General features: G+C 72.6%; 51 protein-coding genes and 1 pseudogene (2 of these 52 only partly in view). 34 read left to right on the forward strand and 18 right to left on the reverse strand.

Annotated features, from left to right (window positions below):
* Positions 1-1,295, forward strand: partial view of an MFS transporter gene (locus tag P2F65_RS10980; protein ID WP_275806874.1) — the 3' portion only. 397 nt of this gene lie to the left of the window's left edge; 1,295 of the gene's 1,692 nt are visible here — the last part of the coding sequence; its start codon lies off the left edge, out of view; the stop codon is at positions 1,293-1,295.
* Between the two features lie 42 nt (positions 1,296-1,337).
* On the opposite strand, the pseudogene P2F65_RS10985 reads toward P2F65_RS10980, so the two are convergent.
* The 6 genes and pseudogenes from P2F65_RS10985 to P2F65_RS11010 all read right to left on the reverse strand — a co-directional run.
* Positions 1,338-2,093, reverse strand: a pseudogene (locus P2F65_RS10985) (YhjD/YihY/BrkB family envelope integrity protein); the annotation flags it as partial.
* Positions 2,090-2,443 carry a hypothetical protein gene (locus P2F65_RS10990; RefSeq protein WP_275806877.1) on the reverse strand — a complete coding sequence of 118 codons (354 nt, stop codon included), beginning with the start codon at positions 2,441-2,443 and terminating at the stop codon, positions 2,090-2,092. The pseudogene P2F65_RS10985 and the gene P2F65_RS10990, both read right to left, overlap by 4 nt.
* Positions 2,440-2,700 (reverse strand): hypothetical protein, encoded by a 261-nt coding sequence (locus P2F65_RS10995; protein WP_275806880.1) that lies wholly within the window; start codon positions 2,698-2,700, stop codon positions 2,440-2,442. Before P2F65_RS10995 ends, P2F65_RS10990 begins: the two co-directional genes overlap by 4 nt.
* 122 nt (positions 2,701-2,822) lie before the next feature.
* Positions 2,823-5,570, reverse strand: coding sequence for a LuxR C-terminal-related transcriptional regulator (locus tag P2F65_RS11000; RefSeq protein WP_275806883.1), 2,748 nt, complete (start codon positions 5,568-5,570; stop codon positions 2,823-2,825).
* Between the two features lie 304 nt (positions 5,571-5,874).
* Positions 5,875-6,252: an SHOCT domain-containing protein gene (locus tag P2F65_RS11005; RefSeq protein WP_275806886.1), complete on the reverse strand. Its 378-nt coding sequence runs from the start codon at positions 6,250-6,252 to the stop codon at positions 5,875-5,877.
* A 132-nt stretch (positions 6,253-6,384) separates the two neighbouring features.
* The gene (locus tag P2F65_RS11010; RefSeq protein WP_275806889.1) at positions 6,385-6,795 is read right to left on the reverse strand and encodes a hypothetical protein; all 411 of its coding nucleotides are present in this window, start codon (positions 6,793-6,795) and stop codon (positions 6,385-6,387) included.
* A 120-nt stretch (positions 6,796-6,915) separates the two neighbouring features.
* Between P2F65_RS11010 and P2F65_RS11015 the strand changes: the two genes are divergently transcribed.
* The 22 genes from P2F65_RS11015 to P2F65_RS11120 all read left to right on the forward strand — a co-directional run bounded on the left by P2F65_RS11015 (position 6,916) and on the right by P2F65_RS11120 (position 32,908).
* Entirely contained in the window at positions 6,916-8,364 is a 1,449-nt protein-coding gene (locus P2F65_RS11015; RefSeq protein ID WP_275806892.1) for a hypothetical protein, read from the forward strand.
* 111 nt (positions 8,365-8,475) lie between these two features.
* Positions 8,476-8,925 (forward strand): hypothetical protein, encoded by a 450-nt coding sequence (locus P2F65_RS11020; RefSeq protein ID WP_275806896.1) that lies wholly within the window; start codon positions 8,476-8,478, stop codon positions 8,923-8,925.
* 37 nt (positions 8,926-8,962) lie between these two features.
* Positions 8,963-9,433 (forward strand): DUF6325 family protein, encoded by a 471-nt coding sequence (locus tag P2F65_RS11025; protein WP_275806900.1) that lies wholly within the window; start codon positions 8,963-8,965, stop codon positions 9,431-9,433.
* Between the two features lie 10 nt (positions 9,434-9,443).
* Positions 9,444-9,749, forward strand: a complete 306-nt coding sequence (locus P2F65_RS11030) for an SHOCT domain-containing protein (protein ID WP_275806903.1) — start codon at positions 9,444-9,446, stop codon at positions 9,747-9,749.
* Positions 9,750-9,851: 102 nt separating this feature from the next.
* Positions 9,852-11,222, forward strand: coding sequence for a pyridoxal-dependent decarboxylase (locus P2F65_RS11035; RefSeq protein WP_275806906.1), 1,371 nt, complete (start codon positions 9,852-9,854; stop codon positions 11,220-11,222).
* Positions 11,223-11,383: 161 nt separating this feature from the next.
* Positions 11,384-11,674: a DUF3263 domain-containing protein gene (locus P2F65_RS11040; protein WP_275806909.1), complete on the forward strand. Its 291-nt coding sequence runs from the start codon at positions 11,384-11,386 to the stop codon at positions 11,672-11,674.
* A 150-nt stretch (positions 11,675-11,824) separates the two neighbouring features.
* Positions 11,825-12,322, forward strand: coding sequence for a GNAT family N-acetyltransferase (locus tag P2F65_RS11045; RefSeq protein ID WP_275806912.1), 498 nt, complete (start codon positions 11,825-11,827; stop codon positions 12,320-12,322).
* Entirely contained in the window at positions 12,319-12,696 is a 378-nt protein-coding gene (locus tag P2F65_RS11050; protein ID WP_275806915.1) for a VOC family protein, read from the forward strand. Before P2F65_RS11045 ends, P2F65_RS11050 begins: the two co-directional genes overlap by 4 nt.
* Before the next feature lie 6 nt (positions 12,697-12,702).
* Positions 12,703-13,743, forward strand: a complete 1,041-nt coding sequence (locus tag P2F65_RS11055) for a P1 family peptidase (protein ID WP_275807397.1) — start codon at positions 12,703-12,705, stop codon at positions 13,741-13,743.
* 178 nt (positions 13,744-13,921) lie between these two features.
* A complete protein-coding gene (locus P2F65_RS11060) occupies positions 13,922-15,292 on the forward strand; it encodes a vanadium-dependent haloperoxidase (protein ID WP_275806918.1) in 1,371 nt (456 codons plus the stop codon).
* Between the two features lie 117 nt (positions 15,293-15,409).
* Complete coding sequence (locus P2F65_RS11065) at positions 15,410-16,078, forward strand: hypothetical protein (protein ID WP_275806921.1); 669 nt, start codon at positions 15,410-15,412, stop codon at positions 16,076-16,078.
* Between the two features lie 68 nt (positions 16,079-16,146).
* Positions 16,147-16,590: a hypothetical protein gene (locus P2F65_RS11070; RefSeq protein ID WP_275806925.1), complete on the forward strand. Its 444-nt coding sequence runs from the start codon at positions 16,147-16,149 to the stop codon at positions 16,588-16,590.
* A gap of 149 nt (positions 16,591-16,739) precedes the next feature.
* Positions 16,740-18,167, forward strand: a complete 1,428-nt coding sequence (locus P2F65_RS11075; protein WP_275806927.1) for an extracellular solute-binding protein — start codon at positions 16,740-16,742, stop codon at positions 18,165-18,167.
* On the forward strand, positions 18,142-19,125 hold the full coding sequence (locus tag P2F65_RS11080) for a sugar ABC transporter permease (RefSeq protein WP_275806930.1): 984 nt from the start codon (positions 18,142-18,144) through the stop codon (positions 19,123-19,125). Before P2F65_RS11075 ends, P2F65_RS11080 begins: the two co-directional genes overlap by 26 nt.
* On the forward strand, positions 19,122-19,976 hold the full coding sequence (locus P2F65_RS11085; protein ID WP_275806933.1) for a carbohydrate ABC transporter permease: 855 nt from the start codon (positions 19,122-19,124) through the stop codon (positions 19,974-19,976). Before P2F65_RS11080 ends, P2F65_RS11085 begins: the two co-directional genes overlap by 4 nt.
* Positions 19,976-21,052, forward strand: a complete 1,077-nt coding sequence (locus tag P2F65_RS11090; protein ID WP_275806936.1) for an ABC transporter ATP-binding protein — start codon at positions 19,976-19,978, stop codon at positions 21,050-21,052. Before P2F65_RS11085 ends, P2F65_RS11090 begins: the two co-directional genes overlap by 1 nt.
* Complete coding sequence (locus P2F65_RS11095) at positions 21,049-22,251, forward strand: CehA/McbA family metallohydrolase (protein ID WP_275806939.1); 1,203 nt, start codon at positions 21,049-21,051, stop codon at positions 22,249-22,251. Before P2F65_RS11090 ends, P2F65_RS11095 begins: the two co-directional genes overlap by 4 nt.
* 72 nt (positions 22,252-22,323) lie before the next feature.
* Positions 22,324-25,335 (forward strand): glycoside hydrolase family 38 C-terminal domain-containing protein, encoded by a 3,012-nt coding sequence (locus P2F65_RS11100; RefSeq protein ID WP_275806942.1) that lies wholly within the window; start codon positions 22,324-22,326, stop codon positions 25,333-25,335.
* A 579-nt stretch (positions 25,336-25,914) separates the two neighbouring features.
* Positions 25,915-27,540 (forward strand): chaperonin GroEL, encoded by a 1,626-nt coding sequence (gene groL, locus P2F65_RS11105; RefSeq protein ID WP_275806945.1) that lies wholly within the window; start codon positions 25,915-25,917, stop codon positions 27,538-27,540.
* A gap of 114 nt (positions 27,541-27,654) precedes the next feature.
* Entirely contained in the window at positions 27,655-29,337 is a 1,683-nt protein-coding gene (locus P2F65_RS11110; RefSeq protein WP_275806948.1) for an alkaline phosphatase D family protein, read from the forward strand.
* Between the two features lie 159 nt (positions 29,338-29,496).
* Positions 29,497-30,363, forward strand: a complete 867-nt coding sequence (locus tag P2F65_RS11115; protein ID WP_275807400.1) for an ABC transporter ATP-binding protein — start codon at positions 29,497-29,499, stop codon at positions 30,361-30,363.
* A 1-nt stretch (position 30,364) separates the two neighbouring features.
* On the forward strand, positions 30,365-32,908 hold the full coding sequence (locus P2F65_RS11120; protein ID WP_275806950.1) for an ABC transporter permease: 2,544 nt from the start codon (positions 30,365-30,367) through the stop codon (positions 32,906-32,908).
* A gap of 80 nt (positions 32,909-32,988) precedes the next feature.
* Here P2F65_RS11120 and P2F65_RS11125 read toward each other — a convergent pair whose 3' ends face one another.
* The gene (locus P2F65_RS11125) at positions 32,989-33,279 is read right to left on the reverse strand and encodes a WXG100 family type VII secretion target (protein ID WP_275806953.1); all 291 of its coding nucleotides are present in this window, start codon (positions 33,277-33,279) and stop codon (positions 32,989-32,991) included.
* A gap of 121 nt (positions 33,280-33,400) precedes the next feature.
* Here P2F65_RS11125 and P2F65_RS11130 point away from each other — a divergent pair, with 121 nt between their 5' ends.
* Entirely contained in the window at positions 33,401-34,189 is a 789-nt protein-coding gene (locus tag P2F65_RS11130; protein WP_275806956.1) for a DUF4031 domain-containing protein, read from the forward strand.
* Positions 34,190-34,194: 5 nt separating this feature from the next.
* Positions 34,195-34,704, forward strand: coding sequence for an NUDIX hydrolase (locus P2F65_RS11135; protein WP_275806959.1), 510 nt, complete (start codon positions 34,195-34,197; stop codon positions 34,702-34,704).
* Between the two features lie 3 nt (positions 34,705-34,707).
* Here P2F65_RS11135 and P2F65_RS11140 read toward each other — a convergent pair whose 3' ends face one another.
* From P2F65_RS11140 to P2F65_RS11160, 5 genes are all read right to left on the reverse strand, one after another.
* Complete coding sequence (locus tag P2F65_RS11140; protein WP_275806962.1) at positions 34,708-35,361, reverse strand: hypothetical protein; 654 nt, start codon at positions 35,359-35,361, stop codon at positions 34,708-34,710.
* Between the two features lie 12 nt (positions 35,362-35,373).
* A complete protein-coding gene (locus tag P2F65_RS11145) occupies positions 35,374-37,398 on the reverse strand; it encodes an AAA family ATPase (RefSeq protein WP_275806965.1) in 2,025 nt (674 codons plus the stop codon).
* Between the two features lie 126 nt (positions 37,399-37,524).
* Entirely contained in the window at positions 37,525-39,006 is a 1,482-nt protein-coding gene (locus tag P2F65_RS11150) for a trypsin-like peptidase domain-containing protein (protein ID WP_275806968.1), read from the reverse strand.
* 47 nt (positions 39,007-39,053) lie between these two features.
* Positions 39,054-40,568 (reverse strand): HAMP domain-containing sensor histidine kinase, encoded by a 1,515-nt coding sequence (locus tag P2F65_RS11155; protein WP_275806971.1) that lies wholly within the window; start codon positions 40,566-40,568, stop codon positions 39,054-39,056.
* On the reverse strand, positions 40,568-41,272 hold the full coding sequence (locus P2F65_RS11160) for a response regulator transcription factor (RefSeq protein WP_275806974.1): 705 nt from the start codon (positions 41,270-41,272) through the stop codon (positions 40,568-40,570). Before P2F65_RS11160 ends, P2F65_RS11155 begins: the two co-directional genes overlap by 1 nt.
* A gap of 160 nt (positions 41,273-41,432) precedes the next feature.
* Here P2F65_RS11160 and P2F65_RS11165 point away from each other — a divergent pair, with 160 nt between their 5' ends.
* The gene (locus P2F65_RS11165; RefSeq protein WP_275806977.1) at positions 41,433-41,693 is read left to right on the forward strand and encodes a metal-sensitive transcriptional regulator; all 261 of its coding nucleotides are present in this window, start codon (positions 41,433-41,435) and stop codon (positions 41,691-41,693) included.
* 107 nt (positions 41,694-41,800) lie between these two features.
* Here P2F65_RS11165 and P2F65_RS11170 read toward each other — a convergent pair whose 3' ends face one another.
* Together P2F65_RS11170 and P2F65_RS11175 are read right to left on the reverse strand one after the other, a co-directional pair.
* A complete protein-coding gene (locus tag P2F65_RS11170; protein ID WP_275806980.1) occupies positions 41,801-43,438 on the reverse strand; it encodes a DNA repair helicase XPB in 1,638 nt (545 codons plus the stop codon).
* A gap of 5 nt (positions 43,439-43,443) precedes the next feature.
* Positions 43,444-44,247 (reverse strand): hypothetical protein, encoded by an 804-nt coding sequence (locus P2F65_RS11175; RefSeq protein ID WP_275806982.1) that lies wholly within the window; start codon positions 44,245-44,247, stop codon positions 43,444-43,446.
* Positions 44,248-44,388: 141 nt separating this feature from the next.
* On the opposite strand from P2F65_RS11175, the gene P2F65_RS11180 reads away from it, so the two are divergent.
* Positions 44,389-45,327: a hydroxymethylglutaryl-CoA lyase gene (locus P2F65_RS11180; protein WP_275807403.1), complete on the forward strand. Its 939-nt coding sequence runs from the start codon at positions 44,389-44,391 to the stop codon at positions 45,325-45,327.
* A gap of 6 nt (positions 45,328-45,333) precedes the next feature.
* On the opposite strand, the gene P2F65_RS11185 is transcribed toward P2F65_RS11180, so the two are convergent.
* Positions 45,334-47,652 carry a helicase-associated domain-containing protein gene (locus P2F65_RS11185; protein WP_275806984.1) on the reverse strand — a complete coding sequence of 773 codons (2,319 nt, stop codon included), beginning with the start codon at positions 47,650-47,652 and terminating at the stop codon, positions 45,334-45,336.
* Positions 47,653-47,957: 305 nt separating this feature from the next.
* Here P2F65_RS11185 and P2F65_RS11190 point away from each other — a divergent pair, with 305 nt between their 5' ends.
* Together P2F65_RS11190 and P2F65_RS11195 are read left to right on the forward strand one after the other, a co-directional pair.
* Positions 47,958-48,452: a hypothetical protein gene (locus P2F65_RS11190; RefSeq protein WP_275806987.1), complete on the forward strand. Its 495-nt coding sequence runs from the start codon at positions 47,958-47,960 to the stop codon at positions 48,450-48,452.
* A gap of 46 nt (positions 48,453-48,498) precedes the next feature.
* Positions 48,499-49,437, forward strand: a complete 939-nt coding sequence (locus P2F65_RS11195; protein WP_275807030.1) for an aldose 1-epimerase family protein — start codon at positions 48,499-48,501, stop codon at positions 49,435-49,437.
* On the opposite strand, the gene P2F65_RS11200 is transcribed toward P2F65_RS11195, so the two are convergent.
* Positions 49,405-50,772 carry an MFS transporter gene (locus P2F65_RS11200; protein ID WP_275807033.1) on the reverse strand — a complete coding sequence of 456 codons (1,368 nt, stop codon included), beginning with the start codon at positions 50,770-50,772 and terminating at the stop codon, positions 49,405-49,407. The two genes, P2F65_RS11195 and P2F65_RS11200, sit on opposite strands and share 33 nt — an antisense overlap.
* A gap of 209 nt (positions 50,773-50,981) precedes the next feature.
* On the opposite strand from P2F65_RS11200, the gene P2F65_RS11205 reads away from it, so the two are divergent.
* Positions 50,982-51,377: a cold shock domain-containing protein gene (locus tag P2F65_RS11205; RefSeq protein WP_275807036.1), complete on the forward strand. Its 396-nt coding sequence runs from the start codon at positions 50,982-50,984 to the stop codon at positions 51,375-51,377.
* Position 51,378: 1 nt separating this feature from the next.
* Positions 51,379-52,116 (forward strand): DUF3027 domain-containing protein, encoded by a 738-nt coding sequence (locus P2F65_RS11210; RefSeq protein WP_275807039.1) that lies wholly within the window; start codon positions 51,379-51,381, stop codon positions 52,114-52,116.
* Between the two features lie 57 nt (positions 52,117-52,173).
* Here the strand turns inward: P2F65_RS11210 and P2F65_RS11215 are convergent, their stop codons facing one another.
* Complete coding sequence (locus tag P2F65_RS11215; RefSeq protein ID WP_275807043.1) at positions 52,174-52,452, reverse strand: DUF2530 domain-containing protein; 279 nt, start codon at positions 52,450-52,452, stop codon at positions 52,174-52,176.
* A gap of 51 nt (positions 52,453-52,503) precedes the next feature.
* On the opposite strand from P2F65_RS11215, the gene P2F65_RS11220 reads away from it, so the two are divergent.
* The 3 genes from P2F65_RS11220 (at position 52,504) to P2F65_RS11230 (ending at position 55,873) form a co-directional block, all read left to right on the forward strand.
* Positions 52,504-53,994, forward strand: coding sequence for an NCS2 family permease (locus tag P2F65_RS11220; protein ID WP_275807045.1), 1,491 nt, complete (start codon positions 52,504-52,506; stop codon positions 53,992-53,994).
* Between the two features lie 137 nt (positions 53,995-54,131).
* Positions 54,132-54,590, forward strand: coding sequence for a MarR family transcriptional regulator (locus P2F65_RS11225; protein ID WP_275807048.1), 459 nt, complete (start codon positions 54,132-54,134; stop codon positions 54,588-54,590).
* Complete coding sequence (locus P2F65_RS11230) at positions 54,587-55,873, forward strand: MFS transporter (protein WP_275807050.1); 1,287 nt, start codon at positions 54,587-54,589, stop codon at positions 55,871-55,873. The genes P2F65_RS11225 and P2F65_RS11230 overlap by 4 nt, the downstream gene beginning before the upstream one ends.
* Positions 55,874-55,990: 117 nt before the next feature.
* Here P2F65_RS11230 and P2F65_RS11235 read toward each other — a convergent pair whose 3' ends face one another.
* Positions 55,991-57,195, reverse strand: the 3' portion of a protein-coding gene (locus tag P2F65_RS11235) for a lytic murein transglycosylase (protein ID WP_275807053.1). 25 nt of this gene lie beyond the right edge of the window; the window shows 1,205 of its 1,230 coding nt (coding positions 26-1,230); its start codon lies beyond the right edge, outside the window; it ends in the stop codon at positions 55,991-55,993.

Genomic DNA, 57,195 nt, shown 5'->3' on the forward strand with positions numbered 1-57,195 from the left:
TCGTGGCGAGCAACTTCGGGCGTTCCGAGCGCCCGCGGGCCTACGGCCTGGTCGCGGCGTCCGGTGCCGTCGCAGTGGCAGCCGGACCCCTCATCGGTGGGCTCATGACGACGTACGCCTCATGGCGGTGGGTCTTCGCCGGCGAGGTGCTCATCGTGCTCGTCATCCTGGTGCTCACCCGCCGCATGGCGGACGTGCCGCCTTCCCCGGAGGTGCAGCTCGACCTCGTGGGCACGGCGCTGTCGGCGACCGGTCTGGGCCTCGTTGTGTACGGCATCCTTCGCTCCGGGTCCTGGGGCCTGGTCAACCCCAAGCCCGGCGCGCCCGTCTGGCTGGGCACCTCCCCGGTGGTCTGGCTCGTTCTGGGCGGCGGGCTGGTGCTGTGGTTCTTCCTGGCCTGGGAGCGCCGGCGGCTGGCCGCCGGGAAGGCCGCGCTCATCGACCCGGGCATGCTCCGCAACCGTCTCCTGCGAGGAGGGCTCACCTCCTTCTTCCTCCAGTACCTGCTCCAGGCTGGGCTGTTCTTCTGCGTGCCGCTGTTCCTCTCGGTGGCCCTGGGCCTGTCCGCCGTCGCCACGGGGGTGCGGATCCTCCCCCTCTCGGTCACGCTGCTGGCTGCCGCAGTGGGCATCCCGAGGTTCTTCCCCAACGCCTCGCCCCGCCGAGTGGTCCGCATCGGTTTCCTCCTGCTCTTTGCCGGGATCGCCACGTTGGTGGGGGCCCTGGAGCTCGGGGCGGGTCCCGAGGTCGTCACCGCGCCGCTGCTGCTCGCTGGACTGGGGATCGGGGCGCTCGCGTCCCAGCTCGGCAGCGTCACCGTCTCCTCGGTGCCCGACGAGCAGAGCGCCGAGATCGGCGGCCTGCAGAACACCGTGACCAACCTCGGCGCCTCCATCGGCACGGCGCTGGCCGGTGCCGTGCTCATCTCGGCGCTGACGACCTCGTTCTTCAACGACATCCAGGGCAACCCCGCGATCCCCGAAGACCTGTCGTCGCAGGCTCAGGTCGAGCTGTCGGCCGGTGTGCCGTTCGTCTCCGACGCCCAGCTCGAGAGCGGGCTCGAGGACGCCGGTGTCGACCCGCAGACGTCGCAGGCCGTCATGGAGGACAACTCGGCGGCTCGACTAGCCGGCCTTCGGGCCGCGCTGTTCGCCCTGTCCCTGATCGCCCTGTCGGCCCTCTTCCTCACGGGCGGGATCCCGACGCGGCAGCCGGGGGCCGAGGGTGTCGTCGACGGCGGGGACCGCATGCCCGCCCCGTCCGCCGACGACGGCCCGGCCGGCCTCGCCCGCTGACGGCAGCAACCACAGGCTGAGCAGACGCCCTACCACCGTCGCGACCACGAGGACACCACCGAAGACGACCAGCCAGGACCCGACCGCGAACACGACGCCGAGTGGGCCGAACTGGTCGAGGTTGCTGCGCGTGAAGGCCGGCATGAAGACCCCCGACAGGCGGGTGAGGGCCAACATCAACACCGCGGTGAGCACCGCACCCGGCAGCAGGTTGCGCCACGGCACCCGTGCGCCGAGAAGGAGCCGTGAGGTCCACCACCACAGCAGGGTGTTGGCCGCCAGCTGCACCACGCTCCGCAGGAGCCCCGTGCTGGCTACGCCCGTCATCGACCGCAGCAGCAGCGCAGTCACCTGCAGCACGACCAGCCACCCGAGGATCCACAGCAGGCTGCTCCGGAGCGCCCGCACCCCGCGGTCGCTCGGCAGCTCCCAGGCGCGGGCGTACATCCGCTGCAGCGCCCGGGAGAAGCTGGACGCCGAGAGGAGCGAGACCAGGAGACCTGCGATCCCCGTCTCGGCCTGGTACGCCTGCTCGGTCAGCGCAGCCTGCCGCAGCGGCTCCATGACGTCCTCACGCAATCCGATGACGTCACGCATCTGCTGCATCACGCCCTGCACCCACGCCTCGGGCATGAAGGCGCCCAGCACCATGAGCATGGGGATGAGGGCGAGCAGGGCCTGCGCCCCCAGCGCGAGCGAGCGGTCCATCAGCTCGATCCGCGACAGCTCCGACAGCAGTCGGCGCAGCGGCGGAAAGAGGTCGAGCACCCGAAGCAACCGCTGGCGCGCTGCGCTCATCGACCGGTGGCCTGCCACCTCTTCAGTGCACGCCTCGCCCCTCGGGCGCGCGTCACCCGGTCTTGGTGAGCGGTGATCGGCGGCGAGGTCCGGTGCGCGGCCACCCGGCCGGCGGAGGGGCCGTCGAGCGAGATGTGGGTGACCTCGAGGCCCTTGGCGTCGAGCAGAGCCACGAGGTCGGCGATGTCGTCCCTACGCCGCAGGGCGGCGCGAAGGGTGGTGCACGGCCCCGAGGCGGTGGTGACGAGCGGTTGCAGGGCAGCGCGCAGCACCGGGCCGAGCGACCCTGCGACGGTAATCTCGTAGGTGCCGGTCGTCAGCTCGCGCGTGAGGTCGCTGCCCAGAGTCATGGTGCGTCCGCCGTCCCCTCCGCAGCCGTCCCGCCGGCCGGCGACTCGGTGCCGGGGAGGCGACGCACCTCGACCACCTCGAGGCCGAAGGCGCGCAGCCGGTGCAGGAAGGCGTGCAGGGCAGCCTGGTCGGTGAAGTGGCCGGTGAGGACCGTGCGGAACTCGTGCTCGGCGACCTCCACGTCGCCGAGCTCGTCGAGCAGGTCCTGGGTGGGCACCAGCCCGGCCACCCGCACCTCGTAGGACCGTTCCGTCATCGCCGTCGTCACATCCCGCCCGTCGTTGCGTACTGGTCCAGCACACCTGCGCGGCCAGGAAGCGGCATCACCCGGGAAGGATGAATGGGTGCCCGGGGGGCCCGGGGTCGCGGTCCGCACGGTCAGGAGGCGCTGGCGGTGGTGGCGTCCGAGTCCCCCAGCAGCCCCAGCTCACGGGCACGGCGGATGGCGGCATTGCGGCGGTTGACGGCGAGCTTGCGCAGGATGTTCCGCACGTGAGTGCGCACCGTGTTGACCGAGATGAACATCCGCCCCGCGATCTCCTCCGTGGTGAGCAGCTCGGCGAGGTGCGCGAGCACCTCCAGCTCCTTCGCCGTGAGCTCCTCCACCGGAGCCTCCGACGCCCGGAGCACGGCGTGCTGCGACGAGGCGTGGGGGGCCGCCCCCGCCGGGCGGTCGCCGATCGGGCCCTGGGCGAGCCAGGCATGCTCCTGCAGGGCGACCGGGTCCGACGACAGGAGCCGCTGCACCAGGGCCCCGCCCTCGCGGAACGGCCGTCTCATGCCCTCGGGGGCTGCCAGTCGCAGCGAGCGGTCCAAGGCGGCGTGCGCCCGGACCGGCGCGTTCTGCTGCAGGTCGCGCGCGCCCTCGGCCAGGAGCGCCATCACCTCCGTCTGCAGGTTCGGGTCGTTGTGCCGCACGTGCGAGAGCCGGTCCTCCACGGCCGTGAGCTGCCCCATCTGGGCGAAGGCCACGGCCGCCACGGCCGCCGCCTGCGGCATGCCCTGGTGTTCGACCGCGTTGAGGGAGTTCAGCGCCTGTTCGGTGCGGCCGCTGGCGAGGCCCAGCCGTGCGGCCTCCACGCGCAGCCGGTCGGCCAGCCACGGGTCGGTCCTCCCCGCCGCGTCAGCGGCGGAGTCGAGCCGGGTCAGGGCCGCCTGGGGGTTCCCGGCAGCGCGCTCGACGCCGGCGAGCACGGCCTCGGCCAGGGCCCTGCAGAGGGGGTGCCCGCCGAGGGTGGGGGAGGTGAAGGCCACGGAGACGTGGTGACGGGCCTCCTTGGCGTGACACCGCTCGAGGGCGATGGCGCCCAGCGCGATGTGGGCGGCGGCCTCACCGTGGCAGACCGCGGCCGACCGCTTGCCGTCGGAGAGAGCCAGCGAGTCCTCCGCGGTCCGCGCGGCACGCGCCAGGTGACCCTCCAGGACGTCCACGACGGCGAGGTGCCCGAGGACGTCCGCGAGGATGCCGGACGGCATACCGCTGGCCTCGGTGACCGAGACCGCAGCCTCGTTCAGGACGGCGCGCGCCCGGCGGGCGTCGCCGCGACGCATGGCCGTGAGGCCGCGGCACCGTGCCAGCAGGGCGACCAGGCCGGGGTTGGTGACACCCAGTGAGCTGGGGCGTGCGTGCTCGAGGGCCTCCGCCGCCACCTCGCCCAGCACGGCCGCCTCGTCGGCGCTCCCGTCCATGGCCGCCCGGGCGACGTCGATGGCGGCGAGGGTGGCCGCCACCACGGGGGGAGCGGGTCTGGCAGCGTCGGTCGGCGCGGCGAGCAACCCGTCCCTGCCCGCGGCCAGCTCCCCGGCGCAGGTGTGGGCGTCACCCAGCACCAGGGACACGGCGGCTCGGACGGCACAGGCCTCCGGCGCGTCGAGCTCGCGGGGAAGCCGGGTCGCCGCAGACCACAGGGGTCCGGCGAGGTCCCCCTCGGAGAGCAGCACCGCGACGCGGTCGGCGGCCACCATCAGGGCGGCGACCTCCTGCCATGCGTGGATGGCCGCGAGGTGGGACAGGGCGCGGTCCGGCAGACCCTCCCGCTCGCACCAGGTGGCTGCGGTGCGGTGCAGCTCGGCCCAGCGCTGCGGTCGCTCGTAGGCGAGCTGGGCCTGGAGCAGCTCCTTGAAGAAGGGGTAGTAGCGGAAGCAGCCGGGCTGCCCCGGCACCGGCTCGACGAAGGTGCTGGGATGCCCGAGTCCCGCGAGGACGTGGCGGGCCTCCGGCCCGCGCAGCTCGGTGACCAGGGCGGGCGAGAGCACGTCGGCCACCGCGGTCTCGAGCAGGAAGTCGCGCACCTCCGAGGTCTGCACGTCCAGGACCTCGCCCACCAGGTACTCGTTGATGTCGACGGCCGAGGTGACCGCCGACGCCGCCGACCGGTCGACGTCGTCCTGGCCGGCCAGGGCGCGCGCCGCGAACCGCAGGCCTGCCGCCCAGCCACGGACCCTCGTGTTGACGGCGTGGAGCACCTCCGCGTCGAGCGCCACCCCGGCACGGCCGAGCAGGGTGGCGGCCTCGCTGTCGTCGAACGCCAGGTCTGCCACGCGCAGCTCGACCAGGGAGTCCTCCAGCCGGTACCGGTACAGCGGCAGCGCCGGGTCGACCCGTGTCACCAGCACCAGGCCCAGCCGGCCGGCGGTGTGCTCGAGGAGGTAGTGCAGCTCCCGGGCCTCGTCGGGATGCACGAGGTCGTAGCCATCGAGCACGACCGTCAGGCGCTGGGGTGCCGACGCGATGCCTTCTGCCAGGGTGGTGAGCTGCGACCGGGAGAGGCGTGTCGTGCCGGTGCCGTCGGCGCGGACCTGTGGCACGGGCACGCCCAGTCGTCCCAGGCACAGCACGAGGTCGACCCACAGCGAGTCGCCACCGTCGTCGAAGGTCACCCATGCCGTCGGGGACCGCAGCAGGCGCTGGCGCGCCCAGTCCGCGACGAGGGTGGTCTTGCCGGTTCCCGCGGGCGCGCTGACGAGCGTCAGAGGGGTGTGCTCGGAGGCCGCCAAGGCGGACAGCAGGCGGGGCCGGGCGACGTGAGGTGAGGGCAGCCCGGGTATGCCGTACCGGGCTGCCGAGAGCAGTGACCGTGTGGCGGTGCTCGAGCTCGACCCGGTCTTCTTCGGCCTCGAAGGCATCACACCATGGGTCCTTCTCCCCCGCCTGCTTCAGTGGATGGGACGTCAAGACGACGCCTGCGACTTCAGGCTAGGCGGCTGCCGCGGGGTGGACCATGAGCACTAGGGAGGGGATGCATCAGGACTAGGTCAGGGATGCCCCTGGTCCGCATGTATGAGAAGCGCCTGCGCCATCGGTATGACTGTTGGCAGCGGCGGACACGTGTCGTTACGAGGACGACGTGCGCCTCACCGCGTGCCGGCAGAGACGAAAGCTCCCGCGCACCGGGGCGCGGGAGCCTCGCTGGGAGCCTGAGGACCGGGATCAGGCCAAGGCCTTCTCCTTGAGGCGCTCGTACTCGGCCTGGGAGATCTCCCCTGCGTCCAGCATCCGCCGGGCCTGCGCGACCTGGTCGACCGGGGTGGCCTTGCCGGCGACTTCCTTGATGTAGGCCTCCTGCTGCTGCTGCAGCGACTGGGCCTCCTTCATGGACCGATCCGCCATGCTGCGGCCACGGGCCACGAGGTAGATCAGTGCGGTGAGGAACGGCACGAAGATCAGGGCGATGACCCACACAGCCTTGGCGAAGCCGCCGGTCTCGCGGTCCCGGAACAGGTCCGTGAGGATCGAGAACATGACCATCAGGTAGGCCACGAACGCGAAACTGATGATGATGAACCACACAACGTCCCAGAAATCCATTCCAGGCTCCTATCTGTGAAATGCCAAGGCCTCGCGAGAGAGGGCTCTCTCACCTCGAAGTGTGATGTCGCGCCCGTGGTCTCACCTCATCTGCGAGGGGTGACTTCGAGGGCTTGCTCGCCGTCGCGCAGGTCAACAGCTGGCCTGCAGGGCCGCCTCGAGGTCGAGGAAGGCGTTCTTCAGCTCGCCGACGTCCCTGCGCGCCGCCGCGACCGAGTCCTCGGACGGAGCCGCCGTCGCGGCGCCGAAGCTCGTCTGCAGCTCCGCGGCCTGCTTCTTCACCTCGCTGATCTGTGCCTCGAACTGCTGCTTGGCGGTGTCCGTCAGCTGGTTGAGGTCGTCGCCGATGGCCTGGAGCTTGGTCTTGACGTCGTCCGCGTTCTCGGCGCTGACGTCGGTCTCGCGCAGGGCGTTCATCGACGCCGCGAGCGCGTCGAGGTCCTGGCAGAAGGCGGGTGGTTCAGCGCCCCCGCAGCCTGCGAGCCCCGCGGGCACCAGCGCGAGCCAGACGAGGGCGGCGGCAACGGTTGTGGTCCTTCTCATGTCCTCACCATCGGGCGGGTGGTCGGTGCAGGGCATCACCCCGGCGGGGTGATGTCGGGGCAGGACTCCGGGGTGACGGTGGAGTTGCACCAGACCGACGCGTTGGAAGAAGGCTGTGCCATGGACGACACCACTGAGGTCGAGCGCCTGCGCGCGCGCGTCGCCGAGCTCGAGGGTGAGCTCAGCACCGCCAGGGGGTCGGCCCACCTGGCCAGGGACCACAAGCGCTCCGCCTGGTATGCCGTGGGGTCCGCGCTGCTCCTCGTGCTCGCCTGCGTGCTGGCGCCGCTGTCGGTGACGGCGGTCTGGGCGAGCACGCAGGTCTCCGACACCGAGCAGTACGTGCAGACCGTGGCGCCGCTGGCGGAGGACCCGGCCGTGCAGGCCGCGGTGGCCGACGAGGTCACCCGGGCGGTGCTCGAGGGTCTCGACATCGAGACCTTCACCCGCGAGACGCTGGAGACGCTGGCCCAACAGGAGAACGTGCCGCCTCGCGTGGCCGCGGTGCTGCCCGGCCTGGCCGTGCCCATCACCAACGGTGTCGAGAGCTTCACGCGGACCCAGATCACCCGGCTCGTCCAGAGCCCGCAGTTCGCGCAGCTGTGGGAGCGGGTGAACACCGTGGCCCACGAGCAGCTGGTGAACCTGCTCGAGGGAAACGAGGGCGGTGCGGTGAGCGCCCAGGGCGACACCGTGACCCTCAACCTCGCGCCGATCATCGACCAGGTGAAGCAGCGCCTCGTCAGCGAGGGGTTCACCCTCGCCGAGCGCGTGCCCACGGTCGACCGGTCGTTCGTCCTGGTCCAGTCCGAGACCATCACCAACGCCCAGGGCGCCTACCGGCTCCTGAACACCCTGGGCGTCTGGCTCCCCGTCATCGCCCTGGCGATGTTCGCCGGGGGTGTGTTCCTCGCGCGGGACCGCCGGCGCGCCGTGCTGCGGGGGTCGTTGGGGGTCGTCGGCGCCCTGCTGCTCTTCGGGGTGGGCCTGGCCCTGGCCCGGGCGGCCTACGTGAACGCCCTGCCGGGCGGTGTGCTGGACGAGCAGGCTGCCGGCAACGTCTTCGACACGTTGGTGCGCTTCCTGCGGACCGGCGCCCGGGCCCTGGCCGTGGCCGGGCTCCTCGCCGCCCTGGCCGCCTTCCTCCTGGGCCCGTCCACCGCGGCCTCCCGGACCCGCTCGACGCTGACCCACGGGATCGGCTCGGCCCGCACCGGCGCAGAGGCAGCCGGCTGGCACACCGGTCGCTTCGGGGTCTGGGCCTGGAGCCGGAGGAGGGCCCTGCGCCTGGGCACCTTCATCGTCGCCGGCCTGGTCCTGCTGTTCTGGACCCGGCCCACAGTGACGGTCGTCCTGGTGACGGCGGTCGTGGTCGCCGTCGCGCTCGCGCTCATCGAGTTCCTTGCGACTCCGCCGGCCCCCGAGGGCGGTGCCGGCACCGGTGAGGGTGCTGCCGCCGGGGCCGGGTCGGCCGACGCGGGTGCGGCCGTCCAGCCCGGTGCAGGCGAGCCCGAGTCGGCCCAGGAGCGGCAGCTGCAGCTCAGCGACAAGTCCCAGCCTCTGCCCTGACGAGCCCAGTTCACCCCACAGGGGTGAGGCGGCCCGGGGCGGCGCGGCATACAACAGCAGTGTCAGTGAAACCCAGCGCGCATCACGCGCGCGCATCGGACGGAGGCCACCATGGCTACCACCACTCCGGGTCGGGCCACGGCCAGTACCCGCGAATACAGCGCGGGCGCCGTGGGCGTGACCGTCTTCGCCGGAATTCTCATGATCATGAGCGGCGTCTTCCACGCCATCCAGGGCATCGTCGCCCTGGTCAACGACGAGTTCTTCGTCGTGGGCAAGGACTATGTCTTCACCTTCGACATGACCGGCTGGGGCTGGGCGCACCTGGTGCTCGGCGCGGTCGTCGCCACCGCGGGCTTCTTCCTGTTCCAGGGTGCCACGTGGGCGCGCACCGTCGCCGTCATCGTGGCCTCGCTGAGCATCATCGCCAACTTCCTGTGGATGCCGTACTACCCCATCTGGAGCCTGACGGTCATCGCCTTCAACGTGTTCGTCATCTGGGCGGTCACCATGCACGGTCGTGACGTCCTGCAGGCGGGCGAGATGCCGGCTGGGAAGTAGCGGAGCCCTCCCACAACTGACCGAAAGGAAGGTCACCGTGACCTCGACCGAACCGACGACCGCGTCGTCCGACGTCCATGGCCCCGTCGACTTCGTCCTCCTCGAGTTCCCCCGTGACCAGCTCACGGGGGAGGCGAGCCAGGCGCTGCTCGACCTGGTCGAGCGCGGCATCATCCGCCTCTACGACCTGCTGGTGATCAGCAAGAACGAGGACGGCTCGGTGGAGGTGCTCGAGCTCGGCGACCCCTCCGGGGTCGACGGTTTCGCGTACTTCTCCGGCGCCCGCAGCGGGCTCCTCGGCGACGACGACGTTGACGAGGCGTCGTCGGCCATGCGGGCGGGCACGGTGGCCGCCCTCATCGTCTACGAGAACAGCTGGGCCATCCCCTTCGTCGCCGCTGCGCGCAACAGTGGTGGCGAGCTCATCGCGAGCGCGCGCATCCCCGCGCCGGTCGTCATGGAGGCCCTGGAGGCCATCGAGGGCACTGAGAGTGCCGAGAGCGCCTGAGGAGGACGCGATGCCAGGACTGTTGCGAGGAGTCGCCCGCACGGCGGTCGTCGCCGGAACGGCGACGGCGGTCAGCGGACGCGTGCAGCGCCGCCAGGCGGAGAAGTACGCCACACGCGACGCCAACATCTACGCCCAGCGGGAGCAGGCCTACGCCGACCAGCAGGCCGCGGCCGCGCCGCCACCGCCAGCCGCGGCGCCGGCGAGCAGTGGCGACACCATCGCCCAGTTGAAGGAGCTCGCCGAGCTCAAGGCGCAGGGCATCCTCACCGACGAGGAGTTCGCCGCCCAGAAGGCGAAGATCCTCGGGTCGTGACCACGGCGTGACCCCGGTGTGATCGACGGCGGGTGAGCCTCGGGCGGGTGGTCCTCGGGCGGGTGGTCCTCCGGCGGTGCGTCCGGGCCTAGACTCCACGGCGTGCACGGGTTCCACGACGAGTCACTCCACGCCCTCGGCCAGGCGGTCCTCAAGTACGCGGAGGACCGCCTGAAGCTCGACCCGGTGCCGCTCGACGGCCCGCGCAGCGAGGAGGAGCTCGACCGCATCGCCGGTCAGACCATCACCCCTGACGGCATCGGGGGCCTGGCGGCGCTGAAGCTGTTCGAGGAGGACCTCGCGCCGGCCTGCATCTCCACCGACCACCCGCGCTACCTCAGCTTCATCCCGTGCGCCCCGACCGAGGCGGCGGCGATGTTCGACCTCGTCGTCGGCGCCTCCTCCATCTACGGGGGTTCGTGGCTCGAGGGCGCCGGAGCGGTCTACGCCGAGAACCAGGCCCTGCGGTGGCTCGCCGACCTCGCGGGGTTCCCGGAGGGGGCAGGCGGGGTGTTCACCCCCGGTGGCACCATCGGCAACCTCTCGGCCCTCGTCACCGCGCGGGAGAAGGCCCGGGCGCGCGCCAGGCTCGAGGGGCGCAGCGGCGCGGGCGCCCGGCCGTGGCGCGTGGCGGCGACGCTGGCCGCCCACTCCTCGATCGACTCGGCGTGCCAGGTCATGGACGCCGAGATGGTCGGCGTCCACGTCGACGACCAGTGGCGGCTGACCGGCGACCGGCTGCGCGAGGTGCTCCTCGCCCACGGGCCCGAGACGTTCTTCGCGGTCGTGGCCACCTGTGGCACGACCAACTTCGGCATCATCGACGACCTCGCCTCGGTCGCCGAGGTGTGCCACGAGTTCGGCATCTGGTTCCACGTCGACGGCGCCTACGGGGGAGCGGGGCTCGCGGCGCCGTCGGTGCGCGAGCGCTACCGCGGCATCGAGCTGGCCGACTCGTTCATCGTCGACCCGCACAAGTGGCTGTTCGCGCCGTTCGACTGCTGCGCCCTGATCTACCGCGAGCCGGCGTGGGCCCGGGCCGCACACACCCAGAAGGCGTCCTACCTCGACGTGCTCACCGAGGCCCCGGAGTGGAACCCCACCGACTACGCCGTGGGCCTGACCCGCCGGGCCCGCGGCCTGCCGTTCTGGTTCTCCCTGGCCACTCACGGCACGCGCGCCTACACCGAGGCCATCGAGCGGACGCTCGCGGTGACCCGGTTCGCCACCGAGGAGATCCGCCGCCGCGACTACCTCGAGGTGGTGCGCGAGCCCGACCTCTCCGTCGTCGTCTTCCGCCGGCTGGGCTGGACGCCGCAGCAGTACCAGGAGTGGTCCGACCGACTGCTGGCCGAGGAGTTCGCCTTCGTGGTGCCGACGTCCCACGACGGGGAGACGCTGACCCGGTTCGCCGTCGTCAACCCCAACACCTCCGAGGACGACATCACCGCCATCCTCGACACCATGGCCTGACCGGAGGGGTCGCAAGACACCTCTGGGACTGGTGTGACGGGGGAGGTTTCCCGCCCGGAACCCCGCCTGCGAGTCTTCGAGAGCGGAATGACAAGCGTGTGATTCCCTCCGTATAGTTGCCCGCGCAACGCCGGGGAAAACGACAGGGTCGAGGGTCGAGAGTGAACGCCGCACACGAGCAGGGCACCAGCAGCGCCGCCGCGGAGCTGAGCGAGCGCGACCGCGAGATCATCGCCTTCGAGCGCCAGTGGTGGAAGTACGCCGGCGCGAAGGAGCAGGCGATCCGCGAGCTGTTCGACATGAGCGCCACCCGCTACTACCAGGTGCTCAACACCCTCATCGACAACCCCGCGGCCCTCGAGGCCGACCCGATGCTGATCAAGCGCCTGCGCCGGCTGCGTGCCTCGCGCCAGCGGGCCCGCTCGGCCCGCCGCCTCGGCATCCAGCTGTAGCCCTCCGCTGCGGCGCCGCGCAGCCCCCGGACCACCACGCCCGTGCAGGATCGACTGCACGGGCGTCGTGCTGTCCGTCCGCGGCGGTGACGCGGCTGGCCCGAGCCCGTATGCCGGGCACGGCTGCGCCCCGCGTGCTTGACTTCGGGGGTGAGCGAGCAGGTGGCCGAGCAGGCGCCGCAGCCGTCGGTGCGCCGGGCCGCGCCGGACGACGCCCTCGTCGTCGCTGCGCTGACGCTGCAGTGCGCCCGGCACCGCGGTGCCCCCTCCGAGCCGGGGTTCCTCGACCGGTTCGCCTTCGCCTGGCTCGCGGCCGCGGCCGACCACCCCGTCTGGGTTGCCGAGTGCAGCGGGGAGCACGCCGGCTACCTCCTGACCACCCGCCACCGGCCGCTGCCCTGGCCGGGTGACCGCGGCAGCGGCGGCAGCCTCATGGTCGAGCAGTTCTTCGTGCGCCCGCGGTTCCGCAACCGCAGGATCGGGGAGCTGCTCCTCACCGCGGCCCGGGACTGGGCCCGCGCCGAGGGGCTCTCGGCCCTGCAGATGCGACCCGGGCGGCACACGAGGTCGCTCTGCGAGCGGGTTGGGCTGGCCGACACCGGTGACCTCATGGAGCTCCGGCTGGGAGCGGGCGGGCCGGACCGGTGAGCGGGCTGCGCATCGGCTCCGTGGTGGTCAACGTCAGCGACGTGCCTGCCGCGACGGCCTTCTGGTCGCGGGCCCTGGGCTACGAGCCCCTCTACGAGCCCGAGCCCGACTGGGTGATCCTCCAGCCACGCGACGGCGGCGGCCCGAACCTCTCCCTGAACCTCGGCGAGACCCGCCCGGCCGAGGTGCCGCACGTCCACCTCGACCTCTACGCCGACGACCAGGCCGCCGAGGTCGAGCGGCTGGTCGGGCTGGGGGCCCGCCGCGTGGAGCACTGGCCCTATCCCGACGAGCCGTACGACTACGTCGTGCTCGAGGACCCCGACGGCAACCGCTTCTGCGTCATCGACGCGAGTCCCGACCTGGACGGCTGAGTGCCCGTGCGTCCCGGCCCCACCAACACGCTCACCGACGTGGGCGGCATACGGGTCGGTCACGCCACCCGCACCGCCGACGGCTGGCTGACCGGCACCACCGTCGTGCTTCCCGGCCCGGAGGGGGCCGTTGCGGGGGTCGACGTGCGCGGCGGAGGCCCCGGCACCCGTGAGACCGACCTGCTCGACCCGCGCAACCTCGTCGACCGCGTGCACGCGATCGTGCTGACCGGCGGAAGCGCCTTCGGGCTCGCCGCCGCCGACGGCGTCTGCCAGCACCTGTATGCCGCGGGCACGGGCTGGCCGATGGGCGAGCCGGGGGACGTGGTCCCGATCGTGCCGGCAGCCGTGCTCTTCGACCTCGGCCGGGGCGGCGAGTTCGGAAACCACCCCGGGGCCGAGGAGGGGCGCGCCGCCTGCGAGGACGCCGACGCCGGTCCGGTGCGGCAGGGCTGCGTCGGGGCCGGCACCGGGGCGCGGGCAGGCGGCCTCAAGGGCGGGATCGGGTCGGCGAGCGCGGTGCTGGGCGACGGCACCACGGTTGCGGCCCTGGTGGCCGTGAACGCCTGGGGCCTGCCGGTGCACCCCGACACCGGCGAGCTGCTCGCGGCGCGCCACGGGCTGCCCGGTGAGTTCGCGGGCATCGGGGTGCCGGCGCTCGCGGAGGTCGAGGCGGCGAGGGCCCGGGCGGCCGAGGAGGCGCACCGCGCGCCGTTGGCGCCGGGCATGGCCACGACCATCGGCGTCATCGCGACCGATACCACGCTGACCAAGGCCGAGTGCCAGAAGGTCAGCGGCCTCGGCCACGACGGACTGGCCCGGGCGGTCAACCCCGTGCATACGCTGCTCGACGGCGACACCCTGTTCACGCTGGCGACGGGGGAGCGACCGGCGCCCGATCTGCCGGGCATCTACGAGCTGATGGCGGCCGCCGGCGACTGCGTGACCCGCGCCGTGGGCCACGCCATGCTCGCGGCCACCTCCGTCGTCACCCCCGGTGGTGAGATCCGCGCCTGGCGCGACGCCTTCCCTTCTGCCACAGCCTGATTCGAGGTCTTCGAGCCGGCTTCCGTTCGTGGACGGTGGCGACGGGCGTTGGCGCCGGGTAAGCGAATCCCCATTTTCTCCCACGCGGAGGCAACCTCCGGCCCCATACTCGCGTCTCAACGGGTGGCGGGGGCAACGGTGCCATCAGCATCCGAGGGGGAAGCAGGGGGAACGCGACATGGGTCGTGCAGCTCAGTCATGCGCTGGTGCGGGGCAGCCGTCGCGCCGGGTCTTCATCGCCGGCGGGGCCGCACTGGGTGCCACGGCGCTCGGCGCCGCGACCTGGGGCGCCGCTCCGGCGGCGGCCGACGCCGCGGCTGGTCCGCAGGCGGCCGTGGAGCGGCTCTCGCCGGAGTGGGCGAGCGCGTGGGTCCAGACCTGCTACGACCTGACCTGGCGGGAGGGTCCCTCGCCCACCCAGGCGGCGCGCTGCTACCACTACCTCGCCCTGGCCATGTACGAGGCCTGTGTCGGCGGGATGCCGCGGCACCGCTCCCTCGGCGGCCAGCTGACCGCGCTCGGCCCGCTGCCTCGACCGAGTGGAGCCATCGACTGGCCTGTCGCGCTCTCGGCCTCGGCGCTCGCCGTCGCCCGGGCCGTCTACGCCACCGCCGCGCAGGCCAACCGTGACACCCTCGACGCCCTGCACGCCGTGCAGGTGGCCCAGCGCCGGGCGGCCGGGGTGCACCGCGGCACCGTTGCCAACTCCCTCCGCCACGGGCAGGCGGTCGGCGGGGCCATCGCGCGGTGGCTGGCCGAGGACGGCAGCGCCGCCATCGCGGGCCGCGCCTACACGCCGCCGGTCGGTGAGTCGCTGTGGGAGCCGACGCACCCCAACTACCGTCCGGCCGTCGAGCCCTACTGGTCGCAGGTCCGCCCCATGGTGCTGCGCAGCGCCGACGAGGTGCGTCCGATCGACCACGTCCCCTTCTCCACCGAGCCGGGGTCGGCGTTCTGGCAGCAGGCGGACACGGTCTACCAGACCTCGAAGACGCTCACCGACGAGCAGCGTGCCATCGCACGGTTCTGGACCGACAACCCGCTGCTGTCGGGCCTGCCGTCCGGACACTGGATGCTCACGGTCGCCCAGGTCGCCCGGGCCCGTGGCCTGTCGCTGGCCGACACGCTCGAGGCCTACGCGCGTCTCGGCGTCACCCTCCACGACGCCTTCCTCAACTGCTGGACCTGGAAGTACCGCTTCAACCTGCTGCGGCCCAGCACCTACGTGCGGCGTCACATCGACCCCGAGTGGGTCACCTTCGTCAACAGCCCCCAGTTCCCGGAGTACACCTCGGGCCACTCGGTCGCCTCGCGGGCGGCCTCCACGGTCCTGACCGAGATGTTGGGAAGCTTCGCCTACGTCGACGACAGCCACCGTGACCGGGGCCTGCCCGCCCGCTCGTTCGACTCCTTCCACCACGCCGCGAACGAGGCCGCCCAGTCGCGGCTCTACGGCGGTATCCACTTCCCGATGGGCATCGAGAACGGCAAGGCCCAGGGCGACCACGTCGGCGCCCTCGTCCTGGCCCGCCTGCGCACCCGGAAGTGAGTGCGCGTGGCGGGCGCCGTTGACCCGACACGCCTTCGCCACCGCACCCGAGAACCCTCCGCCGCCCCGGCGGAGCCCACTGCCCGACGATCGCTGGGCACGATGAAAGGAACGCGAATGTCGCTCACCACCAAGATTGCTGCAGCGGCAGTTGTCGCTGCGGTGCCGCTGGCGCTCGCCGCGGCCCCGGCCCAGGCAGGCACCCGCTGGACCGAGCGCTCGAGCGGCTCGTTCGCCGAGACCACCTGGCTCGAGATGGGCGAGCTTCCGGGGGTTGGCGGCAACGCGCACGTGGGCTGGTTGCGGGTCGAGGGGGACAGGAACCCGATGGTCTTCGGTGAGATCACCGACTGGACGTGCCCCGAGGGTGTGCTGCCGCCGATGTTCGGCGGTGGCCACGGCGAGGAGCCCCCGGAGAGCGAGTGCGCCATGGAGTCGCAGCGCTACCTCTACAGCGCCGGGCCGGCCACGCTCACCGTCGACCGCAAGCTCAGCAAGGCCACGCTCACCGGCCCGCTCGAGGTGGCCAACCACGACGGCGGCACCACGGCCCAGCCCATGGCCAACATCACCTGGACCGGCTTCGGCGGCACCTTCACCAGCACCGTCTACGACAAGTACACCGACGACCAGGGCAACCGCTTCACCACGCGGCGCACCGAGACCGCACGCGAGGGCGCCCTGTCGGGCACCATCGGCGCGATGGGCTTCGACGACGACGCCGACGACCGGGCGTACGGCTACTTCGGCACCTTCAAGACCGCCTCCACCTCGGTCAACCCCTGACCTCACGCGCCGGGGCGCGGGCCTTGCCGGCTCGCGCCCCGGTGGTCGGTCCGGGGCAGGATGGGGGCATGAGCGCACCGGACTGGAGCACACCCGAGGGCCTGAAGGCGATCAAGGAGCAGGTCGCCGCCACGATCCCCGGCTGGCAGGCCCCCACCGCGTATGCCGTCGGCATCAGCTCCGCGTCGAGCTCGCCCGAGCCGGACTTCCCCCACGTCAACCGCCCCGGGGGCGCTCACAACCTCCCGGCCGTGGTGCTGGCGAAGGTGCTCGGCCACGACGGCTCCACGGCGACCCTCGAGCTCACCGGTGCCCAGCTCGAGGCGGCGGCCGAGGCACTCGAGCCCGCTGAGGCGTGCACCACGGTCGACCACCCGAACCTCGCGGCCTGGCGCCACGTCCTCGCCGAGCTGCGCTCGAACCCGGCCCGCACGGCATACGCGGTCTATGTCGCCGACCTCGAGGACCCCGTGACCTCCGAGGCCGACGCCGCCCTGCGCGCCCTGCTCTGAGCACCGCTGCGCCCACCCGCGGTGACAAACTGACAGCAAGTCACCGTAGACCGCGAGAAAACTCTGTGGCAGGGTCGTGGCCGCGGGTCAAGGGGGATCCGCGGTCGGCGTCACGGCGCCGGCGACACCTGCCTGCGGAGGTCTGCTCGATGCGTCTACCGTCCCGCTCCACCCTCGTCGTCTCCGGCCTGGCCGCCGCCGTCGCCCTCTCCGGGTGCGTCGGAGCCAAGAGCGCCGAGGACGCCAGCGATCCCAATGCCAACGCAGACGCCAAGGAGGTCACGCTCGTCATCAGCTCCAACGGAGTCGTGGGCGGCAAGAACTCGGCCGAGGCGAGCTGGATCTCGGAGAAGGTCATCCCCGCGTTCGTCGAGGCCCAGAAGGCCAAGGGCGTGACCGCCAAGGTCACGTTCAACGGCGCCGGTGTCGAGGACGAGCAGTACAAGACCAAGCTCGAGCTCAACCTCAAGACCGGCAGCGGTTCGGACGTCTTTGCCGCAGACGGCATCTGGCTCGGGGAGCTGGCCAGCGCGGGCTATGTGAAGCCGCTCGACGACGTGGTCGGCGAGAAGGCCAAGAGCTGGGACGGCTGGTCGCAGATCTCCGAGGCCGTGCAGCAGAACCTGACCTACAAGGACCAGCTCTACGGCATCCCGAACGGCACCGACGGTCGCGTCCTGTACTTCAACAAGAAGCTCTTCGCCCAGGCGGGCCTGCCCACCGACTGGCAGCCGACCTCGTGGGACGAGATCTTCGCCGCCGGTGAGGCCCTCAAGAAGGTCAAGGGCGTCACCCCCATCCAGATCAATGCCGGCGTCCCCATGGGCGAGGCCACCACGGCCCAGGGCTTCCTGCCGCTGCTGGCCGGCACCGGCAAGCCGCTCTACGACGACTCCAGCGGCAAGTGGCAGGGCAGCACGCAGGGTGTCAAGGACGTCCTCGGCTTCTACGAGAAGCTCTACGGCACCGGCCTCGGCGACCCCCGCATGCAGCAGGACAAGGCAGGGCGCGACCAGTCCTTCGCCGAGTTCAGCAAGGGCAAGATCGGCATCCTCGCCGAGGGCGACTACTTCTGGCGCTCGGTCATCTGCCCCGACAAGGAGAACTGCGCGACCACGTCGATGCCCGACCGCAACGAGGTGGTCGGCTGGGCCAAGATCCCGGCGAAGCAGCCCGGTGCGGGCGTGAACGGGCAGGACTTCGTCAGCGGCTCCGGCGGTGCCGGCTGGATGCTCAACCCGAAGACGAAGTACCCGCAGCAGGCGTGGGAGCTGATGGCCTTCATGGCGTCGAAGGATATGCAGACCGAGCTGTCGAAGGCCCAGATCCGCATCTCGGCGCGCGCGGACGTCAACGCCGAGACCCTCAAGGACGACCCGCTGCTGAGCTTCATCTCCTCCGAGGTCCTGCCGCTGACGACCTACCGGCCGTCCGACGAGAAGTACAACGAGGTCTCGCTCGCCATCCAGCAGGCCACCGCCGACGTGGTCTCGGGCAAGAGCCCCGACGAGGCCGCGAAGACCTTCGCGTCGTCCTTGGAGAAGGCCGTTGGTGCAGACCGCGTCGCAAACAGCTGACCTCCGGCCGGCCCCGGAGACCGCTCCGGGCCCGCCCGGCGGGTCCTCGACGACCCGCCGACGCCGCGCCCGGCACGACAGCGACGTCGTCGGTCTCGGCCGGGGCCGCGCCATGGCGTTCGTCGCGCCGGCGATGGTCCTGGTCGGGGTGTTCCTCGTCTTCCCCGCAGCCTGGACGCTCTACCTCGGCCTCCTCGAGTACAGCCTCACCGGCACCGGTGCGCAGGCCCCCGTCTTCGTCGGGCTCGGCAACTACACCAGCGCCCTGTCCGACCCGGCGTTCCTGAAGTCGCTCTGGCTGACCCTGCTGTTCGTCGGCGGCTCGGCGGTGCTGGGGCAGAACGTCCTCGGCTTCGCCCTGGCGTGGTTCCTCAGCGGCGCCCGGCGAGCGGTGCGCGCCACGGTCACCGTGCTCGTCCTGCTGGCGTGGATCCTGCCCGGCTCGGTCGTGGCCTTCCTCTGGCAGGCTCTGCTCGACCGCCGCAACGGCACCCTCAACGCGCTGCTCGGCACCACCGACATGGCATGGGCACTCGACCACCCGATGGCGGTCATCGTCATCTTCAACATCTGGCGCGGCACGGCGTTCTCGATGCTGCTCTACACCGCCGCGCTCGCCACCGTGCCGCGCTCGCACCTCGAGGTGGCCCGGATGGCCGGCGCCAGCCGGTGGCAGCAGCTGCGCGACGTGGTGCTCCCGACCGTCAAGCGGCACGTGCTCACGAACACGCTGCTGATCACCCTGTGGACCTTCAACGACTTCTCGCCCTACCTGCTGACCGGGGGAGGGCCGAACCGGGAGTCGGAGATCCTGCCCGTCTACATCTACAAGGAGGCCATCATCGGCGGCCAGCTCGGCTACGGCTCGGCCATCTCGCTGCTGCTGCTCCTGGCCAACCTCGTCATCGCGGTGGCCTACATCCGGCTGCTGCGCACCCGTGAGAAGGCAGCGTCATGAGCACCGCGACCAGTCCCGGCGCCGCCCGGGCAGCGGTGTGGCTCGTCGCCGGGAAGGCCGTGACGTATGCCGCGCTGTGCCTGCTCGTCGTCTTCTTCGCCCTCCCGCTCCTGTGGCTGGTGCTCACGCCGTTCTCGCCCGCACCGTCCTACCGGGCGAGCCTGTCGGGCTTCACCCTCGCCAACTTCGAGGACCTGCTGGCCAACCCGCAGACCTGGCCCTCGATCCGCAACTCGCTGGTCCTCGCGGTGGGCTCGGCGGTGCTGGTCATCGCGCTCTCGGCACTGGCAGCCTATGCCCTCAGCCGGGTCCGGATCCCCGGCCGCGACCAGCTGCTCTACGCGCTGCTGCTGCTGAGCTCGATCGTCACCGGCACGGCGGCGATGGTGCCGATCTTCCTCATGCTCTTCCAGCTCGGCCTCATCGACCGGCAGGTCGGGGTGGTGCTGGTGATGAGCGGCGGCCTGCTGCCTGCAGCGGTGTTCATGCTCAAGGACTTCGTCGACTCCATCCCGCGGTCCTACGAGGAGTCGGCGCGCGTCTTCGGCGCCTCGCCGAGCCAGATCCTGCGGCATGTCGTGCTGCCCGTCATCCGGCCGGGCATGGCGACCGTCGGTGTGTGGGCGCTCGTGCAGGTGTGGGGCAACTTCCTCGTCCCCTACGTGCTGCTGTCGAACCCGTCGAAGCAACCGGCGGCCGTGGTCATGTACACGTTCTACGACGCCGGTGGGCAGCCCAACTTCGCGCTGATCTCCACCTTCGCGCTCGTCTACTCCGTGCCGGTGGTGGCGCTCTACCTGTTCGTCAACCGCCGGTACGGCTTCGCCTTCCAGGGAGGAATCAAGGGCTGATGGCATCCGTGACGATGACCGGGCTGGTCAAGGAGTACCCCAACGGCGTCCGCGGCGTCGACGGGGTCGACCTCGAGATCGCCGACGGCGAGTTCTTCGCCCTGCTCGGGCCCTCGGGCTGCGGGAAGACGACCCTGCTGCGCACCCTTGCGGGCCTGGAGGTCGCCACGGAGGGCGGCATCCACATCGGCGAACGTGACGTGACCACCATCGAGCCGGGCGAGCGTGACGTGGCCATGGTGTTCCAGGACTACGCCCTGTTCCCGCACATGACGGTGACCGACAACATCGCCTACCCGCTGCGGATCCGGAAGATGGGCCGCGAGGAGCGGGGCGCCCGGGCGCTCGAGACCGCCGACGGGCTGAGTCTCGCGGCACTGATGGAGAGACGACCGGCTCAGCTGTCGGGCGGGCAGCAGCAGCGGGTCGCCCTGGCCCGGGCCATCGCCTGCCACCCGCAGGTGTTCCTCTTCGACGAGCCGCTGTCCAACCTCGACGCCCGCCTCCGCCTGGAGGCGCGCACCTTCCTCAAGCAGCTGCAGAAGTCCCTCGGCGTCACCACGGTGTTCGTCACCCACGACCAGGCGGAGGCGCTTGCCATGGCCGACCGGATGGCCGTCATGGAGGGCGGCCGGATCCGTCAGGTCGGCACGCCGCGCGAGGTCTTCCAGCGGCCGGCGAACACCTTCGTGGCGAACTTCATCGGCGCCACCCCCATGAACCTGCTCGACGCCCAGGTCGTCGGAGGCGAGCTCGACTTCGGCGGCTTCCGGCTGCCGGTGCCCGACGGCGCCGGCGCCGTGGCCGAGGGCGACAAGGTCGTCTACGGGGTGCGCCCGGAGTACGTGCGGGTGGTCACCGGACCGCAGGACGGGGCCGTGCTCGGCGAGGTGAGCGCCGTCGAGAACCTCGGCGTCAGCGTCCTCGTCACCGTCGAGGCGGGCGAGCAGTCCATCCGGGCGGTCGTCCCCGAGTCCGACGAGCCCGAGATCGGTGACTCGGCCCACCTCGCGCCCTCGCCCGGACGGGTGCTGCTCTACCGGGCCGACGGCGACGGCGAGCTGATCGGGTCGTGACCCGCTTCACCGGCCGGTGGACCCCGGACCACCGGGCCGAGTCGGTGTGGCACTACGTCTCCTTCGAGGTGCCCGACCGGTGCCGGGGGCTGCGCCTGACGCTCGACTACGACCGGTCCCACGGCCCGTCGGGGGTGCTCGACCTCGGGCTCGTGGACCCGCAGGGCTGGCGCGGCTGGTCCGGTGGCGCGCGCAGCGTGGTCGAGGTCGGTCCGTCGTGGTCGACCCCCGGCTACCTCGACCGGGGCCTGCCGCCCGGCCACTGGCAGGTCGTGCTCGGGCTGCACCGCCTGCCCGACGCCGGGCTGGAGTGGTCGCTCGAGGTCGACCAGGTCGATGTCGGGGGCGCCCCCGCGGCCACCGCCCCTGCCCCGGTGCCGCCGTCCGAGCGCCGGAGGCGCCGAGCGCTGCCGGCGACCGATGGCCTCACCTGGCTGGCTGGGGACTGCCACGCGCACACCCACCACTCCGACGGTTCGCTCGCGGTCGACGCGCTGGCCAGCCTCGCAGCCGGCGCGGGCCTGGACTTCCTCTGGGTCACCGACCACAACACCACCAGCCACCACCCCCTGCTGGCCGACGCCGGCCGACGGCACGGCGTCGCGCTCCTCCCCGGGCAGGAGGTCACCACCGCCGACGGACACGCCAACGCCTTCGGCGACATCGGCTGGGTCGACTTCCGCCGGCCGGCGGTCGAGTGGGTGGCGGTGGTGCAGGAGCGCGGCGGCCTGCTGTCGGTCAACCACCCGGTCTCCGGCGACTGCGCGTGGCGCCACCCCCTGGCGGAGCCACCGCCGCTCGCCGAGGTCTGGCACTGGCCCTGGACCGACCTCGCTGACGGTGGTCCGCTGGCCTGGTGGGCTGCGGCCGGTCGCCCGACACCCGTGGGGGGCAGCGACTGGCACCGCCCCGCACACGGCGCCGCGCCGGGCTCGCCCACGACCTGGGTGGCCTGTGCCGACGGCGACGTGCTCGGCGGGATGGCCGCCGGGCGCACCGCCGTCTCGGCCGGCCGCGACGCTCCCGTGCTCCTGCACGTGGGTGACGAGTGGGTGGCCGTCGACGCCGACGGGGCCATGCTGGTGTGCCCGGACGGGCGACGGTCGCCCGTGCGCGGAGAGTGCCACACCTTCACCGGCCACGACGGCCCGCACCTGCTCGAGCGCAGCGACCGCGGCATCGTGTCCGTCGCCGCCTGAGCCCACCCGCACCCGAGCCCCACCTTCCACCTCGCCCCCGCCCTCCGCCCGCTCCGACCCGAAGGAGACCCCATGCACGACGACCGCCTGCTCATCGAAGGACGTCTGGCCCGCACGCTCCAGCGGGTCGAGGACGCCGTGTGGTCCGCGCCGGTGGAGGTCGACCTCGCGAGCTGGGAGGCCCCCGGCGAACCGGTGCCGGTGGGGGAGGGGCTCGCCGCGGCATACGAGCCGGTGCACGTCGGCCAGCGCTGGGGGGCGCCGTGGGGCACGACGTGGTTCCGCGTGCGTGCCCAGGTGCCGCAGTCGCACGCCGGGCGGCCGGTCGATCTGCGCCTCGACCTCGGCTTCGACCCCGACCGCACCGGGTTCCACGTCGAGGGACTGGTCTACCGGGCCGACGGCTCGCCGGTGAAGGGGCTGAACCCGCGCAACCAGTGGGTGCGGGTCGTCGACGAGGCCGTCGGCGGCGAGGAGGTGGAGCTGTACGTCGAGGCCGCGTCGAACCCGCTCCTGCTCGGCGGTGGCGGGTTCGACTTCCGGCCCTCACCGCTCGGCGACCCCGGGACGGCAGGCCGCGAGCCCCGCTACCGCGTCGAGCGCGCCGAGCTCGCCGTCTTCGAGGCCGAGGTGTGGGAGCTGCAGCAGGACCTCGAGGTGCTGGGCCAGCTGGCGGCCGAGCTGCCGCTGGAGGACGCGCGCCGGTGGCAGGTGCTCCGCAGCATCGACCAGGCGCTCGACCGTCTCGACGTCGGTGACCTCGCCGGCACCGCGGCCGAGGCTCGCGCAGAGCTCAAGGGGGTGCTCGCCGACCCGGCCCGCGCCAGCGCCCACCGCATTTCCGCGGTCGGCCACGCCCACATCGACTCCGCGTGGCTGTGGCCGGTGCGCGAGACCGTGCGCAAGGTGGCGCGCACCTGCTCCAACGTCGTCTCGCTCATGGACAGCCACCCCGAGCTGGTCTACGCCATGTCGTCGGCACAGCAGTTCGCCTGGCTCAAGGAGCACCGACCCGAGGTCTGGGCCGGCGTCGTCGAGCGGGTGCGCGAGGGCCGCTTCGTGCCGGTCGGCGGGATGTGGGTGGAGTCCGACACCAACATGCCCGGCGGCGAGGCGCTGGCCCGGCAGCTGAACCATGGCAAGCGCTTCTTCCGCGACGAGCTCGGCATCGAGACCCGCGAGGTGTGGCTGCCCGACTCCTTCGGCTACACCGCCGCCCTGCCGCAGCTCATCGCGCTGTCGGGGTCGCAGTGGTTCCTGACCCAGAAGATCTCGTGGAACACGACCAACCGCTTCCCGCACCACTCGTTCCGGTGGGAGGGCCTCGACGGCACCCGCATCTTCACCCACTTCCCGCCGGCCGACACCTACGGCTCGGAGGTCTCCGGCGCCGAGGTCGCGCACGCGGCCTGCAACTTCTCCGACAAGGGGGCGGCGACCCGCTCGCTGCTGCCCTTCGGCTGGGGCGACGGCGGGGGAGGCCCCACCCGCGAGATGCTCGCCCGGGCCGCTCGCCTGCGCGACCTCGACGGCTCGGCCCGGGTCGAGGTCGAGCGCCCCGACGCGTTCTTCGAGAAGGCCGAGGCGGAGTACCCCGACGCCCCGGTCTGGGTGGGCGAGCTCTACCTCGAGATGCACCGCGGCACCTACACCTCGCAGGCGAAGACCAAGCAGGGCAACCGTCGCAGCGAGCACCTGCTCCGCGAGGCCGAGCTCTGGGCGGCCACGGCCGCGGTCCGGACTGGCGCGGCATACCCGTCTGCGGACCTGGACCGGATCTGGAAGGCCGTGCTCCTCAACCAGTTCCACGACATCCTCCCCGGCTCCTCCATCGGGTGGGTGCACCGCGAGGCCGTGGAGACGTATGCCGCGCTCGCGGAGGAGCTCGAGGCAATCATCTGCGAGGCGCAGCAGGCGCTCGCCGGGGCGGGCGACGTTGAGGTGGCCTTCAACGCGAGCCCCCACGAGCGGGCCGGGGTTGCCGCGCTCGGCGCGGGGCCGGTCGTCCAGGCAGAACCGGTGGAGGTGCGGGCCGAAGGTGACGGGTTCGTGCTCGACAACGGCCTGGTGGCCGCGCGGGTCGACGCGCGGGGCCTGCTCACGTCGGTGGTCGAGCGGGCGAGCGGCCGGGAGGCGCTCGCCCCCGGGTCGGTCGGCAACCTGCTGCAGCTCCACCCCGACACCCCGGTGCGCTTCGACGCCTGGGATGTCGATGCCTACTACCGCAACGTCGTCCGCGACCTCACCGACGCGGAGACCGTCGAGGCCGTCGAGGGCGGCGTCAAGGTCATGCGTCGGGTCGGTCAGTCGGTGGTCACCCAGCTCGTGACGCTGCCGGCGGGCGAGGCCCGGGTCGACGTCGACACCGAGGTCGACTGGCGTGAGCGCGAGCAGATCCTCAAGGCCGGCTTCGACCTCGACGTGGCCGCGGACCGCTCGACCTCCGAGGTGCAGTTCGGCCACGTGCACCGCCCGACGCACACCAACACCAGCTGGGACGCCGCGAAGTTCGAGGTCTGCGCCCACCGCTGGGTGCACGTCGGCGAGCCCGGGTTCGGTGCGGCCGTCGTCAACGACTCGACCTACGGCCACGACGTCACCCGTCGCGACCGCGACGGCGGTGGCACCACGACGCAGGTGCGCCTGTCGCTGCTGCGGGCGCCGCAGAGCCCCGACCCGGTCGCCGACCTCGGGGTGCACCGGCTGCGCTACGGCCTCGTGCCGGGTGCGTCGATCGGTGACGCGGTCCGTGAGGGCTACCGGGTCAACCTGCCGGTGCGCACGGTTCGTGGGTCCGGCGAGCCGGTCGAGCCGCTGGTGGGCATCGAGGGCGAGGGCGTGTACGTCGAGGCGGTGAAGCTCGCCGACGACGGGTCCGGTGACGTGGTCGTGCGGCTCTACGAAGGGCTGGGCCGGCGGTGCGCCGCGCGGGTGCGGGCCGGCTTCGCCCACGAGGGCGCGTATGCGGTTGACCTGCTCGAGCGTGCCCTGGGGACGCCCGGGGTGGCGGACGAGGGCGAGCGCGGCGTCGCGCTCGCGCTGCGCCCGTTCCAGGTCGTCACCCTCCGCTTCCCCCGAACCTGACCCTGCGAGATCCCACCTCTCGCGCCCTGGGCCGCGCCTTAGCGTGAGAGGTGGGATCTCGCGGGACGCCACGAGGCCCCTGAGCTCGGCAGTCAACCGGGTCAGGCCGGTGCCACGGAGGTCGGCACTGGTGATGCGGACGACCCGCCACCTCAGGGACTCGAGGAGTCGCGTGCGCTGGATGTCGTTCCGCCACTGCTGCCGGTCCGTGCGGTGGTGGTCGCCCGGCGAGGAGCCCCGCAGCCGTCATCCACAGGCAGCCCTGACCCGTCAGGTGAGTTCCCAGATCTCACGCGTTGGAGGGACCCGAGGTGCGAGAGGTGGGATCTCGCGCCGCGGCTGCGGGACGGGCGGGGGATGGCGCGCGGGCGGCATACCGGGGAAGGCTTGGGGAGGCGTTTGCACTCTCCCGGGGCGAGTGCCAATAATGGGCGTTAGCACTCTCGGTATGAGAGTGACAATTCATGGCCTCAAAGTGAGGCTCGGGGAACGTGTGCGACGTGAGCCGCGCGAACCGGGTCGTCCGTCGCGGGCACGGCGAGGTCGCCACACACGATTCGCGTGGGAGGAACCACCCGAATGGCCAAGATCATCGCTTTTGATGAAGAGGCTCGCCGCGGTCTCGAGCGGGGCATGAACACCCTCGCCGACGCCGTCAAGGTCACCCTCGGCCCGAAGGGCCGCAACGTCGTCCTGGAGAAGAAGTGGGGCGCCCCCACGATCACCAACGACGGTGTCTCCATCGCCAAGGAGATCGAGCTCGAGGAGCCGTACGAGAAGATCGGCGCCGAGCTGGTGAAGGAGGTCGCCAAGAAGACGGATGACGTCGCGGGCGACGGCACCACCACCGCCACCGTGCTGGCCCAGGCGCTGGTCCGCGAGGGCCTGCGCAACGTCGCGGCCGGCGCGAACCCGATGGCCCTCAAGCGCGGCATCGAGAAGGCCACCGAGGCCGTCTCCAGCCAGCTCCTCGAGATGGCCAAGGACGTCGAGACCAAGGAGCAGATCGCCTCCACCGCCTCGATCTCCGCCGCTGACCCCCAGATCGGCGAGATGATCGCCGAGGCCATGGACAAGGTCGGCAAGGAAGGCGTCATCACCGTCGAGGAGTCCAACACCTTCGGCCTCGAGCTCGAGCTCACCGAGGGCATGCGCTTCGACAAGGGCTACATCAGCCACTACTTCGTCACCGACACCGAGCGCATGGAGGCTGTCCTCGAGGACCCCTACGTCCTCGTGGTCAACTCCAAGATCTCCGGCATCAAGGACCTGCTGCCGCTGCTGGAGAAGGTCATGCAGTCCGGCAAGCCGCTGCTGATCATCGCCGAGGACGTCGAGGGCGAGGCCCTGTCCACCCTCGTGGTCAACAAGATCCGCGGCACCTTCAAGTCGGTCGCCGTCAAGGCCCCGGGCTTCGGTGACCGCCGCAAGGCCATGCTGGGCGACATCGCCATCCTCACCGGTGGCCAGGTCATCTCCGAGGAGGTCGGCCTCAAGCTCGACACCGCCGAGCTCGACCTGCTCGGCCGCGCCCGCAAGGTCGTCGTCACCAAGGACGAGACCACGATCGTCGAGGGCGCCGGCGACCAGGACCAGATCCAAGGCCGGGTCAACCAGATCCGCGCCGAGATCGAGAAGTCGGACAGCGACTACGACCGCGAGAAGCTGCAGGAGCGCCTGGCCAAGCTGGCCGGCGGTGTCGCGGTCATCAAGGCCGGCGCCGCGACCGAGGTCGAGCTCAAGGAGCGCAAGCACCGCATCGAGGACGCCGTGCGCAACGCCAAGGCTGCCGTCGAGGAGGGCATCGTCGCCGGTGGTGGCGTGGCCCTGCTGCAGGCCACCAAGGCTGCGTTCGAGAAGCTCGAGCTCGAGGGTGACGAGGCCACCGGTGCGAACATCGTTCGTGTCGCGGCCGAGGCCCCGCTCAAGCAGATCGCCGTCAACGCCGGCCTCGAGGGCGGCGTCGTGGCGGAGAAGGTCACCCACCTCGACGCGGGCTGGGGCCTGAACGCGGCGACCGGCGAGTACGTCGACCTGATCGCCGCCGGCATCATCGACCCGGCCAAGGTCACCCGCTCGGCGCTGCAGAACGCGGCGTCCATCGCGGCGCTCTTCCTCACCACCGAGGCCGTCATCGCGGACAAGCCCGAGAAGGCTGCTCCGATGGCGCCGGGTGGCGACGAGATGGGCGGCATGGGCTTCTGAGGTTCGCCTCGACAGCCAGCCACACGGCATACACCGGAGGGCGGTTCCCCAGGCGGGGAGCCGCCCTTCGGCGTTTGTCCCCACCTGCACAGGCCGTGCGTGTAGAACTGTCGGGTGGACGACACCGGACCCCTCGTGCTGGGCCCCCTGCTGCGGTATGCCGGTGAGGAGAGTGCGACGGTCTGGGTCCAGACCCGCGACGCCGCCACCGTGACCCTGTCGGCCTTCGGCCGCCAGTGGTCGGCGCCCACCTTCGGGGTGCACGGGCACCACTACGCGCTGCTGGTGCTCGACGGCCTCGAGCCCGGCTCGTCGAGCACGTACGAGGTGGCCATCGACGGCGAGGTCGTCTGGCCCGAGCCCGAGCCGCGCTTCCCCGGCCTGCCACCGAGCCGCATCCACTGCCTGGTGAAGGCGCGCCCGACGAGGATGGCGTTCGGTTCGTGCCGCACGAGCGTGCCCCACGACGCGGAGGGCAACGCCAGCAACGGCGTCGACGCCCTGCGCGCCTACGCCTACCACCTGAGTCGGACCAGCCCGACGGAGTGGCCCCACCTCGTCTGCTTCCTCGGCGACCAGGTCTACGCGGACGAGACCTCCGAGGAGATGCGCGAGTTCATCGCCTCCCGGCGCAGCCTCGAGGAGCCGCCCTACGAGGAGCTCAAGGACTACGACGAGTACGCCCACCTCTACCGGCTCGCGTGGAGCGACCCGCTCAACCGGTGGCTGCTCTCGACGCTGCCGAGCGCGATGATCTTCGACGACCACGACATCCGCGACGACTGGAACACCTCGCGGCAGTGGCACTTCGAGATGAACGCCAAGCCCTGGTGGCACCAGCGCATCGTCGGTGGCCTGGCGTCCTACTGGGTCTACCAGCACGCCGGCAACCTCTCGCCAGAGGCGCTTGCCGAGGACGAGGTCTGGCAGCTCGTCGTGGCGCAACGCGAGTCCGGGAGCGGGGACGAGCTCGACCTGACCGAGACGCTCGACGCCCTGGCCGAGCGCGTGGACAAGCACCCCGACACCTACCGCTGGAGCTATTCCCGCAACCTCGGCGAGTCACGGCTGGTGGTCGTCGACTCGCGGGCCGCGCGGGTGCTCGACCCCGACCGCCGCTCCATCCTCGACGACGCCGAGATGGCCTGGCTCGACAAGGAGCTGCACGGCGACGTCGACCACCTCTTCATCGGCACGTCGCTGCCGTTCCTCCTCGCGCAGGGGATCCATGACCTCGAGGCGATCAACGAGGCCATGTCCGAGGGGGCCTTCGGCAAGCGGGTCGAGCCCTACGGGGAGCGCATCCGCCGGGCGCTCGACCTCGAGCACTGGGCCGCGTTCCAGGAGGGGTTCGCCAAGGTGCTGGACATGGTGGTCGAGGTGGCCCGGGGCAAGCGGGGCCGGCCGCCCGGCACCATCACGTTCCTCTCCGGCGACGTGCACAACTCCTACGTCACCGAGATCGACCACGAGGAGCTCGGTGCCGGCGCCAGCCGCGTGGTGCAGGCCGTGTGCTCCCCGATCCGCAACCCGCTGCCCCGCAAGGTGCGACTGGCGCAGGCGCTGCTCGCCCGGGGCCTCAACCGCCCGTTGCAGTTCCTCGTCTCCCGCACCGACCGCGTGCCCACTGCGCCGTTCAACTGGACGATCACCGAGGGGCCCTGGTTCGACAACAGCCTGGCCACCCTCGAGGTGCGGGGCCGGGGGCTGGTCCTGCGTTGGGACACCGGCGTGGTCAGGGGCGAGGCGTTCGACGCGCCCGAGCTGCGCCGGGTGTCGCGCGTCGTCATCCAGTAGCGCGTCGCCCGTCCGTCGACCGGTGGACGGGCCGTACACCGCCTAGGGGTGCACTCAGGGTGCGCTCAGGGTCAAACCTGAAGGCAGGCGAGTGACGGCCTCCATACCGTTGCCCTTGTTGACCATCACCACTGAGCCGGGAGCTCTCGCATGACGACCATGAACCCCGCCGCCCTGACGCGGCACACCACCACTGCGCCGGCAGCCCGCACCGTGGGCCTCACCAAGGTCTACGGTCGCGGCGAGACCGAGGTCGTGGCCCTCGACCGCGTCAGCCTCGACATCGCGCGCGGGGAGTTCACCGCGATCATGGGGCCCTCGGGCTCCGGCAAGTCGACCTTGATGCACTGCGCGGCCGGCCTCGACGCGCCCTCGGACGGCGAGGTGTTCATCGGCGACATCTCGCTGGGCACCCTCAAGGACAAGGCGCTCACCACGCTGCGCCGTGACCGGATCGGCTTCGTCTTCCAGTCCTTCAACCTCGTGCCGACCCTGACGGCGCAGGAGAACATCGTCCTGCCGCTGGCCATCGCCGGGCGCAGGCCCGACCCCGAGTGGTTCGCCACCGTCATCGACACCGTCGGGCTCGGCGACCGCCTGTCGCACCGGCCCAGCGAGCTGTCCGGCGGGCAGCAGCAGCGGGTCGCCTGCGCCCGCGCCCTCATGAGCCGGCCGGAGATCATCTTCGCCGACGAGCCCACCGGCAACCTCGACTCGCAGTCCGGCGCCGAGGTGCTCGGCTTCCTGCGGCGCAGCGTCGACGAGTTCGGGCAGACCATCGTCATGGTGACCCACGACCCGGGCGCGGCCAGCCACACCGACCGGGTGGTCTTCCTCGCCGACGGCAGGGTGGTCGACGAGATGCGCGACCCCACGGCCGAGCGGGTGCTCGAGCGGATGAAGGGCTTCGAGAAGGGCCACGTCCCCGGCAGCGCCGCGGCACGGGCGGCGCACGACGCACGGGCCGCGCACGACGCACGCGTTGCAGCGGCCACCGGGCACAGCCACGGTGAGACGGGGGCCTGAGGTGCTGCACGCCAGCTGGAAGAGCCTCCTCGGTCGCAAGCTGCGGCTGTTCATGAGCGCCTTCGCGATCGTCCTCGGCGTCTCGTTCGTCTCGGGGTCGCTGATCTTCACCGACACCCTGGGCAAGGCCTTCGACGGCATCGTCGACACGGTCGGCGACGTGGTCGTGCGTCCCGAGGCCGTGAGCGGTGACATCGAGCAGCCCCCGAGCTCCAAGACCGTGCCGGGCTCGCTGGTCCGCGAACTCGCCGCCACACCGGGCGCCGCACGCGCCGACGGCAACGTCGGTGACCCCACCACCTTCGTGGTCTCCAAGGAGGGCAAGCTCATCGGCGGCCAGGGCGCCCCGGGTCTGGGCCTGAACCACAACGACGCCCCGACCGCGTCGGGCGAACAGCCCGCGTCGATCACCACCGGCCGTTGGCCCCTGCGGACCGGCGAGGTGGCGCTCGACCAGGGCACCGCCGAGCGGGCGGGCTACCGGGTCGGCGACACCGTCACGCTGGTCACCAGCGGTGCCCAGCCGAAGGTCGAGGCCACCCTGGTCGGCATCGCCGAGTTCAGCTCGGGCGGCACCGTCGGCGCGAGCCTGGCCTTCTTCGACACCAGGACGGCGCAGGCCCTCTACTTCGGCGGCCGCGACGAGTTCACCGACGTCTGGGTGACGGCCGAGGAGGGCACCAGCCAGGAGGAGCTGGCCGCTGCGCTCCAGAAGAAGCTGCCCAGCGGGTACGAGGCCGTGACCGGTGACGCCGCGGCCAAGGAGAGCGCTGACGGCATCAACGAGGCGCTGTCGTTCATCAGCACCTTCCTGCTGGTCTTCGCCGGGATCGCCCTGTTCGTCGGGTCGTTCCTCATCGTCAACACCTTCTCCATCCTCGTCGCCCAGCGCAGCCGCGAGCTCGCGATGCTCCGTGCCCTCGGCGCCACCCGTAGGCAGGTCACCCGGTCCGTGCTCTTCGAGGCGTTCGTGGTCGGCCTGGTCGGTGCGACCGCGGGACTCGGGCTCGGCTTCGTGCTGGCCGTGGGCATCCGGGCGCTGTTCGGCCAGTTCGGCCTCGACCTGAGCGGCTCGCCCCTGGTCTTCGAGCCCTCCACCGCCCTGGCCGCGTATGCCGTGGGGCTGGCCGTGACGATGGTCGCCGCCTACCTGCCGGCCCGCCGGGCGGGACGGATGGCGCCGGTGGCCGCCATGCGCGACGACGTCGCCATGCCCGAGGCCGCGCTGCACTGGCGCGTCATCGTCGGGTCGGTGCTCATCGCCGGCGGCCTGGCGGCCTGCACCGCCGGTGCGATGGACTGGGTCGACCAGCGGGCCGTCTGGGTCGGTGCCGGAGTGTTCGCCCTCGTGCTCGGCTTCTCGCTCACGAGCCCGGTGATCGGTCGACCGGTCATCGCGGCCACCGGGCTGGTCTACCGGCGGGCCTTCGGGGCCGTGGGACTGATGGCGGAGCAGAACGCCGTGCGCAACCCCCGCCGGACGGCTGCCACCGCTTCCGCGCTCATGATCGGCCTGACGCTGGTGTCGATGATGTCGGTCTTCGGCGCCTCGGCCAAGGCGAGCATCGACAAGGCGATCGACGAGAACTTCGTCGCCGACTACGTCGTGTCCAACGCCATCCAGCAGCCGTTCTCTACGGCCGTCACCCGTGACGTCGCCGCCGTGCCGGGAGTGGAGACGGTGAGCCCGATGCGGTTCGCCAGCATCGACATCGGTGACGGCGGCACGTACTCGGCGGCGGTCGACCCCGCCACCTTCGGGACCGCGGTGCCGCTGGACTTCGTCGAGGGCTCGCTCTCGGGGCTCACCCGCGACACCGTCCTGCTCGAGGAGGACAAGGCCGCCGCCGAGGACCTCGTGGTCGGCTCGTCGGTGCAGGCCACCATCGCCGGCAAGGAGGCGACCTACCGGGTGGCGGGCATCTACCGGTCGATGGACGCCCTCTCACTGCCGGTGCTGGTCTCCCTCGACGCCGCCACCGCAGCCGGGCTGCCGGCGCAGGACAGCATGGTGTTCGTCGTGCGAGAGCCGGGCGCCGACCCCGCTGTGGTCCAGGCCGGCATCGACGAGGTCATCGCCGGCTTGCCCACGGTGACCCTGAAGGACCAGGACGCCTTCGCCGCCGAGCAGCGCCGGCCGGTCGACCAGCTGCTCTACATGATCTACGCGCTGCTCGGACTGGCGGTCGTGATCGCGGTGCTCGGCATCGTCAACACCCTGGCGCTGTCGGTGATCGAGCGGACCCGCGAGATCGGACTGCTGCGGGCTGTCGGCCTGAGCCGGCGCCAGCTGCGCACGATGCTCCGGCTGGAGTCCGTGGCGATCGCCCTGCTGGGGGCGGTGCTGGGCGTGGTGCTCGGGCTCGGCGCGGGCTGGGCGCTCCAGCGGGCCCTGGCCGACGACGGCATCGACGTGCTGGCCGTGCCGGGCACCCAGCTCGCTGTGTTCGTGGTGACGGCCGGGCTGGTCGGCGTGCTGGCGGCACTCTGGCCGGGGCGCCGGGCCGCGCGCCTCGACGTGCTGCAGGCCATCACGACCGAGTAGTCGAACGGTCGAGCCGACCCTCCAGTGCCCGGTACCGCGAGCGAGCGCGGTGCCGGGCACCGGTGTCCGAGTGCCGCCGGCTAGGTGAACATGCGCACCGCTGCGGCCTCGGTCTCCGCGTACTGCGCCCCGGCGGCCGAGAGCACCGACCCGATGCTGTCGAGCGAGGCCCGGACCTGCCGCTGGGTGCCCTGCCACTCGGCCACCACGCCCTGGAACCGCGCCGACGCCGTGCCGGTCCAGGCGTCCTGGAGCCCCACGAGCCGGGCCATCATCGCCGAGACCTGGCCGTCGATCTCCGCCGAGATGCGGCTGATGTCGGCCGAGGCGGCCTGGATGCGGTCGGTGTCGACCTGGAACTGCGTCGCCATGGCATGCCCTCCTGCTGCTGCGGCCCGCGGGTCAGGCCGACTGGTCCTGCGACGGTAGGCCGCCGGCGGAGGACGCCCTCGGGGTTGTCCACAGGTGGCGGTGAGCGGCTACCGTCGCAGCGTGACCATCTGGATCGACGCGCCCGCCTGGCCCGCCCACGGGCGCCTGTGGTCGCACCTCGTCAGCGACACCTCGTTCGAGGAGCTGCACCGGTTCGCTGCGGCGGCCGGCCTGCCGCGGAGGGGGTTCGAGGGCGACCACTACGACGTCCCCGAGGAGCGTTATGCCGCGCTGGTCGCCGCAGGTGCGCGGCCGGTGGACGGCCGCGAGCTGGTGCGCCTGCTGCAGGCCAGCGGGCTGCGGATCCCCAAGCGGCGGCACGAGCGGGTGCTCCTCAGCCACGGCGAACCTCCCTGGCTGCCGCCGGGGAGCCGGGCCGACGTGATCGCCTCGCGCCAGCAGCTGCCACCGGCTGACACGGTGGTGGTGCGGCTCCTCGCGCACGCCCACGGATCGGTCCTGGTCGTCCCGCGTCCCGACGGCGGGCTCGACCTGCCGAGCCGTCGGGTGGCCACGGCGCCGGCGGCCGGCAACACGGCTGCCGTTGGAGCCGGCACCTCGGCTGCCGTCGGGGCGGCCGTCAGCGAGGTGCAGGCCGAGGCCGTGGGCGAGGCAGGGGAGGTGACGCTGGTCGGCTACGTGCGCAACACCGTGCCGGCGCCGCTGCCCGACTACCCCTGGCCCGCCCCTCGCGCCTGCTTCGCCGTCTTCCACCGGGAGCTCGACTCCGGGGTGCCCTTCGGCCGGGGACACTGGCTGAGCCTCAACGAGGCCGCCGACCACCTGGCACAGCGGCACTGGTGGCCGTTGCTGCCCGAGTACTTCAGCCACCCGGGTCGGCACGGGTGAAGGACATGAGCGAGCAGGTCCTCGCCGACGTGCCCGAGGTGCTCTTCGCGGACGGCAGCCGCGCGGCGGTCGAGCTGGTGCTGTCGACCACTGCGGTGCCCGACGACGAGGTGTTCGCGGCGCTGGCCTTCCTGCAGGACGGAGCAGGTCGCTTCGCGGTGGTGTACAGCCCGCGCCGGGCCGAGTGGGCCTCGCCCGGCGGCGGCCGGGAGCGGGGGGAGTCGGCCCGGCAGACCGTGGTCCGCGAGGTGCTGGAGGAGACAGGCCTGACCATCGACGAGGCCGCCCTGGAGCCGTGCGGCTACGAGCGGTTCGCGCCGATCACGCCGGGCCGCTGGCCCTCCGGCGGCGGATGCCTGCAGGTCTTTCGCGCCCGGCTCGACGGCACGGCCCCACCCCTGGAGGGGGGCGCCGACGACGTGGTGGCTGCGCGCTGGGTGACCTTCCCCGAGTTCGAGGAGCTGTGCGGCACGACGTTCTGGTGGCCGATGGTCGCGGCGCTGTTCGGTCCGTGAGCGTCAGCTCTTCAGACGCGCCAGCTCGCGGGCGACGTTGAGGCGGGCGCGCCGGTCCCACACCCTGCGGCCGTGGCGCGTCGCGTACAGGGTGTCCCGCCGCAGGAGCGGCTCGAGCACGCCCGACCGGCCGGCGGCATACGCGTCGTCCGGCACGGCGGCATACTCCTCGCGCACCTGCGCGCAGTACTCGTCGAAGCGGTCCTCGGGCGCTCCCAGGATCCACAGGTCGGCGTCGTGGAAGGCCGCGTCGAGCCCCTCCTGCTGCGGGGCCTGGTGTTCCTCGGTCGCGAGCACCAGGCGCCGCACGGTCTCCACGTCCTCGGCCGCGACGCCGAGGGTCCGCAGGGAGCGCACGGCGAGCTCGGCGCTGTCGGCCTCGTTGGCCCCGGCAGGCGCGGCAGGGTCGTGGACGGCGTCGTGGAAGCAGGCCGCCACCCCTGCCAGCGCGGCCTCGCGCCCGGTCAGCACGCCCTCCCGCTCGAGCTCCTCCAGGGCGGTGTACATCTCCACGACGTGACGCGCCGTGTGGTAGCTCCGGTGCGGCTCCTGGAGCCGGCGCAGCAGGTCGAGCCCGATCGCCTCGACGGCGTCGGAGTGCGCGTCAGGCGCCAGCCGGGCGAGGTCGAGCTTCCACCACGTGAGGAGTGCGGGCACGCCCGGAGTCTCTCAGACCGAGGGTGGGTGTGGGCCGAGAGCGGCCGGCAGGGGTTCGCTGTGCACGACGGTGAGGGCCGAGACCGCTCGGGTCAGCACGACGTAGAGCCGGCGCAGTCCCGTGCGCTCGTCGGGCTCGGCAGCCGCGATCGCCGCCGGCTCGACGACGAGCACCCGGTCGAACTCCAGGCCCTTGGCCACGCTCGCCGGCACCACGTCCACCTGGTGCTCGACGTCGCCGTGGTCGCTGCCGAGCACGCCGTGCTCGACTCCCTTGTCCCGAAGGGCCTTCGACACCTCGGCGACCATCGCGTCGGGGGAGATCACCCCGACCGAGCCCGGCTCCGCGATCTCCGTCGCCACCACGTCCACGACGCGGGAGAGGACGGTGCCCGGCGCGGTGCCCTCGACGGCGAGCCGTCCGGGGTTCTCGCGCACTGAGACCGGCGCCCCGAGCCCGGCGGCCATGTGGGGGAGCAGGCGCGCGGCAAACTCGATCACGCTGGACGGCACCCGGAAGCCGCGGTCGAGCACCTCGACGTGGCTGCCCGGCTTGCCCAGGTGCTCCAGCGACTCGTCCCACGAGGCCGTCGCCCACGGGGTGGTGCCCTGTGCGATGTCGCCGAGCACGGTCGCGGCCCCGGTCGTGCACCGGCGTCCGACGGCGCGCAGCTGCATGGGCGAGAGGTCCTGGGCCTCGTCGAGCACCACGTGTCCCAGGCTCGGTGTCCGCTCGAGGTGGTCGCCGAGCTCGTCGAGGAGCACGGCGTCCGCCATCGACCACCGGGCCGCCCCCTTGCTGCGAGGGGCCTTCTCCCACAACAGGAGCGACTGCTCCTGGGGGCTCAGGAGGCCGTCCGCGTGCGTCGCCAGCGCGTCCGCGTCGGTGAAGAGCTCGAAGAGCACCGCGCGCGGGTCCAGGGCCGGCCACAGCGACTGCGCGTAGCGCTTGACGACGCTCGATCGCGCGACGCCGTCCTGCACGCGGTCGTCGGGGCTGTCACCGGCGCGCTCCATCTGCAGCAGCACCGCGTGCGCGAGCCGCTGCGGCAGCATCTGCCGGGCGGCGTCGTAGCGCACGCCGCGCGAGGCCAGCTCGGCGAGGATCTCGTCGACCTCGTATGCCGGCACGCGCCACTTGCGCGACCCGCGCGGCACCACGAGGGCCTCCGTGGCGGTGCCGACCCGCGACCACACGGCGCGCCGCAGCACCTCTGCCAGACGCGGGTCACCTTTCAGCACAGCGGTTTCCGTGCTGTCGGCGCCGCGCACCGGCACGCTGGCGACGAGCTCCTCGATGGTCGTGTGGCCGACCGCGACCTCGCCCAGGGCCGGGAGCACCGCGCCGATGTGTTCGAGGAAGGCACGGTTCGGGCCGATGACCAGGACGCCCGAGCGCACCAGCCGGTCGCGGAAGGCGTAGAGGAGCCAGGCGGCGCGGTGCAGGCCCACGGCCGTCTTGCCGGTGCCGGGCGCCCCTTGGATGCAGATGGTCTGCTCGGCCCCGGCCCGCACGATCTCGTCCTGCTCGGGCTGGATCGTAGCGACGATGTCGCGCATCGGGCCGACACGGGGCCGTTCGATCTCCTCGGCGAGGATCTGGCTGCGCACCTCGTGCTCGGCGCGGTCCTGGAGGTGCTCGTCCTCGTACGCCGTGATGGCGCCCCGGTCGAGGCCGAACCGCCGCCGCAGGGTGACGTGCATCGGCTCGGCTCGCGAGGCCCGGTAGAACGCGGTCGACATCTCGGCTCGCCAGTCGATGACCAGCGGGTCGCCTGCGGCGTCCGAGACGTGGCGCCGGCCGATGTACCAGCGTTCGTCCTCGTCGGTGTCGATGCGGCCGAAGAAGAGGGTGGTGCCCGGGTCGTCGGCCAGGGACGCCGCCCGCAGGTGCAGGGTGCGGGCGAGGTGCTCCGCCGAGATCGGGTCGTGGGCCTGCACCCGGAGCGAGAGGGTCTGCTCGCGCATCCGCCGCAGCGCCTCCCTCGCGGTGGCCAGGTGTTCCTGCTCTCTCCTCAGCTCCGGCGCGACAGACACGAGGATCCAGCCTGCCACGACAGGGGCTCGTCGCGCGAGCCGCTGCGCGCGGCGTGCCCCCGTGCAGGCGAGCGCGGTGCGGCCCCGGGGGGTGAGGGGTGCGGGGCCGCACCGCGTGTCGGGTGGCTAGCTGCTGCTGTCGCTCTTGGCCGTCAGGGTCGCGGTGAGCTCGAGCTCCTTGCCGTCCCGGAGGACCTTCAGGGTGACATTGTCGCCGACGGTGCGCTCCCGGATCTGGGCCACGAGAGAGAGCGAGGAGTCGACCCGCTCGCCGTTCACGGCGATGACGGTGTCGCCGCTGCGCAGGCCAGCCTCGGCCGCCGGCGTCCCCGGCTGCACCTCGGCGATGGTCGCCCCGGCGCGTTCCGCGCTGCCGTCGGAGGCCGAGCCGTCGCGCGAGGTCACGCCGAGCAGCGCGTGCTGCGCCGAGCCCTTCTCGATCAGCTGGGTGGCGATGGTCTTCGCCTCGTTGACGGGGATCGCGAAGCCGATGCCGATGCTGCCGCCCTGCGAGCCCTGCGAGGCCCCCAAGGTGGCGATGGAGCTGTTGATGCCGACGAGCTGGCCGCCGGCGTTGACCAGCGCGCCGCCGCTGTTGCCCGGGTTGATGGCCGCGGAGGTCTGGATGGCGTTGGTCACGACCGGCTCGGACTGGCCGCTCAGGCTGTCCTCCCCGCTGGTCGTCACCGGCCGGTCCAGCGCGCTCACGATGCCGGTCGTGACGGTGCCGGCCAGGCCCAGCGGGTTGCCGACCGCCATGACCGGGTCGCCCACCTTGAGGGCGTCGGAGTCGCCGAGCGCGACGGGCTCGAGGTTGTCCGGCGGGTCCTGCAGGGTGAGCACGGCGAGGTCGGTGCTCGGGTCCGTGCCCGCGATGGTGGCCCGGTAGGTGCGCCCGTCGCTCAGGGTGACGGTGATCCGCGCGCCCTGGCCCCCGCCGGTCACCACGTGGTTGTTGGTGAGGACGTGGCCCTCGCGGTCGATGACGACGCCCGAGCCCTGGCCGCTGCCACCCTGGGCCTGCACAGCGATGGCCACGACGCTCGGGGACACTGCCGCGGCTGTGGCGGTCCAGTTCGGGTTGGCGGCGTCGGCCTGCTGCACGGGGGCCTGGTCCGTGCCGCGACCCAGGCTGGACGAGGAGCTCGCAGTGGAGGACGTCTGCGCGCCTCCGTCCAGCTGGGTCGCGGCATAGGTGCCGCCGCTCGCCAGCACGGCGGCCAGCGCTGCGACGGCGGTCAGTTCCGCCCAACGGCGGGGCTTGGCCGGCTGGGCGTGCTCTGCCCCTTCCCGCGGTGAGGCGGGCGGGGGCGGTCCAGCCGGGGACTGTGGGGCACCGAAGGCAGCGTGTGCCGGCTCGGCGCCGTAGGGGGAGGGGCTCCCGGGGTGGGTGGTCGGGTAGCCGGTGGGGGACCCGGACGGGGAGGCCCAGCCCTGCCGGTCGGCGTCATGCGCGGGGGCCTGGCGTGGGGCGGCGCCGCCGCCCGACGGGCCGTACCAGACGGGCTGGGTGTCGTGGGCGTCACGGCGGATCTCAGCGGTGCGGTCCGCGTCAGCGGGCTGCCCCGTGGGGGCGCCGGCGTGCTGGTCGTGGTGGGTCTGGCTCATCTGGTCTGCACTCCTTGATCGACTGCTACCAGTGAAGCCGGGGAACGTCAGAGGGCTCTGGGCGCTTGCTGGGAGTTTCCTGTGGGCAGCTCCACGACGAAGGTGGCACCGCCGCCGGGCGTCGGCGCGACGCCCACCTTGCCGTCGTGCGCGCCCACGATGGCTGCCACGATCGCCAGCCCCAGGCCATTGCCGCCCCCTGATCCGCGGGTCCGCGAGGGGTCGGCACGGTAGAAGCGCTCGAACACCCTGCGTGCCGAGGCCGGGTCGACGCCCGGGCCGTGGTCCCTCACCTCAAGGACAGCACGATCGGTGCCCGGCCGCACCCCGACGGCGATCTCGACCGGGGTGCCGGCAGGGGTGTGGGTGAGCGCGTTGCCCACCAGGTTGCTCAGCACCTGCCGCAGCTTCGCCTCGTCGCCCGGCACGGATGTCGGCTGCAGCTGCCCGCCGAGCCCCGTCAGCGTCACCCGGCGCGAGGGGTCGAGGGCCCGGGCGTCCTGGGCGGCATCGCCGGCCAGCACCGTGAGGTCGACGTCGGTGAACTCCATCGGGCGGTGGTCGTCAAGCCGCGCGAGCATGAGGAGGTCCTCGACGAGGCCGCTCATCCGGCCGGCCTCGCCCTCGATGCGGCCCATCGCGCTCGCGACGTCCTCCGGCCTGCTCACGGCGCCCTGGCGGTAGAGCTCGGCGTAGCCCTGCACGGTCGCGAGCGGGGTGCGCAGCTCGTGGGAGGCGTCGGCGACGAACTGGCGCATCCGCTCCTCGGAGGCCTCCCGCACTGCGAAGGACTGCTCGATCTGCGACAGCATCGAGTTCAGCGAGCGGGACAGGGAGGTGACCTCGTCCTTGGCGGCGCGCGTCGGGATGCGACGACCGAGGTCACCGGCGGCGATGGCGGCGGCGGTGTCCTCGATCTGGGCGAGCGGGCGGAAGGCCCGCCGCACGGCATACCAGCCGAGGATGCCGCAGGCGACGGTCACGGCGAGGCCGATCATCAGCTCGACGAGCACCAGCCGGCGCACGGTGCGGTCGACCGAGCGCAGCGGCGTGGCCACCGCGAAGGTGGCGGCGTCGCCGCGCACCCGCCCCGCGACGACCCGCCACGACATGGCGCCGTCCGTGGACCCCACGGTGAACGGCTCACCCGTGCGCACCCGGCGGTCGTCCAGCGGGAGCGGCGGGATGGCGGGGTGCAGCGGCTCGTTGGTGGGGTAGAGACCGATCGCCTCGCCGCCGCCCGTGGGCAGGAACACCACGGCGTAGGTGTTGGGCAGGCCCCGGCGGCCCTCGCGCACCAGGGACTCCACTGCCTGCTGCGCCACCGGGATCTTGGCGCGCCGCAGGTCCTGGTCGACGCGGCCGATGAGGTCGCGGCGCATGAGCACCGCCGTCGCCGAGGCGGTCAGCAGGAGCGCCAGCACGAGGAGCACCATCAGGATCGCCACCAGCCGCACGCGCAGGGGCAGGGCCTCCAGGCGTCGGGTGACCCGCGTGGGCAGCGCCGCCGGCCGCTGCTCGGCAACGGGGAGGGCTGGGGCCGCCACCGCGTCCGGCGACATCAGGCCTCCGGCATCCGGCGCAGCACGTAGCCCACCCCGCGCTTGGTGTGGATCAGTGGGGGAACGCCCTCGACGTCGATCTTGCGGCGCAGGTAGGAGATGTAGGACTCGACGATGCCGGACTCGCCGCGGAAGTCGTAGTCCCAGACGTGGTCGAGGATCTGGGCCTTGGACAGCACCCGGTTGGGGTTGAGCATGAGGTAGCGCAGCAGCTTGAACTCGGTGGGGGAGACGTCGATCACCCGGCCGCGGCGGCGGACCTCGTGGCTGTCCTCGTCGAGCTCGAGGTCCTCGAACCGCAGCGCGGCGCTCTCCTCGGCCTCGCCGCGGGTGCGGCGGAGCACCGCCCGGATGCGGGCGACGACCTCCTCGAGGCTGAACGGCTTGGTGACGTAGTCGTCGCCCCCGACGGTGAGCCCGGTGATCTTGTCGTCGAGGGAGTCGCGGGCGGTGACGAAGACGATCGGCAGCTGCCGGCCGGCCTCGCGCAACCTGCGGGTGACGGTGAAGCCGTCCATGTCGGGCAGCATGACGTCGAGCACGACGAGGTCGGGGGCTCGCTCGGCGGCCAGGCGGATCGCCGTGCCGCCGTCCCCCGCGACCTGGACGTCGAACCCGGCGAAGCGCAGCGAGGTGGCCAGCAGCTCGCGGATGTTCGGCTCGTCCTCGACGACGAGCAGGCGCGCCTCAGGGGTGGTGTTCACCGGCCCAGTGTCTCGCCGAAGTCTGGGAGTTGCCTGACAGCACGCTGGGAGGGCCGGCGCGACCCGGGCGGTGCGAAACGGTGCCGCGGCAGCCCGGGCGGAATGCGCGAGCGCCCTGCCGGGGTTTAATCGTTGTCGCCTGCACCATGAAGGAGAGCCCATGAACGTCGATCCCGACACCCTCACCGCCGCCCTGAACCGGCTCCGCCGCGCCCAGGGGCAGCTCGGCGGGGTGATCCGGATGATCGAGGAGGGCCGCGAGTGCACCGACGTGGTCACCCAGCTCGCCGCCGTCTCGCGGGCGCTGGACAAGGCCGGCTTCGCGATCATCGCCACCAACCTCCAGCAGTGCCTCGTCGCCGGCGACGAGGCGGCGCTCGACAAGGAGAAGCTGGAGAAGCTCTTCCTCTCCCTGGCCTGAGCCCGCCGAGATGGGGCACAGCCCCGCGACACGCCGGGCGAGCGCGACACGGGGTCCCTCTCGGGCACGTCGCAGACGGCGTATGCCGCGCGGCCGCCCCGGGCGCGCTAGGTGAGGTCGTCGGCGTCGACGATCCGGTAGGCGTAGCCCTGCTCGGCGAGGAAGCGCTGGCGGTGCGCCGCGAACTCGGCGTCGACGGTGTCGCGCGAGACCACGGTGTAGAAGTGCGCCGTGCGACCGTCGCCCTTGGGCCGCAGCACCCGGCCGAGGCGCTGGGCCTCCTCCTGCCGTGACCCGAAGGTGCCCGACACCTGGATCGCGACCGACGCCTCGGGAAGGTCGATGGAGAAGTTCGCGACCTTGGAGACGACCAGCAGGTCGATCTCGCCGGTGCGGAACGCCTGGAAGAGCTTCTGCCGCTCGGCCACGCTGGTCTGCCCGGTGATGACCTCCGCCCCGAGCCGCCCGGCGAGCTCGTCGAGCTGGTCGAGGTACTGGCCGATCACCAAGGTCGGCTCGCCCTGGTGGCTCTTGACGATCCGCTCGATCACCGGGTTCTTGGCCGGGGTGCACGACGCCAGCCGGTAGCGGTCCTCGGGCTCGGCGGTCGCGTAGGCCAGCCGCTCGCCGTCGGGCAGGGTGACCCGGACCTCGACGCAGTCGGCCGGGGCGATGTAGCCCTGAGCCTCGATGTCCTTCCACGGGGCGTCGAACCGCTTGGGCCCGATGAGCGAGAAGACGTCGGCCTCGCGGCCGTCCTCGCGCACCAGCGTGGCGGTCAACCCGAGGCGGCGGCGGGCCTGCAGGTCGGCCGTCATGCGGAAGATCGGCGCGGGGAGCAGGTGCACCTCGTCGTAGACGACCAGGCCCCAGTCGCGGGCGTCGAGCAGGTCGAGGTGGGTGTAGGCGCCCTTCCGCTTCGTCGTGAGCACCTGGTAGGTCGCAATCGTTACCGGCCGGATCTCCTTGCGGGCGCCGGAGTACTCGCCGATCTCGTCCTCGGTGAGCGAGGTGCGTCGGACCAGCTCGTCGCGCCACTGCCGGGCCGAGACGGTGTTGGTGACGAGGATGAGGGTGGTCGCCTTGGCCTGGGCCATGGCGCCGGCGCCGACCAGCGTCTTGCCGGCGCCACAGGGCAGCACGACGACGCCGGAGCCACCGTGCCAGAAGCCGTCGACGGCCTGCTGCTGGTAGGGCCGCAGCGACCAGCCGTCCTGGGCGAGGTCGATCGGGTGCGCCTCGCCGTCGACGTAGCCGGCCTCGTCCTCGGCCGGCCACCCGACCTTGAGCAGCTCCTGCTTGAGGTGGCCGCGCTCCGAGGGGTGCACCACCACCCGGTCGTCGTCGATGCGCGCGCCCACCAGCGGCTTGATCTTCTTGTGCCGCAGCACTTCCTCGAGCACGGGCCGGTCGGTGGTGCGCAGCACCAGGCCGTGCTCGTCGTCCTTCTCGAGCGTGAGTCGGCCGTACCGGTCCATCGTGTCGGCGACGTCCACGAGCAGCGCGTGGGGCACGGCATACCGGCTGTGGGTGAGGAGGGCGTTGACCACCTGCTCGGCGTCGTGGCCGGCGGCGCGCGCGTTCCACAGCCCGAGCGGGGTCACCCGGTAGGTGTGCATGTGCTCCGGAGCGCGCTCGAGCTCGGCAAAGGGGGCAATCGCGCGCCGCGCCTCCTCGGCGCGGGGGTGGTCGACCTCGAGGAGGAGCGTCTTGTCGCTCTGGACGATCAGGGGTCCGTCAGGCACGCGGCTCAGTACCCCGTGCTGGTGCTCGTGCTGGCGAAGATGGCGATGGCGATGATGCCGCCGATCACCACGAAGGCCAGCGCGACGGCGTAGGCGATCCAGCCCCAGCGGGTGAGCCGGGCAGCGTCGGTGGGGGACCCGCCCTGCTTGACCAGCGCCATGATGCCGAGGATGAGCGCCGGGATGGCGAAGATGCAGCCGACGAGGGTCGACAGGCCCGACACCACCGTCAGGGCGATGGCGGAGGTGTTGGTCTGCTGGTGCCCGGGGCGCGCGTAGGGGGAGGGGGCGTAGCCGGAGCCCTGGCCGTAGGGAGCGGGCGGGCCGTAGCCGGGCTGCCCGTAGGCCTGCGGAGGCCCCGGCGGGAAGCCGGCGCCGGCCGTGCCGGGCGCACCGGGCACCGGTGGTGGACCCGGGCGGGAGGTCGGGTAGCCGCCGGGTGCACCTGCGGCATACGGGTTCTGCGCCTGGCCGTAGGGGTTCGGCGCCTGCCCGTACTGGCCCTGCGGCGGGTAGGGGGCCTGGCCGTATGGGGTCGGGACGCCCTGCCCGGTCGGGGGCTGGAGACCTGGGGACTCCGCGGCCGGCGGCTCGGTGGGCTGCGCGGGGGCCGGTTCCGTGGCAGGCAGCTGCTGGGTGCTCTCGGCGGGCACGGGCCGGGTCTCGTCACCGGTGCTCCACGTGACCTCCCCGGTGCCCTCGGTGTCCTCGGGCCGCTCTTCCCCGGGGTTCCAGACCGGAGCGGTCGGGTCGCGGTACTCGGGGGTCTCGCCCGAGCCTGCACCCGGGTCCTTGGGCGTGTCGCTCATGGTGTGGTCCTTCCCCTGGTCGCGGTCGTCGCCGCCCCGGCGGGGCGTGGACCGGCCCTGCTCCAGTCCTGCTGCCAATGTATAACTCCGCCCCGTGGCCGGGGACCCGCGCCTGGTGGTGGCAGGATCGGCACCGTGAGCATGAGAGCCCCGCAGCGCGAGCCGGCCGAGGACCTGCCGCCCCGAGTCACGATCTACGAGGTGGGCCCGCGCGACGGGCTGCAGAACGAGAAGACCGTCGTGCCCGCCGCGGTGAAGGCCGACTTCATCCGCCGCCTGGCCGCCGCCGGGCTCGAGACGATCGAGACGACCTCGTTCGTGCCGCCGGCCTGGGTGCCCCAGCTGGCGGACGCCTCGGAGGTGCTCGGCCTGCTCGGCGCCGACGGGCTCGGGCCGCGCCGACCGGTGCTGGTGCCGAACGAGCGCGGGCTCGACCGTGCCCTCGAGGCGGGCGTCGGCGCCGTCGCGATCTTCGGCAGCGCCACCGAGACCTTCGCCCGCAAGAACCTCAACCGCACGGTCGCCGAGTCGGTCGACATGTTCGCCCCGGTCGTGGCGCGGGCCCGCGAGGCCGGGCTCTGGGTGCGGGCCTACGTCTCCATGTGCTTCGGCGACCCCTGGGAGGGGCCGGTGCCGGTGGAGCAGGTCGTCGACGTCTCACGGCGGCTCATGGACCTCGGGTGCGACCAGCTCTCGCTCGGCGACACCATCGGCGTCGGCACCACGGGTCACGTCGACCGGCTGCTCGACGCGCTGCAGGCGGGGGGCATCCGCGCCGACCGGGTCGGGGTGCACTTCCACGACACCTACGGCCAGGCGCTGGCCAACACCCTGGCCGCCCTGCGGCACGGCGTCACCGTGGTCGACGCCTCCACCGGGGGTCTCGGCGGCTGCCCCTACGCCAAGAGCGCCACCGGCAACCTCGCCACCGAGGACCTCGTGTGGGCGCTGCACGGCGCCGGCGTCGAGACCGGCGTCGATCTCGAGGCCCTGGTGGAGACCAGCGTCTGGATGGCCGGCCAGCTCGGCCGTCCTTCGCCCTCGCGCGTGGTCCGTGCGCTCGCGGGCACACCCGAGTAGGACCCGCTAGGTCGCGGACGCGCCCGTCACCCGGTGGATCGACAGGGTGCGGGCGGTGCCGTCGGCCGTGCCGTGCACGCGGCCGCCCTCGACGCGGTCGGGGTAGAACAGCAGTCGCTGCACGCCGCCGGCCGCGTCGGAGTAGCCGATCCAGACGCCCTGGCGGTCGGCCGCAGCCTCCCGCAGCACGGCCAGCGTCGTGGTGGGGTCGGTGGCGGGCAGCGTGGGCCCGGGCCTGGAGGCCCGCTCCGCGCGCTGGTATGCCGCGGCCTCCTCGCCCGCGCGCAGCGCCCCGATGAGGGTGCGGGCGAGGTCGTCGTCGACGGTGTGGATCGTCGGACCGGGCGTGCTGCGCCGAGGCGGTGTGCGGTGGTGGCCCGTCGAGGGGACCAGCAGGCCACCCTCGGCCGACTCCGCCGCCGGCGCGTAGCCGGCGTCGCGCAGCATGTCGAGGACGATCGGAGCGCCCACGGGGGAGACCAGCACCGTCGGCGCGATGCGGCGCAGCTGCAGGGCGCTGAGGGCCCGGTCGGCGAGCATGGCTCCGAGCGTGGCCTCGTCGTCGCAGCGCACGTACGAGCCGACCGAGCCGACGCGGGCCTGCCCGTGCCTGCGGGCGACGTCGCGCACGAGGTAGTCCAGCGGCTGGGGGACCGGTGTGTGGCTGGCGTCGGTGAGGGCTGACAGCACCTGGTCGACCGACCAGCCCGCGTCGAGGCACCGTCGCACCGAGTCGGGTGTGAAGCGGTAGACCGTCGCGCCGCCGCGGGACTCGACATCGGCGACGAGGCGCATGAACTGGGCCAGGCTGCCCTCGAGCGGGCCGGGAGCGATGGCGGTCAGGTCGGCCTGGAGCAGCACGTGCTCGACCGGCGTGGGCAGGTGCGGGTGCATGGCCTCGGCCAGCAGTGCGGGTTCGGTCTCGGTGAGCAGCGCGCGGCCGCCCCGGGAGAGCGCACCGCGACCGGTCACGCCGAGCCACTCCGCCTCCTGCACGGTGGCGGCCACGACCGCGTCGATGGTCTGCGGCAGCCGCCGGGGACGGCGCCAGCGGAGGGCTTCCACCACCGCGGACGGCTCGGGGGCCCTCCCCTCGGGCAGCCGCTCGAGCTCGGCCAGCACGTCGCGGCGCAGCCCTCGGGCCGGCGGCCACGACACGTCCGGCCCGAGGGCGTTGACGGTGCCCGTGGTGCCGGGGTGCGTGCCACCGACCAGGTGCGGTGCGCGGGTCGACGCCAGCCAGGCTTGGGCGAGGGCTGCCCAGCGCGCCGCGCCGGGCAGCTGCTGCCACTCGTCGTACTGGGGGGTCGGCGCCCAGACCGGTTCGAGGGAGCCGTCGTCGCCCACCAGCCCCGCGGCCAGGGCCAGCTCGGCGACGAACGCGGCCCGGCCCTGCGGCACGTCGAGCACCTGCGCGACGCGTCGCAGGTCGCGCACGGCCAGGCCCCCTGCCCGGAGCACCCGCGGCGGTCGCGGACCCCACTCGGCGGCGAGCTCGTCCACCAGCACCAGCAGGTCGCTGACCTGCTGGCCGGCCGCGGCGTCCACGGCCGACGGGTCGTGCTCGCGGCCGCCGAGCCGCGGCGGGTCGAGCAGCAGCTCTCGGTGCACGCGGCCGCCCCGCAGGCGAAGCCCCACCTCGCGCGGCAGCACGACCTGGTCGGCCGACGTCGCCAGCACCAGGCCCTCGGCGAGCAGCCAGCGCACTCCCTCGGCCACCCGCCCCGGCGCTCCCTGCGCCGGTGGCACCGCCAGCGGCGGACCCCAGGCCAGTCGCTCGAGGATGGCGCGGGCCGGCTCGGGTGCCGCCTCGACCAGGGCGTCGATGCGGGCCGGATCGGCCAGCACCCCGGGGGTGGTCCCACGCACCTCGGCCGCCCAGGGGCCCAGCCCCGCCACGTGCGGGCCAAGCGCCTCGGCGACCATCCGGGTCACGTGCAGGCCGTCGCCGCCACGCCACAGCAGGGCGCTGGCCCACAGGCTGTGCAGCAGGGCTCCGAGGTCCGCGCCGGCCCCGAGGCGCTCGCCCAGCAGGTGCTCGTCGAGCGGTCCCTGCTGGAGGCTGGCCGCCTCCAGCACCTGCAGGTGGGCCCGGTCCAGCGAGTCGAGCGCGCGCTGCACGCTGGCGCGGGTGCTGGCCCGGGCGGCCAGCGACGTCAGGTCGGCGGGGGCGGGCCGGGCGAGGTCGGGGCGGCGCTGGAGCAGCCCGCGCAGCTCATCGTCCGTGCGGGCGCGGATGTCGTCGGCCAGCGACCGGGCTGCGGACGCAGGTGGGGCCGAGGCGCCGTGCAGCGGCTGCACACGGGGGGCGGACGGGGTCGGCACCCGACCCACGGTAGTCGTGCCCCCGCAGCAGGCACCCGCCACGTGAGTTCGTGGCCGACTCCCAGCGGGCTCTCATCGATCTCACAGGCTGAGGCGTCACGCTGGCGACGACGAGAGGAGTCGCCATGTCGGACCAGACCCCGCCGATGCCGCCGGCCCAACCACACCCAACCGCCGGGCCGCCCGGTCCGCCGCCCTCCGGTGGGTGGCAGGGCCCCGGCCAGCCACCCGGCGAGCCGGGCGGCCGCCGACCCGGGCTGTGACGCCAGGCGACGTCGACCACGGGCGGCAAGATCGCCACCGGCGTGGCCCTCGCCCTCACCGGGCTCATGCTCCTCGGTGTCATGGCCGTCGGCCTGTTCGCCATCGCGCGGGTGGCCGACCTCGGCGACGAGCGCCGTGAGCGGGTGGCGCTTCGCGGTGACGAGGGGTTCGGCGAGCGGGGCCCCGGGATTGGGCCGCGGATGGGGCCGGGGGGCGGCGGCGACCTGCGCGACGGCCAGGGGATCGGCGGCGGCCTGCTCGGGCGCCTCGGGAACGTGCAGCACGGCGAGCTCACCGTCACCGGCAGCGACGGGAAGGCCGTGGTGATGACGGTGCAGCGCGGCGCGGTGACCGCCGCGAGCGCGACCTCCGTCTCGGTGCGCAGTGCCGACGGGTTCTCCCAGACGTATGCCGTGAACACGGCCACCCGGGTCTCCGGCGGCTCCGCGGCAGCGCTGGAGAAGGGCGACCAGGTGCTGGTGCTGGCCCGCAAGGACGACCGGGTCGCGGTGCAGGTCCGGGCCCTGAACCGCTGACCGCCGTCAGCCTGCCGGTGCGGTGCCGTGCCAGTAGGTTGCCGCCATGAGCGAGGCAGCGCGGCACGAGCCCCCCACCGGCGAGCAGTGGACCTTTGGCCACGGTGACCTGCAGGCCACGGTCGTCGAGGTCGGCGGCGGGCTGCGGACCTTCACGGCCGGCGGGGTGGACGTCCTGGCTGGGTACGGGGTGGGCGAGATGGCCTCCTCCGGGCGCGGCCAGCTGCTGATGCCGTGGCCGAACCGGCTGCGGGACGGCCGCTACCGCTTCGACGGCCGGGAGCAGCAGTTGGCCCTCACCGAGCCAGCCCGTGGCAACGCCAGCCACGGGCTGGTGCGCTGGGCGCTGTGGTCGCTGCTCGAGCGCACGGCCGCCTCCGTCACGGTCGGCTACCGCCTGCACCCGCAGCCCGGTTGGCCCGGCTGCCTCGACCTCACCGTCCGCTACGAGCTGTCCGGTGACGACCTGTCGGTGACGGCCGATGCGACCAACGTGGGGGACACCAGGGTGCCGTTCGGCTTCGGCGCCCATCCGTACGTCGCCCTCGGCGACACCCGCCTGTCCGACGTCGTGCTCACGGTGCCGGCCGCCGAGCAGGTGCTGGTCGACGACGAGCGCAAGCTGCCCACCGGCACCGCGCCTGTCGAGCAGGATGAACGCGACTTCCGCACCCCGCGGCCGCTGGGCGACACCCGGCTGGACACCGCGTTCACCGGTCTCGGGCGCGACGCCGACGGCCGCTGGCGGGTGCGGTTGGCCGGCCTCACCGACCGGCCGGACGTCTCCGTCTGGGGCGACGGTGCCTTCGGCTGGGTGCAGGTCTTCACCGACAAGGGCGAGGACGAGGGGGTCGACGGCGTGCGGGGCATCGCGGTGGAGCCGCTCACCTGTCCCGCCGACGCGTTCAACTCGGGGCAGGGCGTCGTCGTGCTCGACCCGGGCGCGCGGTGGTCAGGTCAGTGGGGCGTGACGGTCCACGCCTGAGAGCGGCGCCGCCGGCGTCTCGGCCGCCACCTCGGGCTGCGCCTCGGCGGCCTCCTCGGCCTGCGCCTCGGCGGCCACCGCCGCCTGCAGCCCGTTGGCCGCGGGCGTGATGCGCTGCTCGAGCAGCCGGGCCAGCCACACCATGGCGACGCAGCCGCCCACCAGCAGGGCGATGTAGGCCTCGGCGAGCTGGTGCTGGAGGAGCACACCGGCCACGACGGGGCCCAGGATGGTGCCCGCCTGGAAGGCGCCCGCGCTGATCGCGTTGTAGCGCCCGCGCAGGTGGTCGGGCGCGAGGTCGTTGGTGATGGCGGGGACGGTGGGTTGCAGCATGGTCTCGCCGAGGGCGAAGAGCCCCATGAAGGCGAGCACGGCCGCGCTCGCCGCCATGGACCCGGGGACCAGGCCGGCGAGGCCGAGCACGAGCCACGAGATGGCCCACAGCAGCGACATGACCATGAAGACGCGGGTGCGGCGCCTGCCGCTGATGCGTCCGAGGACGAAGAACTGCAGGCCCACGATGACGGCCGTGTTCACGGCGAACGCGAAGCCGATCACCTCGGTGGAGACCTCGGCGACGCCCCGGGCAAACGCCGGCATACCGGCCTCGATCTGGCCGTAGCCGACGAAGGTGGCCACGAAGGTCAGCAGGGTCAACCACAGAACGGACGGCTGGCGCAGGATGGCGGCGTAGGACCCGGGCTCGTCCGACGCGTGGTCGGGCGCCTCGGCGCGGCCGTGCACGTGCCGCAGCGGGCCGAGCAGCAGCGCGATCGGCACGAGCATCGACGCGGCGTCGGCGAGGAAGATCGCGGTGAAGGTGGCCGGGCGCTCGACGTCGACCACGATGCCGCCGACCACGCCGCCGAGGCCGATGCCGAGGTTGACCAGCGCGAAGTTGATGCCGAAGTACTGCTGCCGGGCCGGGCCGTCGACAACGGCCGCGATCAGCGCGTTGAAGGCCGGCCACGAGATGCCGAAGTTGAATCCTATGAAGAGGAACGCCAGCGCGACCGTCAGCGGGGTGGTCGCGAAGGCCAGGATGACGCAGCCCACCAGCTGGGCGGTCGTCGCCAGCAGCAGCATCACGCGGGCGCCGAGCCGGTCGGTCAGGGAGCCGCCGGGGGCGGTGACGGCCAGCGCGAAGACGGCGATCAGTGCCATGAGCAGGCCGGAGAGGCCGAGCTCGATGCCGCGGACCTCGTGGAGATAGATCACCGTGAACGGCAGGGTCAGGCCGCGGCCGAGGGTCTGGACGGCCACCGTCGAGAGCAGCCATCGCCCCTCGGTCGGCAGGTGCGACCAGAACTCCCGGATGCCCCCGTGCTCGCTCATGGTCACCATCGTCCCGCACGGCACCGACACCCCCTCAACCGGATTTCCGGTCGCGGCGCACGCGGGGACTGTGCACCGAGGCGGCGCGGTGGGCGCGCGGCATACCGGCTCATCGATTTGCCGCGACACGTTAGCCTTGCGGGAGGCGCGCAGTGCTCGCGCCGTCACACACGGACTTCCAGGGCTCTTTTCAAAGGCAGAGGTGGGCAGTGCCTACAGGCAAGGTCAGGTTCTACGACGCGGACAAGGGCTTCGGCTTCATCGCCGGTGACGAGGGTGAGGACGTGTTCCTGCACGCCAGCGCCCTGCCGGAGGGCATCACCACGCTGAAGAAGGGCACCCGCGTCGACTTCGGCATCGTCGAGGGCCGCCGTGGCGCCCAGGCCCTGTCGGTGCGGGTGCTCGAGCCGTCGCCCAGCGTCGCCGCGGGCAAGCGCGAGCAGACCCGCAAGAAGCCCGAGGAGATGGTCGTCCTCATCGAGGACACCATCAAGCTGCTCGACGACGCCTCCACCTCCCTCCGCCGCGGTCGCCGGCCCGACAAGGCGCACGGCGACAAGCTCGCCACCGTGCTGCGCTTCCTCGCCGACCAGCTGGAGTCCTGAGGTGGCTGCCCCCAAGCACGACGCGGTGCTGAAGGCCTCGGTCGATCTGGCCCGCGAGGCCGCCGAGTCGATCGCCGAGGCCGGCAGCGTCGGCGACCACCTCGGCATGGAGATGGTCGACGAGCGGCTGGCCACGCACTTCTTCGCCTGCACCGCCAAGGCCTACCCCGGCTGGCGCTGGGCGATCACGGTCGCCCGGGTGCCCCGCGGCAAGGTCGCCACGGTGTGCGAGACCAACCTCGTGCCCGGCGAGGGAGCGCTGCTCTCGCCGGAGTGGGTGCCGTATGCCGAGCGGCTCGCGCCCGGTGACGTGGGGCCCGGCGACGTGCTCCCCTACCGGGAGGACGACCCCAACCTCGAGCCCGGCTTCGAGGCCACCGGCGACGAGGACGTCGACCAGATGGCGCTCTGGGAGCTGGGGCTGGGGCGCAAGCGCGTGCTGTCGGCCGAGGGCCGCGAGGCCGCGGCCCAGCGCTGGTACGAGGGTGACAGCGGTCCGCACGCCGAGGTCGCCGAGAAGGCCCCGGCCCCGTGCTCGACGTGCGGCTACTTCCTGCCCATGGCAGGAGCGCTGAGGTCTTTTTTCGGCGTGTGCGCCAACGCCTGGTCCCCGAGCGACGCCCGCGTCGTGAGTCTTGACCACGGCTGCGGCGCCCACTCCGAGGTCGACGTCGAGAAGCAGCTGCCGGTGCCCGTGGGCGAGCCGCTCGTGGACGAGCAGGCCTACGACCTGGTCTGAGGCCGGTCCGAGGCCCCGGTACGAGGTCCGGGTGCGGTCGGTGGTGCGGCTCGACGCTCAGCGGGCGTCGGAGGCGTTGCCACGCCCGCGGCGCACGTAGCTGTAGCCGAGGAAGCCGAGCACGATCCCGGCGACACAGACCCACGGCCACCACGAACGGTCGCCGCTGTGCAGCGCCGGCACGGCGAGCGTGACGACCAGAGCCACGGCCCAGATCGCGATGCCCCACAGCACGACGTGGGTCGTGCGCCACGGCAGCGGCTGCGGCTCGGTGACCTGGGGTGTCGAGCGGGTGGTCGGGCCGTTGGTCGGCCGGCTGGCGCTGGACTGTCTCACGTCTGCAGCCTAGCCGCAGGACAAACCGCCACAGGCCCTACTCTTCTGCCCATGTCGAAGTCCTCCACCGCGACGCGCAGGGCCCTGTCCACCGGCGCCCTCGACTCGTTCTTCCAGATCACCGAGCGTGGCTCGACCGTCGGGCGCGAGGTCCGCGGCGGTCTGGCCACCTTCTTCACGATGGCCTACATCATCGTGCTCAACCCGCTCATCATCGGCACCCAGGCCGACTCCACCGGGCAGTTCCTCGGTGGCGGCACCGCCCCGAACCTGCACATGGTGGCCGCCGCGACCGCCCTGGTCGCCGGTGTGATGACCCTGCTCATGGGTGTCGTCGCCAACTACCCGCTGGCGCTGGCCACCGGCCTCGGGCTCAACGCCTTCGTCACGTTCGGCGTGGCCAAGCTCCCGGAGATGACCTGGGCCGACGCCATGGGCCTGGTGGTGCTCGAGGGCATCATCATCACGGTGCTGGTGCTCACCGGCTTCCGGCAGGCGGTCTTCAAGGCGATCCCCGCCCAGCTCAAGACCGCGATCAGCGTCGGCATCGGCCTGTTCATCACCATCATCGGGTTCGTCGACGCCGGCTTCGTGCGCAAGCCGGCCGGGGGCCCGGTGCCGGTCGAGCTCGGCATCGGCGGCTTCCTCACGGGCTGGCCGCTGCTGGTCTTCGTCGCCGGCCTGCTGGCCATCATCGTCATGATGGTCAAGGGCGTGAAGGGAGCGATCCTCTACGGCATCGTCGGCGCCACCGTGCTCGCGGTCGTCGTCGAGACCATCGCCAAGATCGGCGGTCAGGCCAACGACAAGGGCGAGGTCGTCAACCCGGCCGGCTGGGGCCTGAACGTCCCGGCGATCCCCGAGACGATCGTCGACCTGCCGGACTTCGGCCTGCTCGGCCAGTTCAGCCTGCTCGGCTCGTTCTCCAAGATCGGCGTCGTGGCCGCCCTGCTGCTGGTCTTCACCCTGCTGCTCGCCGACTTCTTCGACACGATGGGCACGATGGTCGCCATCGGCTCCGAGGCCAAGCTGCTCGACAAGGAGGGCAACCCGCCCAACGCCGAGAAGATCCTCATCGTCGACTCCGTCGCCGCCATGGCCGGTGGCGCCGCCTCGGTCTCGTCGAACACCTCCTACATCGAGTCGGCCTCCGGTGTCGGCGAGGGCGCGCGCACCGGTCTGGCGTCGGTGGTCACCGGTGTGCTGTTCCTGCTGGCGACCTTCCTGGCGCCGCTCGTGAACATCGTCCCCTACGAGGCGGCCACGCCCGCGCTCGTCATCGTCGGCTTCCTGATGATGCAGCAGGTCAAGGGCATCGACTGGGACGACCTCGAGATCGCGATCCCCGCGTTCCTCACCATCGTGCTGATGCCGTTCACCTACTCCATCACCGTGGGCATCGGCGCGGGCTTCGTCGTCTACACCCTGATCAAGGTCGTCCGCGGCAAGACCGCCCAGATCCACCCCATCCTCTGGGGTGTCTCGGCGCTGTTCGTGGTCTACTTCGCGATCGACCCGCTGCGCAGCGCCGCCGGCCTCTGACCTTCGGCGCCCCGCGCGTATGCCGGGTGGTCCCCGCACGGGGCCACCCGGCATACGCGTCTCCGGGGTTGACACCCCTCGCCGGAATAGTTAGCACAGGTAATGAGTTGTGCTAAACATCTAGTGAGGAGGGAGCCATGACGTCATCGGACCGCCGCGCGGTGAGCGCGGGCCTGTCGCCCTCCGCTGTCGCCGCCGTGGCCGGCGAGATCCGCCTGGCCTGCATGCGCATCTCGCGCCGCATCCGTTTCGAGAGCACGCACGAGGTGCCGCCGCACCAGTTCAGCGTGCTGGCACGGCTGCAGGAGGCGCCGCGCACGCCGGGCGAGCTGGCGGAGATCGAGCGGGTCAGCGCCCCCAGCATGACGCGCACCGTGGCCGCGCTCGTGGAGCGTGGCCTCGTCGCGCGCACCGCCGACCCCTCGGACGGGCGGCAGGTCATCCTGTCGCTGACCGACGAGGCGAAGCGGGTGCTCAAGGAGATCCGCCGCCGGCGCGACCAGTGGATGACCGTGCGCGTCAAGGCGCTCAGCCCCGAGGACCAGGAGGTCCTGCGCAAGGCCGCCGCCATCCTGACGAGGGTGGCCAGCGAATGAGCCCGACGTTCTCGTCGCTGTCCATCCGCAACTACCGCATCTACGCCACCGGCGCCTTCATCTCCAACATCGGCACGTGGATGGGCCGGGTCGCCCAGGACTGGCTGGTGCTCACCGAGCTCACCGACCACTCGTCGCAGGCGCTGGGCATCGTCACCGGGCTGCAGTTCCTGCCCTTCCTGCTGCTGGCGCCGTGGGCCGGCATGATCGCCGACCGGTTCCCGAAGCGGCGCACGCTCGTCCTCACCCAGACCGGGCTGGCGGCCTCGAGCCTGTTGCTCGGCCTGCTCGTCGTCACGGGGGTGGCCGAGCTGTGGATGGTCTACGCCATCGCGCTGTTCACCGGTGTCGCCACCGCCATCGACAACCCGGCCCGGCAGTCGTTCGTCTCCGAGATGGTGCCGCGCGAGAAGCTGGCCAACGCCGTCTCCCTCAACAGCGCGTCGTTCAACGCCGGGCGGCTGATCGGCCCGGGCATCGCCGGCCTGACCATCGCCTGGTTCAACACCGGCGTGGCGCTGCTGCTCAACACCCTGACCTTCGTGGCGGTGCTCGTCGCGCTCGTGCTGCTGCGGCCGAGGGAGCTGCGGCCCGCCCCGGTCACCCGGGGCAAGGGCGCCATCACCGACGGGCTGCGCTACGTCAGGAACCGCCCCGACCTCATCCTCGTCATGGGCCTGGTGTTCGTGCTCGGCACCTTCGGCATGAACTTCCAGATCACCACGGCCCTGATGGCGACCCGCGAGTTCGACAAGGGGCCCGAGGAGTACGGCCTGCTCGGCTCGATCATGGCGATCGGGTCGCTGGCCGCGGCCCTGCTCTCGGCTCGCCGCTCCCAGCCGCGGCTGCGCATCCTGCTCACCGCCCTGGTGGGCTTCGTGCTGGCGACCGCGGCCGCTGCGCTCGCGCCGACCTACGCGCTCTTCGCCGTCGCCCTCGTGCCGGTGGGCCTCGCCGCCCTGACCGCGCTGACCACCGCCAACGCGATGGTGCAGCTGCGCGTCGAGCCCTACATGCGGGGCCGGGTCATGGCGCTCTACATGGCGATCTTCATGGGCGGCACGCCCGTCGGCGCGCCCATCATCGGCTGGATCGGCGACGTCTTCGGGCCCCGCTGGACCATCGCGATCGGCACCGTGGCCGTGGGAATGGCGCTGGCCGGTGTTTCGGTCTGGCTGGCCCGCCACGAGAATGTCCGCGTGAGCTACGAGTCGCAGCGACGTCCCCGGTTCCGGGTCAGCACCTCGCCGGTCTCCGAGGCCGTGCCCGAGGCGGCCCGGTGACCCCCGCGTTCCGGCGCCGGGTCACCATCGCGGTGCTGGTGGCCGTGGTCGCCGTGGCGGTGGTCGCCGCGCTCGTCGGCTGACTACTTCGGTCGGCGGCTACTACGTCGGCGGCTACTACTTCGGGTAGCACATCGGCGGCACGGTGAGCCGCAGCTCGTACCCGGCGGGGCAGACGAGCTGACCCAGCGCGTTGGTGACCGGCTCGACCGGCTCGGGCGCCGCCGTCGTGGTCGGGGAGGGGCTCGAGGTCGACGTGGGGGTCGACGTCGGCTTCGGCTTCAGCGGCTTGGTCAGGTCTTCGACGACACCGCCCACGCCCGTCGTCGGCGAGGGTGAGGGCGTCGGGCTGGTGGTCGCCTCGTCACCCGAGCCGCCGGAGGTGCCCGAGCCGGAGCCGGAGCCGCCAGTCGCGCGAGCCGACGGCGTCGAGCGCGGGGACGGTGCCGGCGCGGAGGAGCCCTTCGCCGCGGTCCCGCCCTCCGGCGCGGAGGACCCCGAGGGGAGGTAGGGGGTCGCGGCGCGCTGGGCCGCGGAGAGGTCGCCGCTGGGCAGCACGGTGACTCCGCGCCGGTAGCCGTCGGCGATGGCGACGACCTGGCTGACGTAGGCGTCGCTGTGGTTGTAGCGCAGGACCGCCGAGCGGAGGTCGGAGTCCCGGGTGAGGTCACCGGGTCCGGAGCAGAGGTAGACGGCGGTCGAGGTGGCCGCGTCGGACATGTTCTGCGGGTTCTTCGTGCCGTCGCCGTCGGCGTCGACCCCCACCGTGCGCCAGGTGCCGGGGATGAACTGCATCGGCCCCACGGCGCGGTCCCACTCGGTGTCGCGGTCGAGGGCACCGCCGTCGGTGTCGTGGATGACCGCGGTGTCGTTGCTGCCGTCCAGCGGCAGCCCGTAGATGCCCGGGCGGACGGTGCCGGACTCGTCGAGGCCGTTGCCGGCATACCGTCCGTGGTCGCTCTCGACCTTGCCGATCGCGGCGATGAGCGCCCAGTCGATCCCGCAGGCGGGGTCGGCCGCGTCGACCAGCGTGGCGCCCCGCTTGTAGGCGTCGAGGGCCCGCGAGGGGATGCCGCTGGCCGCGAGGGCAGGGGCGAGGTCGGGGCTGGTGGCCGACGGCAGCGACGGCGCCACCTCGTCGGGGATGGGCGGCAGCGGCGGCAGCACCGGGGCCGCGGGACGCGTCAGCGGTGTGGCGGGCACCGTCACGATGGGCTTGGACCCGGCGGTCACGTGCTCCGCCGCCGCTCCACCCGTGCCGACGAGCACCGATCCGCTGCCGATCAGTGCCACCGCCGGCAGGGCGCCGGCAAAGGTGCGCC

Origin of the sequence: Knoellia sp. p5-6-4 (assembly GCF_029222705.1) — a bacterium.
GTDB lineage: Bacteria > Actinomycetota > Actinomycetes > Actinomycetales > Dermatophilaceae > Pedococcus_A.

What these genes read in the sequence shown, in the direction of transcription:
- P2F65_RS10990 (WP_275806877.1), bottom strand. Translation starts at nt 2,443, where the DNA reads ATGACTCTGGGCAGCGACCTCACGCGCGAGCTGACGACCGGCACCTAC.
- P2F65_RS10995 (WP_275806880.1), bottom strand. Translation starts at nt 2,700, where the DNA reads ATGACGGAACGGTCCTACGAGGTGCGGGTGGCCGGGCTGGTGCCCACC.
- P2F65_RS11000 (WP_275806883.1), bottom strand. Translation starts at nt 5,570, where the DNA reads ATGCCTTCGAGGCCGAAGAAGACCGGGTCGAGCTCGAGCACCGCCACA.
- P2F65_RS11005 (WP_275806886.1), bottom strand. Translation starts at nt 6,252, where the DNA reads ATGGATTTCTGGGACGTTGTGTGGTTCATCATCATCAGTTTCGCGTTC.
- P2F65_RS11010 (WP_275806889.1), bottom strand. Translation starts at nt 6,795, where the DNA reads ATGAGAAGGACCACAACCGTTGCCGCCGCCCTCGTCTGGCTCGCGCTG.
- P2F65_RS11015 (WP_275806892.1), top strand. Translation starts at nt 6,916, where the DNA reads ATGGACGACACCACTGAGGTCGAGCGCCTGCGCGCGCGCGTCGCCGAG.
- P2F65_RS11020 (WP_275806896.1), top strand. Translation starts at nt 8,476, where the DNA reads ATGGCTACCACCACTCCGGGTCGGGCCACGGCCAGTACCCGCGAATAC.
- P2F65_RS11030 (WP_275806903.1), top strand. Translation starts at nt 9,444, where the DNA reads ATGCCAGGACTGTTGCGAGGAGTCGCCCGCACGGCGGTCGTCGCCGGA.
- P2F65_RS11060 (WP_275806918.1), top strand. Translation starts at nt 13,922, where the DNA reads ATGGGTCGTGCAGCTCAGTCATGCGCTGGTGCGGGGCAGCCGTCGCGC.
- P2F65_RS11065 (WP_275806921.1), top strand. Translation starts at nt 15,410, where the DNA reads ATGTCGCTCACCACCAAGATTGCTGCAGCGGCAGTTGTCGCTGCGGTG.
- P2F65_RS11070 (WP_275806925.1), top strand. Translation starts at nt 16,147, where the DNA reads ATGAGCGCACCGGACTGGAGCACACCCGAGGGCCTGAAGGCGATCAAG.
- P2F65_RS11075 (WP_275806927.1), top strand. Translation starts at nt 16,740, where the DNA reads ATGCGTCTACCGTCCCGCTCCACCCTCGTCGTCTCCGGCCTGGCCGCC.
- P2F65_RS11085 (WP_275806933.1), top strand. Translation starts at nt 19,122, where the DNA reads ATGAGCACCGCGACCAGTCCCGGCGCCGCCCGGGCAGCGGTGTGGCTC.
- P2F65_RS11090 (WP_275806936.1), top strand. Translation starts at nt 19,976, where the DNA reads ATGGCATCCGTGACGATGACCGGGCTGGTCAAGGAGTACCCCAACGGC.
- P2F65_RS11100 (WP_275806942.1), top strand. Translation starts at nt 22,324, where the DNA reads ATGCACGACGACCGCCTGCTCATCGAAGGACGTCTGGCCCGCACGCTC.
- groL (WP_275806945.1), top strand. Translation starts at nt 25,915, where the DNA reads ATGGCCAAGATCATCGCTTTTGATGAAGAGGCTCGCCGCGGTCTCGAG.
- P2F65_RS11115 (WP_275807400.1), top strand. Translation starts at nt 29,497, where the DNA reads ATGAACCCCGCCGCCCTGACGCGGCACACCACCACTGCGCCGGCAGCC.
- P2F65_RS11125 (WP_275806953.1), bottom strand. Translation starts at nt 33,279, where the DNA reads ATGGCGACGCAGTTCCAGGTCGACACCGACCGCATCCAGGCCGCCTCG.
- P2F65_RS11135 (WP_275806959.1), top strand. Translation starts at nt 34,195, where the DNA reads ATGAGCGAGCAGGTCCTCGCCGACGTGCCCGAGGTGCTCTTCGCGGAC.
- P2F65_RS11150 (WP_275806968.1), bottom strand. Translation starts at nt 39,006, where the DNA reads ATGAGCCAGACCCACCACGACCAGCACGCCGGCGCCCCCACGGGGCAG.
- P2F65_RS11155 (WP_275806971.1), bottom strand. Translation starts at nt 40,568, where the DNA reads ATGTCGCCGGACGCGGTGGCGGCCCCAGCCCTCCCCGTTGCCGAGCAG.
- P2F65_RS11165 (WP_275806977.1), top strand. Translation starts at nt 41,433, where the DNA reads ATGAACGTCGATCCCGACACCCTCACCGCCGCCCTGAACCGGCTCCGC.
- P2F65_RS11175 (WP_275806982.1), bottom strand. Translation starts at nt 44,247, where the DNA reads ATGAGCGACACGCCCAAGGACCCGGGTGCAGGCTCGGGCGAGACCCCC.
- P2F65_RS11180 (WP_275807403.1), top strand. Translation starts at nt 44,389, where the DNA reads ATGAGAGCCCCGCAGCGCGAGCCGGCCGAGGACCTGCCGCCCCGAGTC.
- P2F65_RS11195 (WP_275807030.1), top strand. Translation starts at nt 48,499, where the DNA reads ATGAGCGAGGCAGCGCGGCACGAGCCCCCCACCGGCGAGCAGTGGACC.
- P2F65_RS11200 (WP_275807033.1), bottom strand. Translation starts at nt 50,772, where the DNA reads ATGAGCGAGCACGGGGGCATCCGGGAGTTCTGGTCGCACCTGCCGACC.
- P2F65_RS11220 (WP_275807045.1), top strand. Translation starts at nt 52,504, where the DNA reads ATGTCGAAGTCCTCCACCGCGACGCGCAGGGCCCTGTCCACCGGCGCC.
- P2F65_RS11225 (WP_275807048.1), top strand. Translation starts at nt 54,132, where the DNA reads ATGACGTCATCGGACCGCCGCGCGGTGAGCGCGGGCCTGTCGCCCTCC.
- P2F65_RS11230 (WP_275807050.1), top strand. Translation starts at nt 54,587, where the DNA reads ATGAGCCCGACGTTCTCGTCGCTGTCCATCCGCAACTACCGCATCTAC.